Genomic DNA, 57,296 nt, shown 5'->3' on the forward strand with positions numbered 1-57,296 from the left:
CATCGCCAACGGCGGCGTACGGATCGAACCGACCCTGGTGCGCGGCGCGAAGGGCGCCGACGGCCGGTTCACGCCCGCGCCCAGGCCCAAGGAGACCCGCGTCGTCAGCACGAAGACGGCGAAGACGGTCGCGCGGATGCTGGAGTCCGTGGTCGACGACGAGGAAGGCACGGGCACGAAGGCCCGGATCCCCGGCTACCGCGTCGCCGGTAAGACGGGCACCGCCAACCGCGTGGATCCGGCCACCGGCCGCTACAAGGGGTACACGTCGTCGTTCGCCGGGTTCGCGCCCGCCGACAAGCCGCGCGTCACCGTCTACTGCGCCATCCAGAACGCCACAAAGGGGAGTTACTTCGGCGGCCAGATCTGCGGCCCCATCTACAAGCAGGTCATGGAGTTCGCCCTGAAGACCCTCCAAGTCCCGCCCACGGGCGCCAAGTCCGCGCGACTGCCCGTCACTTTCCAGCCATGACAGCCTGCCCGCCATGACGGCCGTGCCGCGCCGTGACCATGATCACTTCCACCCAGTGACGACACCTTGAAGAGCCCGTGACAACCATCACCTCGGATTCCGGGAACCACCGGACACCACGCCCCTCGCTTCGCTCAGCGGGGGGTGCGCCCGGTACGCTCACCGCCGTGCCACACGCTGATCAGTCCCAAACCACCCAGAAGGGCGCACCCGTGACATACCCCGGGCCGCCGCGACCGGTCGAGGTCTCCGCCACACCCCTCGCGGAACTGGCCGATCAGCTGGGTGTCCCGACACCCACGGCCGACGCGGCGATCACTGTCTCCGGCATCACCCACGACTCCCGTGCGGTACGCCCCGGCGACCTGTACGCGGCCCTCCCCGGCGCCCGCGCGCACGGCGCCGACTACGCCGCGCAGGCCGCCACCCTCGGCGCCGTCGCCGCCCTCACCGATCCGGCGGGCGCCGAACGCGTCCAGGACGCAGGGCTCCTGCCGCTCGTCGTGGAGAACCCACGCGGCAGCATGGGCGAGCTGGCCGCCACGATCTACGGCCACCCGGGCAGGGATCTGCTCCAGCTCGGCATCACCGGCACGTCCGGCAAGACCACCACCGCGTACCTCGTGGAGGGCGGTCTGAAGGAGGTCCGTTCGACGGGCCTCATCGGAACGGTCGAGATGCGGATCGGCGACGAGCGCATCAAGTCCGAGCGCACCACCCCCGAAGCCACCGACCTCCAGGCCCTGTTCGCGGTCATGCGCGAGCGCGGCGTCGAGGCCGTCGCCATGGAGGTCTCCAGCCACGCCCTCGTGCTCGGCCGGGTCGACGGCTGCGTCTTCGACGTCGCCGTCTTCAACAACCTCAGCCCGGAGCACATGGAGTTCCACTCCGGCATGGAGGACTACTTCCAGGCCAAGGCACAGCTGTTCACGCGCGCACGCAGCAGGCTGGGCGTCGTGAACTTCGACGACGAGTACGGACGCCGGCTCATCGACGAGTCCGAGGTCCCCGTCGTCACGTTCTCGGCCGAGGGCCACCCCGACGCCGACTGGCGCGCCGAGGACGTCGAAGTGGGGCCGCTGGGCTCGACGTTGACCGTCATCGGCCCCAAGGGCGAGCGGATCGCCGCCAGGGCGCCGCTGCCGGGCGCCTTCAACGTGGCGAACACCCTCGCCGCGATCGTCACCCTCGCCGTCGCCGGGATCGACCCCCAGACCGCGGCCGACGGCGTCGCCGCGGTGCCCGGGGTGCCCGGCCGCCTGGAGCGGGTGGATGCCGGCCAGAAGTACCTCGCCGTCGTCGACTACGCGCACAAGACCGACGCGGTCGAGTCCGTCCTGAAGGCGCTGCGCAAGGTCACCGAGAACAAGCTGCACATCGTGCTCGGCTGCGGCGGCGACCGGGACAGGACCAAGCGGATGCCGATGGGCGCCGCGGCGGCCCGGTTCGCCGACACGGCCATCCTCACCTCCGACAACCCGCGCTCCGAGGACCCCCTCGCGATCCTCGCCACGATGCTCGCGGGCGCCGCCGACGTACCGGCGCACGAGCGCGGCGACGTCGCCGTCTTCGAGGACCGGGCCGCCGCCATCGCCGCGGCCGTCGCCCGGGCCGAGCCCGGCGACACGGTGCTCGTCGCGGGCAAGGGTCACGAGCAGGGCCAGGACATCGCCGGGGTGGTGCGTCCCTTCGACGACCGCCTGGTGCTTCGCGAAGCCATCGAGCAAACCCAGGGATGAAGTTGTGATCGCCCTCTCCCTCGCCGAGATCGCCTCAGTCGTCGGCGGGCAGACGTACGACATACCGGATGAGCGGGTCCGGGTCACCGGGCCGGTCGTCATCGACTCGCGCAAGGTCGAGCCCGGCAGCCTGTTCGCGGCATTCGCGGGTGAACACGTGGACGGCCACGACTACGCGGCCGACGTGATCGCCGCGGGCGCCGTCGCTGTGCTGGCCGCGCGACCCGTCGGGGTGCCCGCCGTCGTCGTCGACGACGTACAGGCGGCGCTCGGCGCGCTCGCCCGGCACGTCGTCGAGCGGCTCGGCGCGACTCTGGTCGCGCTGACCGGCTCGGCCGGCAAGACCAGCACCAAGGACCTGATCGCCCAGGTGCTGCGCAGCAAGGCCCCCACGGTCTTCACGCCAGGCTCCTTCAACAACGAGATCGGCCTGCCGCTGACCGCGCTGTCCGCCACCGACGAGACGAAGTTCCTCGTCCTGGAGATGGGCGCTCGCGGCAAGGGCCACATTCAGTACCTGACGGGCCTGACGCCCCCCCGGGTCGGCGTCGTCCTCAACGTGGGGACCGCGCACATCGGGGAGTTCGGCGGCCGCGCGCAGATCGCGGAAGCGAAGGGTGAGCTGGTCGAGGCGCTGCCCGCCGACGGCACCGCGATCCTCAACGCGGACGACCCGCTGGTACGGGCCATGTCCTCCCGTACGAAGGCGAAGGTGCTGCTCTTCGGAGAAGCCCCGGAAGCCGACGTACGTGCCGAGAATGTCCGGCTCACGGAGAACGGACAGCCGGCCTTCAGCCTTCACACACCCACCGGGTGCAGCGAAGTGACCTTGCGCCTGTACGGTGAGCACCACGTGTCGAACGCGCTCGCCGCGGCCGCCGTCGCCCACGACCTTGGCATGTCCGTGAAGGAGATCGCGCTCGCGCTCTCCGAAGCGGGCTCCCTGTCCCGCTGGCGGATGGAGGTCACCGAGCGTCCGGACGGCGTCACGATCGTCAACGACGCCTACAACGCGAACCCCGAGTCCATGAGAGCGGCCCTGCGCGCGCTCGTGGCCATGGGCCGGGGGCGGCGTACGTGGGCGGTGCTCGGGCACATGGCCGAGCTCGGCGACGCGTCGCTGACCGAGCACGACGCGGTCGGACGGCTGGCCGTCCGGCTCAACGTCAGCAAGCTCGTGGCAGTCGGGGGCAGGGAAGCGTCCTGGTTGCGACTGGGCGCCTATAACGAGGGTTCGTGGGGTGAGGAGTCGGTGCACGTGTCCGACGCACAGGCGGCTGTCGACCTGTTGCGCAGCGAGCTGCGCCCGGGTGACGTCGTGCTCGTGAAGGCCTCCAGGTCGGTGGGCCTGGAGAGCGTGGCACAGGCGCTGCTCGAGGGCGAGGTCGATGCCCGATGATGAAGCAGATCCTCTTCGCGGGCGTGATCGGGCTCTTTCTGACCCTGATCGGAACGCCCCTGCTCATCAAGCTCCTTGCGCGCAAGGGCTATGGGCAGTACATCCGTGACGACGGCCCGCGCGAGCACCACGCCAAGCGCGGTACGCCGACCATGGGTGGTATCGCCTTCATCCTGGCGACCCTCATCGCGTACTTCCTGAGCAAGCTGATCACCGGCGCGACCCCGACCCTGTCGGGCCTGCTCGTGCTCGGTCTGATGGCCGGTATGGGCCTGGTCGGCTTCCTCGACGACTACATCAAGATCGTGAAGCGGCGTTCGCTCGGGCTGCGGGCCAAGGCGAAGATGGCCGGCCAGCTGACCGTCGGTATCGCCTTCGCGGTGCTGTCCCTGCAGTTCGCGGATGCCCGCGGCCAGACCCCGGCCTCCACCCGGCTCTCCTTCGTGGAGGACTTCGGCTGGACGATCGGCCCCGTGCTCTTCGTGGTCTGGGCGCTGTTCATGATCCTCGCGATGTCGAACGGCGTGAACCTGACCGACGGCCTCGACGGCCTCGCCACCGGCGCCTCCGTGATGGTCTTCGGCGCCTACACCTTCATCGGCGTCTGGCAGTTCCAGGAGTCCTGCGCCAACGCGCAGACCCTCACCAACCCGGGCGCCTGTTTCGAAGTCAGAGACCCACTCGACCTGGCAGTCGTCGCGTCAGCATTGATGGGCGCCTGCTTCGGCTTCCTGTGGTGGAACACCTCGCCCGCCAAGATCTTCATGGGTGACACGGGCTCGCTCGCCCTCGGTGGCGCCCTCGCCGGTCTCGCGATCTGCTCGCGCACCGAGATGCTGCTGGCGCTGCTCGGCGGCCTGTTCGTGATGATCACGATGTCCGTCGTCATCCAGGTCGGCTCCTTCAAGATGACCGGCAAGCGGGTCTTCCGAATGGCGCCACTCCAGCACCACTTCGAACTGAAGGGGTGGTCCGAAGTCCTTGTGGTGGTCCGCTTCTGGATCATCCAGGGCATGTGCGTGATCGTCGGACTCGGCCTCTTCTACGCGGGATGGGCAGCAAAGAAGTGACATCTGGTCAGGGCTCCTGGCAGGGAATGAGCATCACCGTCGCCGGTCTCGGCGTGAGCGGCCTCAGCGCCGCCCGCGCCCTGGCCGGCCTCGGCGCGTCGGTGACCGTCGTGGACGGCGGCGAGAGCCCTGCCCACCGCGAAAAGGCCGTCCTTCTTAAGGAAGAAGGCATCTCCGTACGCCTCGGGGATGCGGCCACGCTGCCCGAGGGCACGGAACTGGTCGTCACGTCCCCGGGCTGGAAGCCCTCATCGCCGCTGTTCGCGGCGGCCGCGGCAGCGGGCGTCGACGTCGTCGGTGACGTGGAGATCGCCTGGCGGCTGCGCGGCCCGGACGCGGCGCCCTGGCTCGCCATCACCGGCACGAACGGCAAGACCACCACGACGCAGATGCTCGCGTCGATCCTCCAGGCGGCAGGCCTGCGCACGGCCGCCGTCGGCAACATCGGTACCCCGATCGTCGACGTCGTCCTCGAAGGCGACGACGCGTACGACGTGTTCGCCGTGGAGCTGTCCTCGTACCAGCTGCACTGGGCGCCCTCGCTGCGCGCCCACTCCGGGGCTGTCCTGAACCTGGCACCCGACCACCTCGACTGGCACGGCTCCATGGAGGCGTACGCCGCCGACAAGGGCCGTATCTACGAAGGCAATCAGGTCGCCTGCGTCTACAACACCGCGGACAAGGCCACCGAACGCCTGGTCCGCGGGGCCGACGTCGAGGAGGGCTGCCGCGCCATCGGCTTCACGCTCGGCACACCGGGACCGTCCGAACTCGGCGTCGTCGAGGGCATCCTGGTCGACCGGGCCTTCGTCGAGGACCGGCAGCAGCGCGCCCAAGAGCTGGCCGAGGTCTCCGACGTGCACCCGCCGGCCCCGCACAACATCGCCAACGCCCTCGCGGCGGCCGCCCTCGCCCGCGCCTTCGGCGTGCAGCCGGCCGCCGTACGGGACGGGCTGCGCGACTTCACGCCCGACGCACACCGCATCGCGCACGTCGCCGATGTCGCCGAGGTCGCCTACGTCGACGACTCCAAGGCCACCAACACCCATGCCGCGCAGGCCTCGTTGGCGGCCTACGAGTCGATCGTGTGGATCGCCGGCGGGCTCGCCAAGGGCGCGACCTTCGACGAGCTGGTCACGGGCGCGGCGGAGCGGCTGCGCGGCGTCGTCCTGATCGGTGCCGACCGTGCCCTGATCCGCGAAGCCCTGGAGCGACACGCCCCGGAAGTACCGGTCGTCGACCTCGACCGGACCGACACTGGGGCGATGTCCGCGGCGGTCCAGGAGGCGGCGCGGCTCGCCCGCCCGGGGGACACCGTGCTGATGGCCCCGGCCTGTGCGTCGATGGACATGTTCACGAACTACAACAAGCGTGGCGACGCGTTCGCGGAAGCGGTCCGCGGACTCGGCGCCACCGGCGTCTGACGGTACCTTCGGGTGCCCACGCCGGGCACCCTCGGGAGGGGAACGTGGCAGCGCACCAGCGAAGGCCGAGCCGGCCGTACGGCCTACCGTGGGGGAGCGGCAATGGCCGGTAGCAGCGCCCGCACCACCAAGCGCCCCTCGGCCCCGCCGAGAAGGACCAGCCGCGTCTACCGGGCGCGCGCCAACCCGCTGGGCCGGCTCTACGCGCAGGGCCGCCGGGCCTGGGACCGGCCCCTCACCGCGTACTACCTGATCCTCGGGTCCGCGCTGCTCATCACGGGCCTCGGCCTGGTGATGGTCTACTCGGCGTCGATGATCACGGCCCTGCAGATGGGCCTCTCCAGCTCGTACTTCTTCCGCAAGCAGTTCGTCGCGGCCGTCATCGGCTCGATCCTGCTCGTGGTCGCGATGCGCATGCCGGTGAAGCTGCACCGCGCCCTCGCGTACCCGATCCTCGCCGTCAGCGTCTTCCTGATGATCCTGGTGCAGGTGCCGGGGATAGGGGTGTCGATCAACGGCAACCAGAACTGGATCTCGCTCGGCGGCCCGTTCATGCTGCAGCCCAGTGAGTTCGGGAAGCTGGCGCTGATCCTGTGGGGCGCCGATCTGCTGGCGCGCAAGCACGACAAGCGGCTGCTGAACCAGTGGAAGCACATGCTGGTGCCGCTGGTCCCGATGGCGTTCCTGCTGCTCGGCCTGATCATGCTCGGCGGCGACATGGGCACGGCGATCCTGCTGACGGCCATCCTCTTCGGCCTGCTGTGGCTGGCGGGCGCCCCCACGCGGCTCTTCGTGGGCGTCCTGTCCGTGGCCGGCGCGATCGGCATCATGCTCATCAAGACCAGCCCGAACCGGATGGCGCGGCTCGCGTGCCTGGGCCGCGCCGACGCGGGCCCCGACGACATGTGCTGGCAGGGACTGCACGGCATCTACGCCCTCGCCTCCGGCGGATTCTTCGGTTCCGGCCTCGGCGCGAGTGTGGAAAAATGGGGTCAACTTCCCGAAGCGCACACCGACTTCATCTTCGCCATCACCGGTGAGGAACTGGGCCTGTCGGGGACGCTGTCGGTGCTCGCCCTCTTCGCGGCTCTAGGCTATGCGGGTATCCGCGTGGCCGGACGCACGGAGGACCCCTTCGTGAGATATGCCGCGGGAGGCGTGACGACCTGGATCACGGCGCAGGCCGTGGTCAACATCGGTGCGGTGCTCGGCCTGTTGCCGATCGCCGGAGTCCCGCTCCCGCTGTTCTCGTACGGGGGGTCCGCTCTGCTGCCGACCATGTTCGCCGTAGGCCTTCTCCTCGCGTTCGCGCGGGACGAGCCGGCGGCGCGGGCGGCCCTCGCCATGCGGCAGCCTCGGGTGAGATGGAACACGATGCGACGGCGCGCCACGGCGCGTACGTCCGGAGAGCGGTGAATTTCGGTGCATGTCGTACTCGCCGGTGGGGGGACCGCCGGCCACATCGAGCCGGCGCTCGCCCTCGCGGACGCCCTGCGCAGGCAGGACCCGACCGTGGGGATCACGGCGCTCGGCACGGAGCGCGGCCTGGAGACCCGTCTCGTACCGGAGCGCGGCTACGACCTGGGGCTGATCCCCGCCGTACCGCTGCCACGCAAACCCACCCCTGAACTGATCACCGTGCCGGGACGGCTGCGCGGCACCATCAAGGCCGCCGAGCAGATCCTGGAGCGCACCAAGGCCGACGCCGTGGTCGGCTTCGGTGGATATGTCGCGCTGCCCGGCTACTTGGCCGCCAAGCGGCTCGGCGTCCCGATCATCGTGCACGAGGCCAACGCCCGGCCCGGCCTCGCCAACAAGATCGGATCGCGGTACGCGGCAGGGGTCGCCGTCTCCACGCCGGACAGCAAGCTGCGCGGCGCCCGCTACATCGGCATCCCGCTGCGCCGCACCATCGCCATGCTCGACCGGGCCGCGGTACGCCCCGAGGGCCGCGCCGCGTTCGGCCTCGACCCGAACCTGCCGACCCTGCTCGTCTCCGGCGGCTCGCAGGGCGCCCGCCACCTGAACGAGGTCGTGCAGCGCGTCGCGCCGCTGCTCCAGCGGTCCGGTATCCAGATCCTGCACGTGGTCGGCCCGAAGAACGAACTGCCGCAGGTTCAGCAGATGCCGGGTATGCCCCCGTACATCCCGGTACCGTACGTGGACCGGATGGACCTCGCGTACGCCGCGGCCGACATGATGCTGTGCCGTGCGGGCGCGATGACCGTCGCCGAACTCTCCGCCGTCGGGCTCCCGGCCGCCTACGTCCCGCTGCCCATCGGCAACGGGGAGCAGCGGCTGAACGCCCAGCCGGTGGTCAAGGCCGGCGGCGGTGTGCTGGTCGACGACGCGGAGCTGACCCCGGAATGGGTCCAGGGCAACGTCCTGCCCGTGCTCGCCGACCCGCACCGTCTGTACGAGATGTCCCGGGCCGCCTCGGAGTTCGGCCGCAGGGACGCCGACGACCTGCTCGTCGCGATGGTGTACGAGGCGATCAACTCACGCCGATAGGGGCGTACGACACAGAGGCAGGGCAGCGTGGCCGGACCGACCACCGCGGACCGCGGCGAACGAGACGAAGCCGAGGCGTCCGAATCCGGCCCGCCCCCTGCACCCCGCCGACTGCGGAAGCCGAGCGTCCGGGCCCTCGTCGTGACCGGAGTGCTGCTGCTCCTGATCGTGGCGGGCGGCAGCTGGCTGCTGTACGGGTCGAAGTGGTTGCGCGTGGAGCGCGTCACGGCCTCGGGGACGGACGTCCTCACGCCGGCGCAGGTGCGCGAGGCCGCGGCGGTACCGGTCGGCGCCCCCATGGTCTCCGTCGACACGGACGCCATCAAGGACCGGATCCGCCGGAAACTGCCCCGGATCGACTCGGTCGACGTAGTCCGGTCCTGGCCGCACGGAATCGGTCTGAAAGCGACTGAACGCAAGCCGGTTCTGATTGTCGAAGACGCCAGAAATACGGGCAAGTTCGTCGAAGTGGACCACAAAGGCGTTCGTTTCGCGACGGTCGACAAGGCGCCGAAGGGCGTTCCCCGGCTGGAATTGACACCGGATCGAGCGGGCGCGGCGGCAAGCCTGCGACGCTTCGGGGAGGACCGGCTGGTCCGCGAAACGGTCCGGGTCGCGCGGCGGCTGCCGTCGGCGGTCGCCCGCGACACCCGTACCGTCAAGGTCCGTTCGTACGACGACATCTCGCTGGAGCTCACCGGCGGACGTGTCGTCGTATGGGGAAGTGCCGAGAAGGGTGAGACGAAGGCGCGCGTACTCATGACCCTCATGAAAGCCGCGCCGAAGGCCCGGCACTTCGACGTAAGTGTTCCCACCGCCCCTGCTTCTTCGGGTAGTTGACCCATATCAGCGCAGGCCAGCACCCTGGTTGGGCAGCGCTACGGCTGATCACATAGGGTGAAAAGAAAAACGGGAGGTTCGGCGTGTTCGTTGAACGGGCGCCACTTGTCGACTTAGTGTCAGGTTCGGAAGAGTCCAGGGAACAGACACACTGGTAACCCTAAACTTCACCGTTAGGGTTCGGGTCGGCAGTCGACTAGTAGTTCGGACCGTCCCCATTCGACATCAGTCGTCGCATCGGCAGTACGCGAGGCGACGACACGTAACTCGAGGCGAGAGGCCTTCGACGTGGCAGCACCGCAGAACTACCTCGCAGTCATCAAAGTCATCGGTGTCGGCGGCGGTGGTGTCAATGCCATCAACCGGATGATCGAGGTCGGTCTCAAGGGCGTCGAGTTCATCGCCATCAACACCGACGCGCAAGCCCTGTTGATGAGCGACGCCGACGTCAAGCTCGACGTCGGCCGTGAACTCACGCGCGGACTCGGCGCCGGCGCCAACCCGGCCGTCGGCCGCAAGGCCGCAGAGGACCACCGCGAGGAGATCGAGGAGGTCCTCAAGGGGGCCGACATGGTCTTCGTCACCGCCGGCGAAGGCGGCGGCACCGGAACCGGCGGCGCACCCGTCGTCGCCAACATCGCACGCTCGCTCGGCGCCCTCACCATCGGCGTGGTCACCCGGCCGTTCACCTTCGAGGGGCGCCGCCGGGCCAACCAGGCCGAGGACGGCATCGCGGAGCTGCGCGAAGAGGTCGACACCCTCATCGTCATCCCGAACGACCGGCTCCTGTCCATCTCGGACCGCCAGGTCTCCGTCCTCGACGCCTTCAAGTCGGCGGACCAGGTCCTGCTCTCCGGTGTCCAGGGCATCACCGACCTCATCACCACGCCCGGCCTGATCAACCTCGACTTCGCCGACGTCAAGTCCGTGATGTCCGAGGCCGGTTCGGCCCTCATGGGTATCGGCTCGGCCCGCGGTGACGACCGCGCGGTGGCCGCCGCGGAGATGGCGATCTCCTCGCCGCTCCTCGAAGCGTCCATCGACGGTGCCCGCGGTGTGCTGCTCTCCATCTCCGGCGGCAGCGACCTCGGCCTCTTCGAGATCAACGAAGCGGCCCAACTGGTCAGCGAGGCCGCGCACCCCGAGGCGAACATCATCTTCGGTGCGGTCATCGACGACGCCCTCGGCGACGAGGTGCGGGTCACCGTCATCGCCGCCGGGTTCGACGGCGGACAGCCGCCGGCCAAGCGGGACACCGTGATGGGCTCCTCCTCGGCCAAGCGCGAGGAACCGACACCGGCCTCCCGTCCGGCGCCGGCCTCCGAGCCCTCGCGCCCGGCCTTCGGCAGCCTCGGCAGCGTCACGCCGCGCGAGGAGCTGAAGTCCCCGGAGCCGGTCGAGGCGGCCGCGCCGGTGCACGAGACCCCCTCGGCCCCGGTCAACCCGCCCCACGTCCCGCGGCCGTCCTACCCGGACAGCCAGGCCGAGGAGCTGGACGTCCCGGACTTCCTGAAGTGACGTTCCTGAGCCCGATGGGAATGTCGACGGAGTGATAGGACAGCCCGACGCTGTGACCTCTACGAGTGGCGCGCACTTCGCCTTCACCGACCGGTGGGGCGGGGTGAGCGCCGCTCCGTACGAGGAGCTCAATCTCGGCGGAGCGGTCGGTGACGACCGCGAAGCCGTTCTTCGTAACCGGGAGTTGGCCGCCGGGGCGCTCGGCCTCGAACCGTCCCGGGTCGTCTGGATGAACCAGGTGCACGGCCCCGACGTGGCGGTGGTGGACGGGCCCTGGGCCACGGACGCCGACATTCCGCAGGTCGACGCGCTCGTCACCACCCGGCGCCGCCTCCCCCTCGCCGTGCTCACCGCGGACTGCACCCCCGTACTGCTGGCCGACCCGGTCGCCGGTGTCGCCGCCGCCGCGCACGCGGGACGTTCGGGCATGATCGCCGGAGTCGTACCCGCCGCTGTACGGGCGATGGTGGAACTCGGCGCGGATCCCGCCCGGATCGTGGCCCGCACCGGGCCCGCGGTCTGCGGCCGGTGCTACGAGGTGCCGGAGCAGATGCGCGCCGAGGTCGCCGCGGTCGAGCCCGCGGCGTACGCCGAGACCACTTGGGGCACTCCGGCCGTCGATGTGACCGCCGGTGTGCACGCACAGCTGGAGCGGCTCGGGGTGCGCGACCGGCAGCAGTCGCCGGTGTGCACGCTGGAGTCGCACGACCACTTCTCGTACCGCCGCGACAAGGCCACCGGCCGGCTCGCGGGCTATGTCTGGCTGGACTGATACGACATGACGGACCTTCAGGGCCGTAGAGAAGAACTCGCCGCAAACCTGGCAACCGTGGAGGAACGTATCTCCGCGGCCTGTGCGGCGGCCGGCCGCAAGCGCGAGGACGTGACCCTGATCGTGGTCACCAAGACCTACCCCGCGCACGACGTCCGCATCCTCGCCGAACTCGGCGTGCTGCACGTGGCGGAGAACCGCGACCAGGACGCCGCCCCCAAGGCGGCGGAGTGCGCGGACCTCCCGCTCACCTGGCACTTCGTCGGCCAGTTGCAGACCAATAAGGTCCGTTCCGTGGTGAGTTATGCCGATCTGGTGCAGTCCGTGGATCGAGCGAAGCTCGTCACATCACTGTCCAAAGAGGCCGTGCGCGCGGAGCGCGAGCTGGGATGTCTCCTCCAGGTCGCACTCGACGCGCAGGAGGACGGCCGGGGCGAGCGAGGGGGTGTGGGCCTCGGTGGAGTAGCGGAGTTGGCCGCGCGCGTGGCCGAGGCTCCGGGGTTGCGGCTCGACGGGCTGATGACCGTCGCGCCCCTCACCGGGCCCTACGCGGGGCGGCAACAGGCGGCGTTCGAGCGCCTCATGGATTTGTCGACTGCCCTGCGCGCGGCCCATCCGGCTGCGAACATGGTCTCGGCAGGGATGAGTTCGGACCTCGAACAGGCCGTGGCGGCCGGAGCGACACATGTGCGCGTCGGTACGGCGGTACTCGGAGTCCGACCCGGGCTCGGGTAACGTCGCCAATAAGTCGGACCACAGCAGAAAATATGGTCATTCTCGCTGATGGGCGGGGAGGCCACGTGGATCGCGGGCACTTTGGTTGACGTCAGCTGATCCACCACAGAGCGGAGGACTCAGAGCATGGCCGGCGCGATGCGCAAGATGGCGGTCTACCTCGGCCTCGTGGAGGACGATGGGTACGACGGCCGGGGGTTCGACCCCGACGACGACTTCGAACCCGAGCTGGACCCGGAGCCCGAGCGTGACCGGCGACGGCACGAACCGTCGCATCAGTCACACAACTCCCGCGCCGCAGAAGCGGACGAATCGGTGCGAGTAGTGCAGCCGCCCGCACAGCGTGAGCCGGTGCGCCAGCCCGCTTCGCTCGCCGCTGAATCCGGACGTCCCGCGCGAATCGCCCCCGTGGCATCCATCACACCTGAACGTCAGAGCCTGGAGAAGAACGCACCGGTGATCATGCCCAAGGTCGTGTCCGAGCGGGAGCCCTACCGCATCACCACGCTGCACCCCCGGACCTACAACGAGGCCCGTACCATCGGGGAACACTTCCGTGAGGGCACTCCGGTGATCATGAATCTCACGGAGATGGACGACACCGACGCGAAGCGACTTGTCGACTTTGCCGCCGGTCTCGTCTTCGGTCTTCACGGCAGCATTGAGCGGGTGACCCAGAAGGTGTTCCTGTTGTCTCCTGCTAACGTCGATGTCACGGCGGAGGACAAGGCCCGTATCGCAGAGGGCGGATTCTTCAACCAGAGCTGAGACGCAGCATTAGTTCGACGACTGGCACAGTCAGTCACTGAGCACGAGACACAGGGGAGAGGGAACCGCCGACATGGGCGTGGTTTTGGATGTGGTCTACATCGCGCTGATGTGTTTCCTCATCGTGCTGATCTTCCGGCTGGTCATGGACTACGTCTTCCAGTTCGCCCGCTCGTGGCAACCCGGCAAGCCGATGGTGGTCGTTCTGGAGGCCACTTACACTGTCACTGATCCACCGCTCAAGCTTCTGCGGCGGGTCATCCCGCCGCTGCGTCTCGGGGGCGTGGCGCTCGACCTGTCCTTCTTCGTACTGATGATCATCGTCTACATCCTGATCTCCGTCGTGAGCCGGCTGTGAACGATACGGTCTTGCCGAATGCCGACGACTACGTTGAGGTGAAGAGATGCCGTTGACCCCCGAGGACGTGCGGAACAAGCAGTTCACGACCGTCCGCCTCCGAGAAGGCTATGACGAGGACGAGGTCGATGCCTTCCTCGATGAGGTCGAAGCCGAACTGACCCGCCTTCTCCGCGAGAACGAGGACCTGCGCGCCAAGCTGGCCGCTGCCACACGCGCTGCCGCGCAGAACCAGCAGCAGGGTGGTATGCGCAAGGGCCCCGGCCCCGGTGGCCCCGAGGGCCAGGGCGGTCCGCAGGACCAGCAGCAGGGACCCCCGCAGGGTATGCGCGGTCCGGGCGCCCCCGTGCCCGCCGGCATATCGGGCCCGCCGCAGCAGCAGATGGGCGGCCCCATGGGCGGTCCGCCGCAGCTGCCGAGCGGTGCCCCGCAGCTTCCGGCCGGTCCCGGTGGCCATGGCCCGCAGCAGGGTCAGGGTCCGCAGGGCCAGGGCCCGATGGGTCAGGGTCCGATGGGCCAGGGCCCCATGGGCCAAGGCCCGATGGGTCAGGGTCCGATGGGTCAGGGCCCGATGGGTCAGCCTCAGCTGAGCGGTCCGATGGGCGGCCCCATGGGCGGCCACGGCGGTCCGCAGATGCAGCAGCAGGGTCAGGGCCCCGGTGGCGACAGTGCCGCCCGTGTCCTCTCGCTGGCCCAGCAGACCGCCGACCAGGCGATCGCCGAGGCCCGCTCCGAGGCGAACAAGATCGTCGGCGAGGCGCGCAGCCGCGCCGAGGGTCTCGAGCGTGACGCCCGGTCCAAGGCCGACGCCTTGGAGCGGGACGCGCAGGAGAAGCACCGCGTCGCGATGGGCTCCCTGGAGTCCGCCCGCGCCACGCTGGAGCGCAAGGTCGAGGACCTGCGTGGCTTCGAGCGCGAGTACCGCACGCGTCTGAAGTCCTACCTGGAGTCGCAGCTGCGTCAGCTGGAGACCCAGGCCGACGACTCGCTGGCTCCGCCGCGTACCCCGGCGACCGCCTCGCTGCCGCCGTCCCCGGCGCCTTCGATGGCTCCGGCCGGTGCGGGTGCCCCGTCCTACGGCGGCAACCCGGCGATGGGCGGCCAGCCGTCCCCCGGTGGCCCGTCGTACGGCAACCAGCAGCAGATGTCGCCCGCGATGACGCAGCCGATGGCGCCGGTGCGGCCGCAGCCGCCGCAGCCGATGCAGCAGGCCCCGTCGCCGATGCGCGGGTTCCTCATCGACGAGGACGACAACTAGGCGCGCCCCTAGCGCCTGAAAAGGCGTCGGCGTTCATTCAGGCCCCGGCCCGGATCGTTTCTGCGATCCGGGCCGGGGCCTTTTCCGCGCCCACGGCTGTGCGGGCGTGCGGATACGCGGAAGGGCCGGGCCCCACCGGAGAACTCCCGGTGGGGCCCGGCCCTTCGTGGACTGTCAGGCCTTGCCGCTACGCCTTGCGGAGACGGAAGACCAGGCTCAGGCCCTCGTCCGTGAACGGGTCACCGTAGTCGGCGTCCGCCTCGCCCTGGGCGAAGTCCGTGGCGAGGACCTCGTCGGCGATCAGGCCCGAGTGCTCGGACAGGGCCGAGATCACCGCCGGGTCCGTCGACGTCCAGCGCAGGGCGATACGGTCCGCGACGTCCAGGCCGCTGTTCTTGCGCGCCTCCTGGATCAGCCGGATCGCGTCACGGGCCAGGCCCGCCTGCCGCAGCTCCTCCGTCAGCTCCAGGTCCAGTGCCACGGTCGCGCCGGAGTCCGAGGCCACGGACCAGCCCTCGCGCGGGGTCTCCGTGATGATGACCTCGTCGGGGGCGAGCGTGATCGTCTCGCCGTCGACCTCGACCGACGCCGTGCCCTCGCGCAGGGCGAGGGAGAGCGCCGCCGCGTCCGCCGCGGACACCGCCTTCGCGACGTCCTGGACGCGCTTGCCGAAGCGCTTGCCGAGCGCGCGGAAGTTGGCCTTGGCCGTGGTGTCGACCAGGCTGCCGCCGACCTCCGAGAGGGAGGCCAGGGAGGAGACGTTCAGCTCCTCCGTGATCTGCGCGTGCAGGTCCGTGCTGAGTGCGTCGAAGCCCGACGCCGCGACCAGCGCGCGCGACAGCGGCTGGCGGGTCTTGACGCCCGACTCCGCGCGCGTGGCGCGGCCGAGCTCCACCAGGCGGCGGACCAGGTCCATCTGCGTCGACAGGGTCGGGTCGATCGCCGAGCGGTCGGCCTCCGGCCACGCGGACAGGTGCACCGACTCCGGGGCGTCCGGGGAGACCGGGACGACCAGGTCCTGCCAGACCCGCTCCGTGATGAACGGGGTGAGCGGCGCCATCAGCTGCGTGACGGTCACCACCACGTCGTGCAGGGTGCGCAGCGCGGCCTTGTCGCCCTGCCAGAAGCGGCGGCGCGAACGGCGCACGTACCAGTTCGACAGGTCGTCGACGAACGCCGAGAGGAGCTTGCCGGCGCGCTGGGTGTCGTACGCCTCCAGGGCGGTGGTGACCTCGGCCGTGAGCTGGTGCAGCTCCGACAGCAGCCAGCGGTCCAGGACCGTGCGCTCGGCCGGGGCCGGGTCCGCCGCGCTGGGCGCCCAGCCCGACGTACGGGCGTACAGAGCCTGGAAGGCGACCGTGTTCCAGTAGGTGAGGAGCGTCTTGCGGACGACCTCCTGGATCGTGCCGTGGCCCACGCGGCGGGCCGCCCACGGGGAGCCGCCGGCCGCCATGAACCAGCGCACCGCGTCGGCGCCGTGCCGGTCCATCAGCGGGATCGGCTCCAGGGTGTTCCCCAGGTGCTTGGACATCTTGCGGCCGTCCTCGGCGAGGATGTGGCCCAGGCAGACCACGTTCTCGTACGACGACTTGTCGAAGACCAGGGTGCCGACGGCCATCAGCGTGTAGAACCAGCCGCGCGTCTGGTCGATCGCCTCGGAGATGAACTGCGCCGGGTACCGGGACTCGAAGAGTTCCTTGTTCTTGTACGGGTAGCCCCACTGCGCGAACGGCATCGAGCCCGAGTCGTACCAGGCGTCGATGACCTCCGGGACGCGCACCGCCGTCGCCGCGCAGCCCTCGTGGGTGCAGGTGAACGTGATGTCGTCGATGTACGGGCGGTGCGGGTCGAGGGACGACTGGTCCGTGCCCGTCAGCTGCGACAGCTCCTCGCGGGAGCCGACGCACGTGAGGTGGTCCTCCTCACAGCGCCAGATCGGCAGCGGGGTTCCCCAGTAGCGGTTGCGGGAGAGCGCCCAGTCGATGTTGTTCTGCAGCCAGTCGCCGAAGCGGCCGTTCTTGACGGTCTCCGGGAACCAGTTGGTCTTCTCGTTCTCCTGGAGGAGACGGTCCTTGACGGCCGTGGTGCGGATGTACCAGGAAGGCTGCGCGTAGTACAGCAGCGCCGTGTGGCAGCGCCAGCAGTGCGGGTAGCTGTGCTCGTACGGGAGGTGCTTGAAGAGCAGGCCGCGGTTGCCCAGGTCCGCGGTGAGCGCCTCGTCGGCCTTCTTGAAGAAGACGCCGCCCACGAGCGGGACGTCCTCCTCGAAGGTGCCGTCGGGGCGGACCGGGTTGACGACCGGCAGACCGTACGCGCGGCAGACCTTGAGGTCGTCCTCACCGAAGGCGGGGGACTGGTGGACCAGACCCGTACCGTCCTCGGTCGTCACGTAATCGGCGTTGACCACATAGTGCGCCTCGGCCGGGAACTCGACCAGCTCGAACGGGCGTTGATACTTCCAGCGCTCCATTTCGGCGCCGGTGAAGGACTCACCGGTCGGCTCCCAGCCCTCGCCGAGCGACTTCTCGACGAGCGGCTCGGCGACGACGAGCTTCTCCCGGCCGTCGCTCACCACGACGTAGCGGACCTCGGGGTGCGCGGCGACCGCGGTGTTCGACACCAGGGTCCAGGGCGTCGTCGTCCAGACCACGAGCGAGGCCTGGCCCGCCAGCGGACCGGAGGTGAGAGGGAAACGGACATAGACCGAGGGGTCGACGACCGTCTCGTACCCCTGCGCCAGCTCGTGGTCGGAGAGGCCGGTGCCGCAGCGCGGGCACCAGGGGGCGACGCGGTGGTCCTGGGTGAGGAGGCCCTTGTTGAAGATCTCCTTCAGCGACCACCAGACGGACTCGATGTACTCGGGGTCCATCGTGACGTAGGGGTCGTCGAGGTCGGTCCAGTACCCCATGCGGGTCGTCAGCTCGGCGAAGGCGTCGGTGTGCCGCAGCACGGACTCGCGGCACTTGTCGTTGAACGCGGCGATGCCGTACGCCTCGATGTCCTTCTTGCCGCTGAAGCCGAGCTCCTTCTCGACCGCCAGCTCCACCGGGAGGCCGTGGCAGTCCCAGCCCGCCTTACGGGCCACGTGGTAGCCGCGCATGGTGCGGAAGCGGGGGAAGACGTCCTTGAAGACGCGGGCCTCGATGTGGTGGGCGCCCGGCATGCCGTTGGCCGTGGGCGGGCCCTCGTAGAACACCCACTCGGGGCGCCCCTCGGACTGCTCCAGGGTCTTGGCGAAGATCTTCTGCTCGCGCCAGAAGTCGAGCACCGCGTGCTCGAGGGCGGGCAGATCGACCTGGGCGGGCACCTGGCGGTACTGCGTCATCAGTCTTCCTCCGGCGGACGTGCTTCTCTCCGTCGGAGGGACGAGAGGCTGCTGCGCCGTGTGCGGCGCGCTCCCGCGGTACCACCCTCCTTGGCCCGCCGGTGCCTGGTGTGCTCCGGTGAGCCCCCTCATTGGGGTCGCGATGCCGGGTCTACTGGCCGCTGCGCACGCACTGCGACGTTCTTCCGGCGGCTCCGGGGTGATCTTCGCTTCGCGCTCGCCTCCGGGCTTCCACCGACCCCGGATCGCTCTTGGCTGCGTACGCCGCTACTCGGCCCCATCCACGCTTCTCGCTGCGCCCAGTGTACGGCGCCGGGCGAGGGGCGGCCGACCGGTTTCCGCGGGGTCCGCGGGCGGGGCGTGCGACTGCGCGCGGTGACCCGAATGGCGATACGTACCGTGACTGATCCCGGCTGGTCGCCCGGCAGGCGCGGGGTGGGCGGGCAGGGGGCTGATTCCCCGGCGGAATACCGGCGGAACACCAGGCCGGGAGCGGGCAGAACGTCTGCGGATTCGTCGCGCGGGGGGCGCGGGACAGCCGGATCGGGCCCTGTGCCCCGTTGCCGCGGGCCCGGCGCCGATTTATCGTCCCAGCACGATTCGCGTGCAAGATCACAATATGTGAAGGGGCCGCGGCCATGGTGGCGAAAAAGACCGCCGTTCAGCAGTCGGCGTCCGGCAGAACCACGGGCGCGGGTGCCTCCGGCGCGGCGGCCCGAGCCTCCGGCGGGGCCGCCGGCAAGGACGTGGGGGAGAAGAAGGCACGTACCGCCAAGAAGGCGGCGAGCAAAAGCACCACCCCTTCGAAGAGCACCTCTTCGAAGAGCACCCCTGCGAAGGCCACGCCTTCTAAGAAGGCCTCTCCTGGGACCACGCCTCCTAAGGAGGGCGACAGCGCTGTCGCGCGTGGCGGGAAGGCCGCGACGGGGAAGCGTACGACCAAGAAGACGGCCGGTACGGCCAAGACGGCGGCAGGCGCGGCCAAGGGCAGTGCCGATGCCGCCGAGGGCGCGGCCGAGGCCGCGAAGACGACGGGAGCCACGACAGTGGTTGCGAAGAAGACTCAGGGCACGGCCACGGCGGCGAAGAAGCCCGGCGCGGTTCCCAAGGCGCGGGCGTCCGCCGTGGAGCCCGGCGAGCTGCCCGTCCGGCCCGGTGAGGACCCCTGGACCCCGGACGAGGTCGAGGAGGCGCGCGCCGAGCTGCAGAGCGAGGCGCTGCGGCTGGGGAGCGAGATCGAGGCGTCGGAGCAGGGGCTCGCCGGTCTGATGCGGGACTCCGGGGACGGGGCCGGGGACGACGAGGCCGACACCGGGACGAAGAACATCACGCGCGAGCACGAGATGTCGCTGGCCGCCAACGCGCGGGAGATGCTGCTGCAGACCGAGCGGGCCCTGGAGCGGCTGGACGCCGGTACGTACGGGCTTTGCGAGAACTGCGGGAAGCCCATCGGCAAGGCGCGCATGCAGGCCTTTCCGCGGGCGACCCTGTGCGTGGAGTGCAAGCAGCAGCAGGAGCGCCGCTACTGAGGCCCGGGGCCGCACCGTCCCTGGGGCCGTCGCGCGCGGGTGCCGTACTCTCGTCCTCAGTCAGGTACCTAGGTTGAGGGACTCACGTGACAGAGGCGGAGCGCATCATCGGTACGCCGGATTCCCCCGAGGCGGGGGCAGCGGAGCCGGAGAAGGCCGACGGGACGGACCCGGCGACGGCCCCGCCGGCCGACGAGGCCGTCGCCGAGCGGCCCAGGGGCAGGCGGCGCATCGCCGTGCTGTTCGCCGTGGCCGCTCTGGCGTACGCGTTGGACCTGGGCAGCAAGCTGGCCGTGGTCGCGAAGCTGGAGCACCGTGACTCCATCCGGATCCTGGGTGACTGGCTGCAGCTGGAGGTGATCCGCAACCCCGGGGCCGCCTGGGGCATCGGCGAGGCCTTCACGATCGTCTTCACACTGATCGCCGCGGCGGTGATCGTCGTCATCGCGCGGCTGGCGAAGAAGCTCTACAGCACGCCCTGGGCGATCGCGCTCGGGCTGCTGCTCGGCGGGGCGATCGGCAACCTGACCGACCGGATCTTCCGCGCTCCGGGCGTCTTCGAGGGTGCCGTCGTCGACTTCATCGCGCCGAAGAACTATCCGGTCTTCAACCTCGCCGACTCCGCGATCGTGTGCGGCGGCATCCTGATCGTGCTGCTCTCCTTCCGCGGGATCGACCCGGACGGGACCGTCCACAAGGACTGACCCACGGGGCCCCTGAGCGGGGGCTGTGGTGCGGGGCTGTCGGTGTGCTCCTGCATACTCGACGGGTGAGCACCATTCCCGAGATCCGAACCCTGCCCGTGCCCGACGGCCTGGAGGGCGAGCGCGTCGACGCCGCCATCTCCCGCATGTTCGGCTTCTCCCGCACCAAGGCCGCCGAGCTCGCCGCCGCCGGGAAGGTCACGGTGGACGGTTCGGTCGTGGGCAAGTCCGAGCGGGTGCACGGCGGGGCCTGGCTGGAAGTGGAGATGCCGCAGGCGCCCGCTCCGGTGCAGATCGTCGCCGAGCCCGTCGAGGGCATGGAGATCGTGCACGACGACGACGACATCGTGGTCATCGTGAAGCCGGTCGGCGTCGCCGCCCACCCGAGCCCGGGCTGGACCGGGACGACCGTCATCGGCGGGCTCGCCGCCGCCGGGTACCGGATCTCCACGTCCGGTGCCGCCGAGCGGCAGGGCATCGTGCACCGCCTCGACGTCGGCACCTCCGGGCTCATGGCGGTCGCCAAGTCCGAGCGTGCGTACACGTCGCTGAAGCGGCAGTTCAAGGAGCGCGTGCCCGACAAGCGTTACCACGCGCTCGTGCAGGGCCACCCCGACCCGATGAGCGGCACCATCGACGCACCGATCGGGCGCCACCCGAACCACGACTACAAGTGGGCCGTGACGGCGGAGGGCAAGCCCTCGGTCACGCACTACGACCTCATCGAGGCGTTCCGGGCCGCGTCCTTGCTGGACATCAAGCTGGAGACGGGCCGCACGCACCAGATCCGCGTGCACATGTCCGCGCACCGGCACCCCTGTGTCGGCGACCTGACGTACGGCGCCGACCCGACGATCGCCAAGCGGCTCGGCCTCACCAGGCAGTGGCTGCACGCGGTGCGGCTCGGGTTCGAGCACCCGGCCGACGGGCAGTGGGTCGAGTTCGAGAGCGAGTACCCCGAGGACCTGCAGACCGCGCTCGACCGGGTCCGGGCGGAGAGCGAGTGAGCGCCGGCGTCTACGTCGTGCGGGTGGCCGAGGCCGACGCGGACCGCGCGTCCTGCTTCGCCGTGCGCAAGGAGGTCTTCGTCGGTGAGCAGGGCGTTCCCGAGGATCTCGAATACGACGAGTACGACGCCGGGGCCGTGCATGTGCTGGCGGTCCGGGAGGACGGGCTGCCGCTCGGGACGGGCCGGCTGCTGACCGGCGCCGCCGCCGCGGTGAAGAACGGCGGGGCCGCGGACGTCGGAGCGCTCGGGCGGCTGGCCGTGGCGAAGGCCGCCCGCGGCCTGGGCGTGGGCGCGGCTCTGGTCCGGGCCATCGAGGACGCGGCTCGCGAGCGCGGGCTCGCCGCGGTCGATCTTCATGCGCAGACGCATGCGCTGGGGTTCTACGAGCGGCTCGGTTATGCCGTGTACGGGCCCGAGTTCCCGGACGCGGGGATTCCGCACCGGGCGATGCGCAAGAGCCTGGGCTAGATCTGCGGGGCGCGGCTCGGGCCGTAGGGCGGTTTGCCCGGATACGCGTGGCACTCTTGAGGCCGGAACGTCCTTGATCGTCGACTCTGGTCGGAGCACCCGTGGATCAATTGGCCCTGCTGTTCGTGCTGTTGCTCGGGGCCGTCCTGAGCGTGCCGCTCGGCGACCGGCTCGGGCTGCCCGCGCCCGTCCTGATGACGCTGCTCGGTATCGTCCTGGCCCTGATCCGCGCCGTGCCGAACGTCGACATCCCACCGGACCTGATCCTTCCGCTGGTGCTGCCACCCCTGCTCTACGCGGCCGTGCACCGCACCTCATGGCGGCAGTTCGCGGCCAACAAACGGCCCATCTTCCTGCTCGCCGTCGCGCTCGTCTTCGTCACCACGGCCGCGGTCGCCGGCGTCGCGCACGCGGTCGTGCCGGGTCTGCCGCTCGCCGCCGCCGTCGCGCTCGGCGCGCTCGTGGCGCCGCCCGACCCGGTCGCCGCGACCGCCGTCGCCGGTCAACTCGGCCTGCCCCGGCGCCTGGTGTCGATCCTGGAGGGCGAGGGACTGTTCAACGACGTGACCGCGATCGTGCTCTACCACGTCGCGATCGCCGCCGCCGTCAGCGGCAGTTTCTCGCTGCCGCACGCCGCGCTCGAACTGGTCCTGTCCGCGGTCGTCGCCGTCGCCGTCGGTGTCGGGCTCGGCTGGGCGGCCAACCGGCTCATGGGCTACCTCGGCGACGCCACGCTCCAGATCGGCCTCACGCTCCTGGTCCCGTACGCCTCCTACGTGCTGGCCGAGGAGCTCAAGGGCTCGGGCGTCCTCGCCGTCCTCACCGTCGCCATGTTCCTGGCCGAGCGCGCCTTCGACGCCGACGACGTGCTCACGCGGCTGACCGGCCGCGCCTTCTGGGACGTCGTCGACACCCTCGTCACCGGTGTCGCCTTCGGGCTCATCGGCCTGGAGGTGCACAACGTCGTACGGACGGCGGAGGGGCGCTGGGGCGAGATGCTCGGCTGGGCGGCCGCCGTCGTCGGCGTCGTCATCGTCGTACGCCTGCTGTGGCTGCTGCCGATGACCTGGGTGACCCAGCGGCTGCACGCGCGGCGCGACATCGCCGAGGAGATCCCGGTGAGCTGGCGCGAGACCGTCATCATGTGGTGGTCCGGGATGCGCGGTGTGGCCTCCGTGGCCCTGGCCCTCGCCATCCCCCTGACCATGGACGACAAGTCACCGTTCCCGGACCGGGACGAGATCGTCTTCATCGCCTTCGGGGTCATCATGGCGACCCTCGTGCTCCAGGGGCTGAGCCTGCCGTGGCTGGTGAAGAAGCTGAAGGTGACGGCCGACACCGAGAGCGAGGTGGAGTACGAGAAGCAGCTCGCGCTGCGCGCCGCGAAGGCCGCGAAGCGACGCCTCAAGGAGATCGAGGACGTCGAGGAGCTGCCGGAGGAGGTGCAGGAGCAGATGCTGCGGCGGGCGTACGACATCGGGCTGCGCATCAACCCGGAGATGGGCGCGGAGGAACGGCGCTCGACCCAGGCGCGCTTCGCCCGGATCAAGCGGGTGCGGCGGATCCAGAACGAGATGCTGTCGGCGGCGCGCCACGAGGTGCTGGCCGCGCGCAGCGAGCCCGGGGCCGACCCCGAGATCGTCGACCGGGTGCTACGACAGCTGGATGTGCGCAGCCTGCGTTAGGCGGGGGCTTGTTCACCGGCTTGGTTCATTGCCCGCACTTCGAGCACGCTCGACGGCCTACGCTCGCGCCCATGGCACGCAACGTGGTAATCACCGGTGGTGGTACGGGAATCGGGCTCGCGGCGGCCCAGGCCTTCGCCGCCGCGGGAGATCGGGTCCTGCTGCTCGGGCGGCGGGCCGACGTCCTCGACAAGGCCGGGGTGGCGGGCGCCCTGACCTTCGCCGCCGATCTCGGTACGGTCCAAGGGGCGCGCGGCGCCGCCGACTTCGCCCTCGACGCGTTCGGCGGCACGGTCGACGTGCTGGTGCACAGCGCCGGCGGGCTCGGCGCACGGGAACCCGGGGGCGGGGACGGGGGCGACCCGCTCGACGCCGTCGCGCACGAGTGGACCGCCAACTTCCGTATCAACACGCTCACTTCGGTCCTGCTGACCGAGGCGCTGCGCGACCACCTCGCCGCGCCGGGCGGCCGGGTCCTCTTCCTCTCCTCCATCGCCGCCCTGCGCGGCTCCGGCAACGGTTCGTACGGGGGAGCCAAGGCGGCCCTGCACCCCTACACCTTCGACCTGGCCAAGGCGCTCGGGCCGCGCGGCATCACCGTGAACGCGGTCGCGCCCGGCTATGTCGAGGAGACCGGGTTCTTCGGGCGTGAGATGTCCGAGGAGGAGTACGGGCGGCGGGTCGGCGCCATCCCGACGGGACGCGCCGGCTCGCCCGACGACATCGCCGCCACGCTGACCTGGCTCGCGTCGCCGGCCGCCGGGCACGTCACCGCGCAGATCATCCAGGTCAACGGCGGGGAGGAACGGGGGCGCTGAAGCCCCGGGGCGGTCAGCCGCGGCCCGTGCGGGGCGCGCGGCCGTTGTGCGTGAGCACGTGGTCCGGGAGGGACGTCGCCATGTCCTCCGGGGCGATCAGGGCCGTCGCCGTGTTGATCCGCGGCAGCGCGTACGGATGCCGCTCGGTCAGCCAGCGCAGCAGCTGCTCGCGGACCGCGACCCGGACCGTCCAGATGTCGTCCGCGTCCTTGGCCGTGACCACGGCGCGCACCTGCATCGTGCTGGGCGTGGTGTCCGTGACGGCCAGGCTCCAGTCGCGGCCGTCCCAGGCGGCGCTGTCGAGCAGGATGTCGTGCAGCTTCTCGCGCATCAGAGGCACGGGGGCGCTGTGGTCGAGGTGGAAGAAGACGGTGCCGGTCATCTGGGATCCGCCGCGCGACCAGTTCTCGAACGGCTTCGACGTGAAGTACGACACAGGCATCGTGATCCGGCGCTCGTCCCAGGTGCGTACGGCGAGGAACGTGAGGGTGATCTCCTCGATGGTGCCCCACTCGCCGTCCACGACGACGGTGTCGCCGATCCGCACCATGTCGCCGAACGCGATCTGGAACCCCGCGAAGAGGTTGCCGAGCGTCGACTGCGCGGCGACACCGGCGACGATGCCCAGGATGCCGGCCGAGGCCAGCAGCGAGGCGCCGGCGGCCTTGAACGCGGGGAACGTCAGCAGCATCGCGGAGATCGCGATGACGCCCACGACCGCGATGACGATGCGCTGGATCAGCGTGACCTGGGTGCGCACCCGGCGGACCCGGGCCGCGTCACGGTGGCTGGTGGCGTAGCGGGCGTAGGACGACTCGACGACGGCGGTGGCGATCCGCACGATCAGCCATGCGGTGGCGCCGATCAGGACCAGACTCAGCGTCTGTCCGATGCCGGCCGAGTGCTCCTTACTGATCTTCGCCTGGTCGTAGGACCCTCTCAGCAGGGCCGCGCAGAGCACGAACTGGAACGGCAGGCGGCAGCGGCGCAGCAGTCCCCACAATGGAGTCTCGTGGTGGCGTCGGTCGGTGCGTTGCAGCAGTCGGTCGAGGGCCCACCCGAGAAGGAGTGTGAGCACGACCGAGCCACCTACAACGATCAGCGGGCGCAGTACGTTCTCCATGCTTCGACGGTAACCGGGATCGGCCGCCTCTAACCTGTGGCGTTCCTGGCACCATGGGCCTCATGAACATCATGCTTTTCCACTCCACGTACGGACTGCGGCCCGCCGTGGAGGCCGCGGCCGACCGGCTGCGCGGCGCCGGGCACGAGGTGTGGACCCCGGATCTCTTCGAGGGCCGCACCTTCGACACCGTCGAGGAGGGCATGGCCCACCGGGACGAGATCGGCAAGGACGAGCTGCTCAAGCGCGCCGTACTGGCCGCCGCGCCCTACTCCGACCGGGGCCTCGTGTACGCGGGATTCTCGTTCGGCGCCGCCACCGCGCAGACCCTCGCCCTCGGCGACGCCAAGGCGAAGGGACTGCTGCTCCTGCACGGCACGTCCGACCTCGCGGCGAACGCGTCGGTGGACGAGCTGCCGGTCCAGCTGCACGTAGCCGAGCCCGACCCCTTCGAGACGGACGACTGGCTGACCGCCTGGTACCTGCAGATGGGGCGCGCGGGCGCGGACGTGGAGGTCTACCGCTACGCCGGGGCCGGCCACATCTACACCGACCCCGATCTGCCCGACTACGACGAGGAGGCCGCCGAGGCCACCTGGCGGGTGGCGCTCGGCTTCCTGGAGACCCTCTGAGGGACCGGGCGGGCCCGGGTCAGCCCTTGAGGGCCTTGTCCACGGCGGTGTTCCAGTCGTCGACGGTGCTCGGCGCGTTCTCGCCGTCGGAGCCGGTGAGCTTCTTGCCGTCGAGGACGAAGGACGGGGTGCCCTGCACTCCGTACTTGTTGTCGTCGAAGCCCTTCGACATCTCCAGGGCCCACTTGTCGAAGGTGCCGCCCTTGACGTCCTTCTGGAAGGTCTTGTCGTTCTTCAGCGCGGGGACGGTGTTCGCGATCTTGATGAGGTACGCGTCGTCCTTGAACTTGTCGCTGGTCTCCTCCGGGTGCCACTTCGTGGAGTAGAGGGCTTCCTTGTAGTCCCAGAAGGCGTCCTTGGACACGTTCAGGGCGGCACCGAGCGCGCTCAGCGCGTTCTTCGAGCCCTCGCCCTGGAGGTTGGTGTCGAGGAAGGTGGCGCCGACGTACTGGATCTTGTACTTGCCGTCGTCCATGTCCTTCTTGAGCGTCGGGCCGACGGCCTGCTCGAAGGCGGCACAGACGGGGCAGCGCGAGTCCTCGTACGCGATGATCGTCTTCTTGGCCGAGTCCTTGCCGAGGATCACCGTGGTGTTGTTCTTGCCACTGGTGTTCTTGGGCGCCACCAGGGCGTCGTCCTTCGCGGCCTCCCAGTAGGAGGGCTTGTTGCCCTGCATCACCAGGTAGCTGGCGACGCCGGCTATCGCCAGGACCGCGACGATGGAACCGGCGACGACCGCCTGCCGCTTCGCCTTGTCCTTCTTGGCCTGGCGCTCGCGCTCGACCCGCAGCCGCTCGCGGGCCGCGGTCTTCGCCTGCTGGCTGTTGCGCTTGCTCATGATCTGTTGCTCCGTGGGTTCGTGAGAGAGGTTCGGGGGACTGTCGTGCTCGGGCTCAGGCAGCCGGGCACGGCGGTCCGCGCCGTCCTACGGAGTGCAACTGCAGGCGCGTACGGGCGGCCCGCACGCGGGTGGCGGGGCGCGGCCCGCGCGGGGCCCGCTCCCGGTCGACGGTGACCGCGGCGAAGGCGATCAGCAGCGGGCGGAACGCGAACGCGGCGACGGCGCGCAGCAGTTGGGCCAGCGCCTGCTCACCGCGGCGCAGCCAGCCGGCCGCGAGCAGCCCGACCGTGACGTGCGCTCCGAGCAGCAGCCAGGACGCCGCCGGGTCGCTGTGGGCGAGCAGGGCGGCGGCCTTGTCGGTCGTGCCGCCGGTCATCCGGGCCAGCGGCGTGCCGACGGTCCCGCCGCACAGCACGTCGAAGCCGAACGAGCGCAGGGGACCGGCGACCGGGCCGCCCGCCTCGCCGTAACAGACGTGCTGGCCGGTGGTGAAGACCGTGTCGGCGGCCAGCTCCAGCGGGACGAGCAGCGCCGCGATCCGGCCGAAGCCGCGCTCCCGGCCGGCCAGCGCGTACGCGATCACGAAGACGGCGACGGCGATCGCGGCGACCGTCGTCAGCGGCAGCGGGGCCCGGGACAGCAGGACGTGCGACGCGGCGGAGAGCGTCACGACGAGCGCCGTGAACAGCGCCGCGCGCACGGCTCTGAGCTGGGCCCCGGAAACGGCCCCGGATATGTCGTCCATCGCGGAGGAGTGTGCCATGGCTTCCTGTAGGCGATGCCTAAAGGGTGCCTGTGCGTTACAGGCCCGGAATCCGGCCGTTGCGGAACAGGTCCACGAAGATCTGGTGGTCCGCACGCGCGCGTGCCCCGTAGGTGTGCGCGAAGTCGACCAGCAGGCCCGCGAAGCCGTCCTCGTCGGCGGCGATCGCCGCGTCGATGGCGCGCTCCGTGGAGAACGGCACGAGGGACTGGCCCGACAGGTCGTCCGCCGCCGCGTGCATCGCCGCCGTGGCCCGGCCGAGGTCGGCGACGACCGCCGTGATCTCCTCCGGGTCGTCGATGTCGCCCCAGTCCAGGTCCACCGCGTACGGCGACACCTCGGCGACGAGCTGACCCGATCCGTCCAGCTCGGTCCAGCCGAGCCACGGGTCCGCGTGTGCCTGCAGGGCGCGCTGCGAGATGACCGTGCGGTGACCCTCGTGCTGGAAGTAGTCCCGGATCGCCGGGTCGGTGATGTGCCGCGAGACGGCCGGGGTCTGGCCCTGCTTCATGTAGATCACGACATCGTTCTCGAGGGCGTCGCTGTTGCCCTCCAGCAGGATGTTGTACGAGGGGAGTCCGGCGGAGCCGATACCGATGCCACGGCGACCGACCACGTCCTTCACGCGGTACGAGTCCGGGCGGGACAGCGACGACTCCGGCAGCGTCTCCAGGTAGCCGTCGAACGCGGCCAGCACCTTGTAGCGCGTCGCCGCGTCCAGCTCGATGGAGCCGCCGCCCTCGGCGAACCGGCGCTCGAAGTCGCGGATCTCCGTCATGGAGTCGAGCAGCCCGAAGCGGGTCAGCGAGCGGGCGACGCGCAGCGCGTCCAGGAGCGGGCCGTCGGCCGTGTCCAGCGTGAAGGGCGGCACCTCGTCGCTCTTGGCGCCCGTGGCGAGCGCGTGGATGCGCTCGCGGTAGGCCGTCGCGTACGTGCGCACCAGGTCGGTGATCTGGTCGTCGCCCAGCGCCTTGGAGTAGCCGATCAGCGCCACGGAGGCGGCGAACCGCTTGAGGTCCCAGGTGAACGGGCCGACGAACGCCTCGTCGAAATCGTTCACATTGAAGATCAGCCGACCGGTCGCGTCCATGTACGTGCCGAAGTTCTCCGCGTGCAGGTCCCCGTGGATCCACACCCGGCTGGTGCGGTCGTCCAGGTACGGGCCACCGTGCTGCTCGCGCTCCACGTCGCCGTAGAAGAGGCACGCCGTACCGCGGTAGAACGCGAACGCCGAGGCCGCCATCTTGCGGAACTTCACCCGGAACGCGGCGGGGTCGGCGGCGAGGAGCTCGCCGAACGCGGTGTCGAAGACGGCGAGGATTTCCTCGCCGCGCTGCTCAGCGGTGGGCTGCGGGACCGACATCGCCGGGTGCCTCCTGGTACAGGTGGTGCGTGGGCTCGTGTGACACGCAGGACGGGTGTTCTGCCCCGTCCAACGCCCGACCGTACTCCGGAGTGCCCGTCGCTTGTCACACGCCGGTCGTAGACTTCCAAGCTGTCCCCGCCCCCGTCGCCCAGCGTTTCGCCATTGGAGCACCAACCGTGTCAAAGCCGCCCTTCACGCACCTGCACGTCCACACCCAGTACTCGCTGCTGGACGGTGCCGCGCGGCTGAAGGACATGTTCAACGCGTGCAACGAGATGGGCATGACGCACATCGCGATGTCCGACCACGGCAACCTGCACGGGGCGTACGACTTCTTCCACTCCGCCGAGAAGGCGGGCGTCACACCGATCATCGGCATCGAGGCGTACGTCGCCCCGGAGTCGCGGCGCAACAAGCGGAAGATCCAGTGGGGCCAGCCGCACCAGAAGCGCGACGACGTGTCCGGCTCGGGTGGATACACCCACAAGACCATCTGGGCGGCGAACAGCACGGGCCTGCACAACCTCTTCAAGCTGTCCTCGGACGCGTACGCCGAGGGCTGGCTGCAGAAGTGGCCGCGCATGGACAAGGAGACGATCGCGCAGTGGAGCGAGGGTCTGATCGCCTCCACCGGCTGTCCCTCCGGTGAACTGCAGACGCGGCTGCGCCTGGGCCAGTTCGACGAGGCGCTGAAGGCGGCCTCCGAGTACCAGGACATCTTCGGCAAGGACCGGTACTTCCTGGAGCTGATGGACCACGGCATCGAGATCGAGCGCCGGGTCCGCGACGGGCTCCTGGAGATCGGCAAGAAGCTCGGCATCCCGCCGCTGGTGACGAACGACTCGCACTACACGTACGCGCACGAGTCCGTCGCGCACGACGCCCTGCTCTGCATCCAGACCGGCAAGAACCTCTCCGACCCGGACCGCTTCCGGTTCGACGGCACGGGCTACTACCTGAAGTCGACGGACGAGATGTACGCCATCGACTCCTCCGACGCCTGGCAGGAAGGCTGCCGCAACACGCTCCTGGTGGCCGAGCAGATCGACACCACCGGCATGTTCGAGAAGCGTGACCTCATGCCGAAGTTTGAGATCCCCGACGGCTTCACGGAGGTCACCTGGTTCCAGGAGGAGGTCCGGGTCGGCATGGACCGCCGCTACCCCGGCGGCGTCCCCGAGGACCGGCAGAAGCAGGCCGAATACGAGATGGACATCATCATCCAGATGGGGTTCCCGGGGTACTTCCTGGTCGTCGCCGACTTCATCATGTGGGCCAAGAACAACGGCATCGCGGTGGGCCCGGGCCGTGGTTCGGCGGCCGGTTCGATCGTCGCGTACGCCATGGGCATCACCGACCTCGACCCGATCACGCACGGCCTGATCTTCGAGCGATTCCTCAACCCCGAGCGCGTCTCCATGCCCGACGTCGACATCGACTTCGACGAGCGCAGGCGCGTCGAGGTGATCCGGTACGTGACCGAGAAGTACGGCGCCGACAAGGTCGCCATGATCGGCACCTACGGCAAGATCAAGGCCAAGAACGCGATCAAGGACTCCGCGCGCGTGCTCGGCTATCCGTACGCGATGGGCGACCGCCTCACCAAGGCGATGCCCGCCGATGTCCTCGGCAAGGGCATCGACCTCTCCGGCATCACCGACCCGCAGCACCCGCGCTACAGCGAGGCGGGCGAGATCCGGGGGATGTACGAGAACGAGCCGGACGTCAAGAAGGTCATCGACACCGCCAAGGGCGTCGAGGGCCTGGTCCGGCAGATGGGCGTGCACGCGGCCGGCGTGATCATGTCCAGCGAGCCGATCGTCGACCACGCCCCGCTCTGGACGCGGCACACGGACGGCGTGACCATCACGCAGTGGGACTACCCGCAGTGCGAGTCGCTCGGCCTGCTCAAGATGGACTTCCTGGGCCTGCGAAACCTGACCATCATGGACGACGCCGTCAAGATGGTGCGGGCGGGCAAGGGCATCGACCTGGAGATGCTCTCGCTCCCGCTCGACGACCCGAAGACCTTCGAACTGCTCTGCCGCGGTGACACGCTCGGCGTCTTCCAGTTCGACGGCGGCCCGATGCGCTCGCTGCTGCGCCAGATGCAGCCCGACAACTTCGAGGACATTTCCGCCGTCTCGGCCCTGTACCGGCCGGGCCCGATGGGCATGAACTCGCACACGAACTACGCCGAGCGCAAGAACGGCCGGCAGGAGATCACGCCGATCCACCCGGAGCTCGAAGAGCCCCTGAAGGAGACGCTCGGCCTGACCTACGGCCTCATCGTGTACCAGGAGCAGGTACAGAAGGCCGCGCAGATCATCGCCGGTTACTCGCTCGGCGAGGCCGACATCCTGCGCCGCGTGATGGGCAAGAAGAAGCCCGAGGAACTGGCGAAGAACTTCGTCCTGTTCCAGGAGGGCGCGAAGAAGAACGGGTTCTCCGACGCGGCGATCCAGGCCCTGTGGGACGTCCTGGTGCCGTTCGCCGGCTACGCGTTCAACAAGGCGCACTCCTCCGCGTACGGCCTGGTCACCTACTGGACCGCGTACCTGAAGGCCAACTACCCGGCCGAGTACATGGCCGCGCTGCTCACGTCCGTCAAGGACGACAAGGACAAGTCCGCGGTCTACCTCAACGAGTGCCGCCGCATGGGCATCAGGGTGCTCCCGCCGAACGTGAACGAGTCGGTCCACAACTTCGCCGCCCAGGGCGACGACGTGATCCTCTTCGGCCTGGAGGCGGTCCGCAACGTCGGTACGAACGTGGTGGATTCGATCATCCGCTCGCGCAAGGCGAAGGGGAAGTTCGACTCGTTCCCCGACTACCTCGACAAGGTCGAGGCCACCGCCTGCAACAAGCGCACCACCGAATCCCTCATCAAGGCGGGCGCGTTCGACACGATGGGGCACACCCGCAAGGGCCTCACCGCGCAGTACGAGCCGATGATCGACAACGTGGTCGCGGTGAAGCGCAAGGAAGCCGAGGGCCAGTTCGACCTCTTCGGCGGCATGGGCGAGGAGGACAGCAGCGAGCCGGGCTTCGGGCTCGACGTCGAGTTCTCCACCGACGAGTGGGAGAAGACGTATCTGCTCGCCCAGGAGCGGGAGATGCTCGGCCTGTACGTCTCCGACCACCCGCTGTTCGGCCTGGAGCACGTGCTCTCCGACAAGGCGGACGCGGGCATCGGCCAGCTGACCGGCGGCGACTTCTCCGACGGTGCCGTCGTCACCGTGGGCGGCATCATCTCGGGCCTGCAGCGCAAGATGACCAAGCAGGGCAACGCCTGGGCGATCGCGACCGTCGAGGATCTCGCCGGTTCCATCGAGTGCATGTTCTTCCCGGCGACGTACCAGCTGGTGTCGACCCAACTCGTCGAGGACGCCGTGGTGTTCGTGAAGGGACGCCTCGACAAGCGCGAGGACGTGCCGCGGCTGGTCGCCATGGAGATGCAGGTCCCCGACCTGTCGAACGCGGGCACCAACGCACCCGTGATCCTCACCATCCCGGCGCTCAAGGTCACCCCGCCGATGATCAGCCGGCTCGGCGAGATCCTCAGCAACCACCGGGGCGACAGCGAGGTGCGGATCAAGCTCCAGGGGCCGCGCAAGACCACGGTGCTGCGGCTCGACCGGCACCGCGTGAAGCCGGACCCGGCGCTCTACGGCGACCTCAAGGTGCTGCTCGGCCCGGCCTGTCTGGCGGGCTGAGCCGAAGCGTCACGTACGTGAGGGGCGCACCCCGGATCCTGGGGTGCGCCCCTCGCACGTGCCAACTGCCTTAAACGGAGCGTCAGTTGTGGCCGAAGCGGCGCTGGTGCTTACGGGCGACGTCCGACGGGTTGCCCATGATCTGCGACTCCACCGTCGGCTGGGCCTCCGGGACCGCCGACTTGGACTGCTCCGGAGCCTGCTCCGCGCCAGAAGCGCGGTTCTGCTCGCCGGCCTGCTTGCGGTTCTTGTTCTTGGCCATGTTGATCTTCCTCCTAAGGGAGATCTCTAGGGGCCAGGGTCGGCTTCAGATTCACATAGGGCGGCAAGGGGCGCATTTCGGGGAATTACCCTGTGTGACAAGGGGTGTCGGGGCGTATTCGCCCCGTCTTCACGCCATCCGCCACGCCGAAGATCGAGTTCGGGCCGTTAACCCCCGCGCGGTCGGGCAGACTCGAAGGAAACCCGAAGCGAACCCGCGGGCGCCGCCCCGTGAGCGCGTCCGGACTGTTGGAAGTCGGCGAAAGAGGGTGGATCGCGTGGACCGTTGCATCGTCCTGGTGGATGCCGGATATCTCCTGGGGGCCGCCGCGAGCCTCCTCGCGGGCGAGCCCTCCCGCTCCCGGATCCACGTCGACCACGTCGCCCTCATCCAGGGCCTGCGCGAACGCGCCGAGAGCGAGACCGAGCGCCAGCTGCTGCGCATCTACTGGTTCGACGGCGCCCCCGACCGCGTCCCGCAGCCCGAGCACCGCAGGCTGCGCGTCATGCCCCGGGTCACCGTCCGGCTCGGCGCCCTCACCCGCAGCGACGGGCGCTGGGCACAGAAGGGCGTCGACGCGGCGATGCACGCCGAGCTGACCGAACTGGCGCGCAACCGTGCCTGTTCGGACGTGGTCCTCGTGACCGGGGACGGCGACCTGCTGCCCGGCATGATGGCCGCCAAGGAGCACGGCGTCGCCGTCCACCTGTGGGCCGTACAGGCCGCCGACGGCGACTACAACCAGTCCGAGGACCTGGTCGCCGAGGCCGACGAGCGGCGCGTGCTCGACCGCGTCTGGATCACCAAGGCCGTACGCGCCAGGGAACCCGGCGGGATCTGCGCCCCCTCGCCCGTGCCCCGCCCCGAGATCGCCGCGATCCTCTCCGCGCCGCTGCCCGAATCGGCGCCCGCCGCCCGGCGCCCGGCCGGCGAAGGCGTGGACGCGCCGCCCGTGCAGCACGAGCCCGCCGCGCGGACCGAGGGCGACGCGGAGGACCGCACCGGCGCCGCCAAGGGCGTACCCACGCCGAAGGACCTGGCCGCGCTGCGCGGACCCGGCGCGGTGGCCGGGGCGGCCGCACAGCACCCCGCCAACGCGACGCTGCGCTGGTCCTCCGACAAAGGGTGGGTGGAGCGCCCCGGCGGCCCCGGAGGCGGCGGTGAGCCCCCGGAGGCGGCATCCCTGCCCACGCTCGCCCAGCTCACCACCGCCGAGCAGCGCTGGGCCGACCGGGAGGAGGACATCACCGCGGTCAGCGGCGACCCGTACGAGGTCGGCCAGGTGTTCGCGCGCCGGTGGATGGCGCGCCTCGGCGAGCAGGTGGAGCTGCAGAAGCTGTCGACCATGTATCCGCGGGTGCCGCACCGGATCGACGGAGAGCTGCTCCGGTACGCGGCGCGGTTCGGGCTGCTCGCCCACAAGGACGACCAGATCGACGAGCACGACCGGTACGCGATCAGGGCCGGGTTCTGGCGCGAGATCGATGTGCGGACCGCGGAGCACGCGCCCGCGGGGGGCTGACATTTCCGCACGCCAGGTGGGCTGCCCGCCTAATATGTCCGGCCCCGCGCGCAATGAGGCGGGCCGGACCCCGTACTCTCGTTCTTCGTGAGTACGCGCACCGATGACGCCGCCCCGGGCCATGAACGGGCCGCTGTCGTGTGCGCGGTGCGGGGTCTCAGCAAGACCTACCCCGCCGCGCGCGGGCGGCGCGGAGCACCCGGAACCCCACAAGTACGGGCCACCGACGACGTGCGGCTCGACATCCGGCGCGGCGAGATCTTCGGCCTCCTCGGCCCCAATGGAGCCGGCAAGTCCACCCTCGTACGCCAGCTCACCGGGCTGATGCGCCCCGACGCAGGAAGCGTGCACATCCTCGGGCACGACATCGTGCGCCACCCGGAACGGGCCGCGCGGATCCTCGCCTACCTCGGGCAGGAGTCGACCGCCCTCGACGAGCTGACCGTGTCGCTCGCCGCCGAGACCACCGGGCGGCTGCGCGGCCTCGCCCTCAAGGACGCCCGCGCCGAGCGGGACGACGTCCTGGAGGAGCTGGGGCTCACCCCGCTCGCCTCACGCCCGCTGAAGAAGCTCTCGGGCGGCCAGCGGCGCCTCGCGTGCTTCGCCTCCGCCCTGGTCGGCGAGCGGCCCCTGCTCGTGCTCGACGAGCCCACGACCGGCATGGACCCCGTCGCACGGCGTGCCGTGTGGGCGGCGGTGGACCGTCGGCGGGCGGAGCGCGGCACGACTGTCCTGCTGGTCACCCACAACGTCATCGAGGCCGAGACCGTCCTCGACCGCGTCGCCGTCCTCGACGGCGGGCGGGTGATCGCCTGCGACTCACCGGCCGGCCTCAAGGACCGCGTCGCCGGTGAGGTCCGGGTCGAGCTGCTGTGGCGCCAGGAGGCGCCGACACAGCTGCCCGAGGTCGCCAGGCTGCGCGAGCACGCGGTGGAGGCCGGACGGCGCTGGTCCCTCAGGCTCGCGCCCGACGAGGCCCGCGCCGCCGTCGCCGCCGTCACCGGCGGCCCGGCCTTCGACCACCTCGACGACTTCACGCTCGCCACCCCGAGCCTGGAAGACGTGTACTTGGCACTCGGCGGGAGCCGCAGCAGCGTGAAGGGCCTGGTGAAGGCATGAGTGTCGTATCCGCGGAGGCCGTGCGCCGACGTGCCGGGGAACACCGGACGCCGGTCACGGACGCCGAGGACGGGCTCGCGCCCCGGGCGAGATTCCTGCCGTCGCTCGCCGCCGTCTACCGCGCCCAGCTCTCCCGCGCCCGGGTGGCCCGGATCCCGCTGCTGTTCGTGGCGACCTTCCAGTCCATCGGGATCATGATCCTGATGCGCGGCGTGGTCGACCGGGGCGGCAGCGAGGCGCGGGCCGTCGTGGCGGGCTCCGCGGTGCTGGTCGTCGCGTTCGTCGCGCTCAACCTGCTCGCCCAGTACTTCGGACAGCTGCGCGCCGACGGCGGCCTCGACCACTACGCGACGCTGCCCGTACCGCCCGCCTCCGTGGTGCTCGGCGCCGCGGGCGCCTACGCCTCGTTCACCGTGCCCGGCACCGTGATCACCGGAGTCGTCGGCTGTGCCATGTTCGACCTGCCGCTGACGCACCTGTGGGTGCTCGTCGCCGTCATCCCGCTGGCCGGCGCTGCCCTGTCGGGGCTCGGCGCCGCGCTCGGGCTGCTCGCGCCACGGCCCGAACTGGCCACACTGCTCGGCCAGTTGGGGATGTCGGCGGCGCTGCTGCTCGGCGTGCTGCCCGCCGACCGGATGCCACAGATCGTGCAGTACGCGCGTGATCTGCTGCCCTCGACCTACGGCGTCGAGGCACTCGCGCGGACCTTCGGGGACCACCCCGACTGGGCCGTCGTCCTGCTCGACCTGGGCGTCTGCGCCGCTGTCGGCGTCGCCTCGCTGGCCGTGGCGACGTGGGCCTACCGCCGGGCAGCCGTCCGGTGACGCGCCCGCCGGGGACGCCTGGCACGATGGCAGTGTGACCGCACCGCTGACGCCGCCGCCCCATCAGCCCCCGCACAACAACGGGCACAGTGACCCGTGGCAGGCCCCCGATCCGATGACCGGGCATCTGCCTCCCGCGCCGCCCGCTCCTTCGGACGAGGGGCCCGGGCTGCGGACCGAGTTGCGCGAGGCCGCCGTCGTGACGGTGGGCGTCGCCGTCGTGGGGCTGCTCCTCGGAGCCCTGTGGCTGTGGCTCGCGCCGCGGATCCCGCTCGTGTCGGACAGTACGGCGGTCTACCTCAAGGACACCGAGGGCGAGCAGGCCATCGGTGTCGACGGAACGTTCACCCTGCTCGGGCTCGCGTTCGGTGTCGTCACCGCGGCCGTCGTCTTCCTGTGGCGCAAGCGCGGGGGCATCCCCCTCGTCGTGGGGCTCACGCTGGGCAGCCTGCTCGGCGGGGTGCTCGCCTGGCGGTTCGGGATCTGGCTCGGCCCCGCGCAGGACGTCGCCGCGCACGCCAAGGAGCTCGGCAAGGGGGTCGTCTTCGACGCGCCCCTGGAGCTCAAGGCCAAGGGGGCGCTGCTCGCGTGGCCGCTGGCCGCGATGGTGGTCCACCTCGCGCTGACCGGCCTGTTCGGGCCCCGGGACCCCGACCCGTACGCCGGTTACTACGATCACCCGCCGCGGAACGCGGAGAGTACGCCCGGGGCCTGAGCGCGGCCCGCCGGCTACAGCAGCCCCGCCTCGGTCAGCAGGCGGCGTACGTGACCGAACTCGGCCTCGCTCAGCGGGACCTGGGGGGCCGCGGTCGCCGGGCAGTCGATGACGCCCAGCAAATGGACGGCCGCCTTGAACGCGCCGAGCGCCGAGGACGAGCCGCCCATCCGGGCCGGGTCGCCGGCGTCGACGATCGCGAACAGCGCGGCGAGCCGGTCCTGTGCACGCCGGGCGGCGTCCCAGTCGCCGGCCCGGGCGGCTTCGTAGAGACGTACGTAACCGTGGGCGTCCACATTTCCGAGGCCCGGGACGACGCCGTCGACGCCGGCCAGCAGGGCGCCGTCCACCGTGAGTTCGGAACCGGTGAGCACCGAGAAGGCGGGCGCGGCCGCGCGCAGCGGGGGGAGCAGGCGGCGCAGGGAGCCCTCGTCGCCGCTGGAGTCCTTGAGCCCGGCGAGCGTGCCGTCGGCGGCCAGGGCGAGGACCGTGTCGCGGCTCAGCTTGCTGTGCACCGCGGACGGGATGTCGTACGCGAACACGGGCAGGTCCGCACCGGCGCGCAGTCGCCTGAAGTGGTCGGCGACCTCGGCCGGGTGCGTGCGCGTGTAGAACGGCGCGGTCGCCACGAGGGCGTCCGCGCCCGCCTTCACCGCGTCCTTCGCCCGGTCCAGGACCCGCGCGGTCGTCGTCTCGATGACGCCGGCGAGCACGGGGACGCGTCCGGCCGCCGCCTCGACCGCGGCCTCCAGGGCGGTGCGCCGCTGAAGGTCCGTGAGATAGGGCGCCTCGCCGCTGGAGCCCAGCAGGAACAGGCCGTGCACCCCGGCGCCGATGAGATGCCCGACCAGGCGGCGCACCGACGCGATGTCCACCTCGCCCTCCGGCGTGAGCGGCGTGACCAGGGGCGGGACGACACCGCGGAACGGGGCGGGGAAAGGGGCGCGGAGAGGCATGGCGGTGGTCTCCCGGTGCGAGGGGCAGGCGACAGCAGGCGGGCAGTCGGCGAGCGGCAACTCGGTGGGCAGGACGTGGGATGTCCTGGGTGGGGGTGACAGTGCGGCACCCGCCACAGCGGTGTCAAGGGTGCGGCGGCAGGACCGCCACATCAGGAACGTGGCGGCCACCGCGGCCTGTTGGGCCGTCGCCGGTCGTCAGGCGGGCCGGCGCCCGTGGTTGGACTTGCCCTTCTTGATCCGCCACTTGCGTTTGCGCGTCTTCTTCGACATGTCCTTGGTGCTTAGCCGAAGCGGCGCGGCGCGTCGAGGGGTCACGCACGCCCGACGGGAGCGAGTACGGCGTCGGTGAGTGCTGCCAAGTCGCCCGGGGCCAGCTCGACTTCGAGGCCGCGGCGCCCCGCGGAGACACAGATCGTCGGGTGCTGCCCGGCCGAGGAGTCGACGACCGTGGGCAGCTTCTTGCGCTGGCCCAGCGGCGAGATCCCGCCCCGCACGTATCCGGTGGTGCGCTCGGCGAGCGCCGGGTCGGCCATGGCGGCGCGCTTGCCGCCGACCGCGGCGGCCAGTGCCTTGAGGTCGAGCTGCCCCGCCACCGGGACGACCGCGACGGTCAGCTTGCCGTCGACATCCGCGACGAGCGTCTTGAAGACCCGGTCGGGGGAGACGCCCATCGCCTCGGCGGCCTCCTCGCCGTACGACGGGTGCGCGGGGTCGTGGTCGTAGGAGTGGACCGTGAAGTTCGTCCCCGCGGCGGTGAGCGCCACCGTCGCGGGGGTGCCTGCGGACTGCTGCTGCTTCTTGGCCTTCTTCGCCAACGTGCCGATCCCTACCGTCAGTTGAGGCTGGTCGCCTGTCTCGTCAGTTCCGTCGCGGGCAGCGAGGGGAGGTGCCGGATGATCGCCGTCTCGGCGCGCAGCAGCTTCAGTTCGTCGCGCAGCCGGGACGCCGCGTCCGGGGCCTGCAGCAGGCGCTGCTTGGTCGGCACGTCCAGCACCGCGGCCGCCGCCACCAGGTACGACACCACCGACGGCTCGTCGGGCAGCTCCGCGCCCGTCGTCAGGGACCGCTCGCGGGCACCGGCCAGCCGCTTCTGGTACGAGCGGAACGCCCGCAGCACGCCCTCCGCGAGGGCGCCGGCCTCGTCGCCGTCCTCCTCGGGCAGCTCTTCGACCTCGGCGGTCAGATAGGGGCCCGAGGCGTCCACCGAGTGCAGCTTCACCCGGCGGGTGCCGGTGGCCAGGACCTCGAAGCTGCCGTCGGCGCGCTCGCGGATCGTCGCCGCGTCCGCGATGCAGCCCATCGCGTGGAACGCCGTCGCGGGGTCGTCGCCGAAGCCGGCCGCGGGACCCGCGCCCGCCTCCTTGGTGGTGATGTCGTCCGGCATGCCGGACGACGCCGGCGCGACCTCGTGGCCGTCGCGGATCGCGACGACGACGAACTGGCGCGGTTCGTCGGAGACGGCCGGATCGGCGTCGGGGTCGGTCGGGTCGGCGGGGGAGGCCTTCAGCAGGTCGCGCATCAGGGCGCGGTAACGCTCCTCGAAGACGTTCAGCGGGAGAACGAGTCCCGGGAACAGCACCGAGTTGAGCGGGAAGAGCGGAAGCCGGACGGTGGTCACGACGCTCAAGCCTAATGGGCGCCGGAGCCGGGCGGCCCGCCGCGCAGCGGCAGCGTGGCCGCGACCTCCAGGCGCACCCCGTCCCGCAGCTCCAGGAACCGGCCGAGCGGATCGTCCGAGAGCCGGTCCCAGGGGAACGACGTCGCGTACGGGCCGAGCAGCCGCAGCTGTTCCAGGGCGTCCGGCCAGCGCTCCAGCTGGATCAGGACGCAGGCCAGCAGATTGCGCACCTCGGCGGGCCAGGGGTCGGCTCTCCCGTACGTACGGGAGAGCCCGATCGCGAGGTCGGCGGCCGCGTCGAGGCGGGCGCGCGGGACGCCCTGCGGGGCCCGTGTCGTCAGGTACGCGAGGGCCGCGCGGGCCGGCAGGGCCTGGAGGAGGGAGGCGGGCAGGGCGTCCTGTGCGGCACGCTCGGCGAAGTCGAAGCACTCCGTGTGCGAGCCGTACCAGGCGGCCGACAGGTACCGCAGCGCGGCGACATGGCAGCCGTAGTGGTGCGGTGAGCGGCGTACCGCCTGGACCCACACCTCCTCGAAGACGGTGTGCGGGGCGTTCGTGCCGCGGGCGTGGTCGAGGGCCACGCGCCAGGGGACCGGGTCGCGGGGGTCGGCCTCGGCGGCGGCCAGGACCAGCGGGGTGACGTCGCGGAGCAGCTCGGCGCGGGCCGGGGATTCGAAGGCCCGGTCCACCGCCAGCTGGGCCTTGACGAGGAGCAGGTCCGGGTCGTGCGGGGACGCGGCCTGCCAGGAGTCGAACCATTCGGTGCGGGAGGCGGCGAACGCGGCGAGGCGCAGCACGTAGCGGTCGCGGTTCTCCCATTCGGCCGCTTCGCGGGTGTGGGCGAGGACCTTGGCGGCGGGGCCGTACTCCCCGGCCCCGGCGGCGACCAGAGCGGGGGCGAGGCGCTCGTCCGGGGCGTCGAGCAGGACCTCGTCGTCCGGCGGCAGGCCCGCGGCCAGGGGCCCGGTGTGGCGGATCATGCGGGCGGTCCGTAGGAAGGCACGCAGGAACGGCACGGGGGCCTCCTCTGCGTGCGGGAACGGAAACGGAAAACGGTGGCTGCGCTGGGATGACGAGTAAGGAGGGCCGAAGGTTGCCTGGGAAGTGGTAAAGCTTTCGGCGGGCAGGCGTCGAAGCCTGCAGCAGGTGTGATTCAGGGCTTTCGGCGGGCCGCCGTCAGTTGCGGCGCAGCAGCCGTGTCGCGCCCGCCGCCACCGTCGTCGCCAGGATCCAGCCGAGGATCACCATGATCGCGGCCGCCCATTGCCAGCCGCCCCGCAGCTGCCAGCTGGCGGACTGGCCGAGGTCGATCACCGGCAGGAGGAGGTCGAGGGCGAACAGGGCCGAGTCCCAGTGCGGGCCCTGCCCCGGCTGGATCGGCGGATGCGAGGCGTACCGGAAGGCGAACGCGCCGACCGCCCAGAGCACCGCCATCCAGACCGCGGCCCGGCCCGGCCGGTACCCGTAGGCCACTGTCCAGTCCTGGAGGTAGCCCCACACCTTCGCCGCGGGCGGCAGCGTTTCGCGGCGGCGCCGCTGCTTGGCGAGGAGCACCTCGCGGGCGTCGGCGTCCTCGCCGCTGTTGCGCAGCACGGTGGCGAGCCGTTCGTACGGCTCCGGGTTGTACTCGGGTGTCGCCGCGGCGAGCCAGTCGATGCGCTGGGTGAGCGGGAACGGGCCGAACGGGATCAGGTTCTCGTACGTGAATCCGCCCATGCGCAGCTGGCCGGGCCCGGGCCAGCTCGCCGCCTTGTCGATCAGGTTGACGATCTTCGCGCCGGAGAGCACGACCCGCCCGCGCGCCGGCCTGTCTCCGAGGAAGCGCAGTTCAGGGGCTTGGATGCGGCGCAGCGAGATCTCCTGGTCGTTCTCCAGCGTGAAGCGCGCCGCGTCCAGGTCGACCGCGTCGCCGAACCGTCCGTCGTCGAGCCGGACGCCGCCGATGCAGGCGAAGCGCTGGACCCGGGTGCCGCGCGCGGGCGTGGCGCCGCCGGTCTGGAACGGATTGCCGAGGCCTGCCGGGGTCAGGTAGAGCGTGCGCTCGACCGTCATCTGCGGGGCGTTCAGGGCGTGCCGTCCCCGGGTGTTGCTCAGCCGGCTGCCGCGCAGCGAGAGCGAGACGCCGATCGTGGCACCGCGCAGACTGACCTCTCCGTGCGTCTCGACCATCTCGGCCTGAAGGTCCTGGCCGACCGACAGACCGTCCGCCATCAGCGATTTGCCGAGCCGGTCGCGGAACACGACGGCCTGGTTGAGCAGGAGGTCGGTGCCGATGTGCGCGTCGGTCAGGCGGACGCCGTTGTGGAACCGGCAGCGCGGCAGATGCAGATCGCCCTCGGTGTGCACCCGGGCGCCCTCCAGACGCGGCACCGAGCAGTCGACGAGCCGCACCGTCGTGAAGTGCGCCTCCGGCAGCAGCACCTCCTTCTCGAAACGGCACTGCTTCAGTTCGAGGTACGGGACGATCGTGCCGCCCGCGAGGTCGAGCACGTCCGTGATCTGCACACCGTGGAGCTTGAGCGACGACACCCGGCCGGAGAGGGCGGGCGGCCCGCTGAGCAGCAGCCAGGCCACGATCCGCGCCCGCACGCTGCGCTCGGGCCCCCAGGCGTGGCCGCCGTGCGGATCGTCCACCGTCGAGTTCCCACTGCGCAGGTCGAGGACGCTGCCGTTGCGAAACGCCAGCCACATGCCCACTTCCGCGGCGCTCAGGCCGTCCGGCACATCTCCGCTGCCGCTGCCGGTCGTCACGTCGACCACTACTGTTCTTCCTCCCCGTACAACCCGCGCAACTCATGCAACCCGTACGACTTGTGCGGCCCCTGGTCACCACGGCCACCTCGACCACCTGCTACTCGCGGGTTTCGTACAACCGTTCATGCCCGCTGGGTGACCGTCTGAACGCTAGTGGTGAAGGTCGTCTTCCGGTGCCGTGACAACGGCTGAAACCGGACATGTATCAGTCACTGATACGGGCCACCGGCGCTGAACGCGAGTCTGAGAGAATTGCTCCGTGATCTCTCGAATCGATCTGCGCGGCGCCACCCTCCCCGAGGGTCAGGCCCTGCGCTCGCTGCTGCCCCGTGCCGACTTCGACGTCACGGCCGCCCTGGAGAAGGTGCGGCCGATCTGCGAGGACGTGCATCATCGTGGCGACGCGGCGCTGATCGACTACGCGGAGAAGTTCGACGGGGTGCGGCAGGAGTCCGTGCGGGTGCCCGCCGAAGCCCTGGCCGAGGCCCTGGCCGAGCTGGAGCCCGCCGTCCGCGCGGCCCTGGAGGAGTCCATCCGCCGGGCCCGGATCGTCCACCGCGAACAGCGCCGTACCAGCCACACCACGCAGGTCGTACCCGGCGGCTCCGTCACCGAGAAGTGGATCCCGGTCGAGCGGGTCGGCCTGTACGCGCCCGGCGGCCGGTCGGTCTACCCGTCCTCCGTGATCATGAACGCGGTGCCGGCGCAGGAAGCGGGCGTCCCCTCGATCGCCCTCGCCTCGCCGCCGCAGAAGGAGTTCGGCGGGCTGCCGCACCCGACGATCCTCGCCGCCTGCGCCCTGCTGGGCATCGACGAGGTCTACGCGGTCGGCGGTGCCACGGCCGTCGCGATGTACGCGTACGGCACCGAGTCCTGCCCCGCGGCAAACATGGTGACCGGCCCCGGCAACATCTGGGTCGCCGCCGCCAAGCGCTACTTCACGGGCCTGATCGGCATCGACGCCGAGGCGGGGCCCACCGAGATCGCGGTGCTCGCGGACGACACCGCCGACCCGGTGCACGTCGCCGCCGACCTGATCAGCCAGGCCGAGCACGACCCGCTGGCCGCGGCCGTGCTGGTCACCGACTCGGCCGGGCTCGCCGACGCGGTCGAGAAGGAGCTGGAGCCGCAGGTCGCCGCCACCAAGCACGTCGAGGACCGGATCGTGCCCGCGCTCCGGGGCCGGCAGTCCGCGATCGTCCTCGTCGACTCGCTCGACGACGGGCTGAAGGTGGTCGACGCGTACGGCGCCGAGCACCTGGAGATCCAGACCGCGGACGCCTCGGAGACCGCCCAGCGCGTCAAGAACGCGGGCGCCGTCTTCGTCGGCCCCTGGGCCCCGGTCTCCCTCGGTGACTACGCGGCCGGGTCCAACCACGTGCTGCCGACCGGCGGCTGCGCCTGCCACTCCTCGGGCCTGTCCGTCCAGTCCTTCCTGCGCGGCATCCACATCGTCGACTACACGAGGGACGCCCTCGCCGAGGTCGCCCACCACGTGGTGACGCTGGCCGAGGCCGAGGACCTGCCCGCGCACGGCGCCGCCGTCAAGGCCCGCTTCGAGTGGAAGGTTCCGAAGACCTCGTGACCGGCATCGACGACCTTCCCGTACGGGACGAGCTGCGCGGCAAGTCCCCTTACGGAGCACCCCAGTTGGACGTTCCCGTCCGGCTGAACACGAACGAGAACCCGTACCCGCTGCCCGAGCCGCTCGTCGCGCGGATCGCCGAGCGGGTCGCCGAGGCCGCCCGGAACCTCAACCGCTACCCGGACCGGGACGCGGTCGAGCTGCGGACCGAACTCGCCGCGTACCTGACCCGCACGACCGGCCACCAGGTCGACGTCGCGCAGGTCTGGGCGGCCAACGGGTCGAACGAGGTGCTGCAACAACTGCTCCAGGCGTTCGGCGGCCCGGGCCGCACGGCCCTCGGCTTCGAGCCCTCGTACTCCATGCACCCGCTGCTCGCCCGCGGCACCAACACCGGCTGGATCAGCGCCCCGCGCACCGCCGACTTCGCCCTCGACGTGCCCGCTGCGATCGAGGCGATCCGGACGCACAAGCCGCACGTCGTCTTCATCACCAGCCCCAACAACCCCACCGGCAACGCGGTCGCGGCCGAGGACGTCCTCGCGCTGTACGAGGCGGCCGGCCGGGACGCCATGGTGATCGTCGACGAGGCCTACACCGAGTTCAGCCACGGCGACTCGCTGCTGCCGCTGATCGAGGGCCGCCCGAACCTCGTCATCTCACGGACGATGTCGAAGGCGTTCGGCGCCGCCGGACTGCGCCTCGGCTACCTCGCCGCCGACCCGGCGGTGGTCGACGCCGTCCAACTGGTGCGCCTGCCCTACCACTTGTCGGCCGTCAATCAGGCCACGGCGCTCGCCGCCCTGGAGTACACCGACACCCTGCTCGGCTACGTCGAGCAGCTGAAGGACGAACGCGACCGCGTGGTCGCCGAGTTGGAGGCCCTCGGCTTCGACGTCACCGTCGCCGACGCCAACTTCATCCAGTTCGGCGTCTTCGAAGACCCCCACGCGGTCTGGCAGTTCGTCCTCGACCGCGGTGTCCTCATCCGTGACAACGGGGTGCCCGGACGGCTGCGGGTGTCCGTCGGCACCCCCGAAGAGAACGACGCGTTCCTGGACGCGGCCCGCGAAGTGAAGAAGGCCCAAATGAACACTCAGGAGCGTGGCGCATGAGCCGCATCGGACGCGTGGAGCGTACGACCAAGGAGACCTCGGTCCTCGTCGAGATCGACCTGGACGGGACGGGCAAGGTCGAGGTGGCGACCGGGGTCGGCTTCTACGACCACATGCTCGACCAGCTCGGCCGCCACGGCCTCTTCGACCTCACGGTCAAGACCGAGGGCGACCTGCACATCGACTCGCACCACACCATCGAGGACACCGCCCTCGCGCTCGGCGCCGCCTTCAAGCAGGCGCTCGGCGACAAGGTCGGCATCTACCGCTTCGGCAACTGCACCGTCCCCCTGGACGAGTCCCTCGCCCAGGTCACCGTGGACCTCTCCGGCCGCCCGTACCTCGTGCACACCGAGCCCGAGAAGATGGCGCCGATGATCGGCGAGTACGACACGACGATGACCCGGCACATCCTGGAGTCGTTCGTCGCCCAGGCGCAGATCGCCCTGCACGTCCACGTGCCGTACGGGCGCAACGCGCACCACATCGTGGAGTGCCAGTTCAAGGCCCTCGCGCGAGCGCTGCGCTACGCCTCCGAGCGTGACCCGCGCGCCGCCGGCATCCTCCCCTCCACGAAGGGTGCCCTCTAGCCATGAACGGCCTCGCGACCGTCCTCATCCTCGTCGGCCTGTTCCTGCTCGGCGGCGTCTACTCGTTCGCCAAGCAGGGCATGGGCAAGAGCCTCATCACCCTGCTCTCGATCAGCGCCGCCATGTGCCTGGTCGCGGGTGTGCTGCGGCTCGACTACTGGAACTGACCATGACCCTCTCCACGAACAAGAACGTGGTCGTCTTCGACTACGGCTTCGGGAACGTCCGGTCCGCCGAGCGCGCCCTCGCCCGCGCGGGCGCCGACGTCGAGATCACCCGCGACTACGACAAGGCCATGAACGCGGACGGGCTGCTCGTGCCCGGCGTCGGCGCGTTCGCCGCCTGTATGAAGGGGCTCACCGAGGCGCGCGGCGACTGGATCGTCGGCCGCCGCCTCGCCGGCGGGCGCCCGGTCATGGGCATCTGCGTCGGCATGCAGATCCTCTTCGCACGCGGCATCGAGCACGGCGTCGAGAGCGAGGGCCTCGACGAGTGGCCCGGCGCCGTCGAACCGCTGAAGGCCGACATCGTGCCGCACATGGGCTGGAACACCGTCCGCGCGCCGCAGGACAGCCGCCTGTTCGCCGGCCTCGACGCCGACGAGCGGTACTACTTCGTGCACTCCTACGCCGTCCAGAACTGGGAGCTGGAAGTGCACAACCCGCACCTCCGCGCCCCCCAGGTCACCTGGGCCACCCACGGCGAGCCGTTCGTGGCCGCCGTCGAGAACGGTGCGCTGTGGGCCACGCAGTTCCACCCCGAGAAGTCCGGCGACGCCGGAGCCCAGCTGCTGAAGAACTGGATCGGAACGCTGTGACCAGTGTGAACAAGCTTGAACTCCTCCCCGCCGTCGACGTCCGCGACGGGCAGGCCGTCCGCCTCGTGCACGGCGAGTCCGGCAGCGAGACCTCCTACGGCTCCCCGCTGGAGGCCGCCCTCGCCTGGCAGTCCTCCGGCGCCGAGTGGCTGCACCTGGTCGACCTGGACGCCGCGTTCGGCACCGGCGACAACCGCGCCCTGATCCGCGAGGTCACCGAGGCGATGGACATCAAGGTGGAGCTCTCCGGCGGCATCCGCGACGACGACACCCTGGCCGCCGCGCTCGCCACCGGCTGCACCCGCGTGAACCTCGGCACCGCCGCCCTGGAGACCCCCGAGTGGGTCGCCAAGGTCATCGCCGAGCACGGCGACAAGATCGCGGTCGGCCTCGACGTGCGCGGTACGACGCTGCGCGGCCGCGGCTGGACCCGCGACGGCGGCGACCTCTACGAGACGCTGGAGCGCCTCAACTCCGAGGGCTGTGCCCGCTACGTCGTCACGGACATCGCCAAGGACGGCACGCTCCAGGGCCCGAACCTGGAGCTGCTGCGCACCGTGTGCGCGGCCACCGACCGCCCGGTCGTGGCGTCGGGCGGCGTGTCGTCCCTCGACGACCTGCGCGCCATCGCCGAGCTGGTCCCGCTGGGCGTCGAGGGCTCCATCGTGGGCAAGGCGCTGTACGCCGAGGCGTTCACGCTGGAAGACGCGCTGAAGGCGGTCTCGGCATGACCTCCGACGAGGTGCAGCGGTTCGCCTCCGGCGCCCCGTTCGAGGAGACCATCGGGTACTCCCGCGCGGTAGAGCTGCCGACTGGGCTCGTGCTCGTGTCCGGCTGCACGTCCGTGGTCAACGGCGTGATCGACGCGGGCACGCCCTACGAGCAGACGGTGAACGCCTTCCAGGTCGCCTTCGACGCGCTCAAGGCCATCGGCCTCGGCCGTGAGCACGTGGTGCGCACCCGCATGTACCTCACCCACGCCCGCGACGTGGACGACGTGGGCCGCGCCCACAAGGAGCTGTTCGACGCCGTCCGCCCCGCCGCGTCGATGATCATCGTCTCCGGCTTCATCGACCCCAGCCTGGTCGTCGAGGTGGAGGTCGAGGCGTTCCGCCCGCGCGCAGGAGCACCGCAGGCAGGAGAAGCACAGTGAGCCTCGCCGTACGGGTCATTCCCTGCCTCGACGTCGACAACGGCCGCGTCGTCAAGGGCGTCAACTTCCAGAACCTGCGCGACGCGGGCGACCCCGTCGAGATGGCGAAGGTGTACGACGCCGAGGGCGCGGACGAGCTGACGTTCCTGGACATCACCGCCTCCTCCGGCAACCGCGAGACCACGTACGACGTGGTGCGCCGCACCGCCGAGCAGGTCTTCATCCCGCTCACGGTCGGCGGCGGCGTACGCACCGCCGACGACGTGGACAAGCTGCTGCGCGCCGGTGCGGACAAGGTCGGCGTGAACACCGCCGCCATCGCCCGGCCCGAGCTGATCCAAGAGATCGCGGAGCGGTTCGGGCGGCAGGTGATCGTGCTGTCCGTGGACGCGCGGCGCACCGAGTCCGGCGGATTCGAGGTCACGACGCACGGCGGGCGCCGCTCCGCAGGTATCGACGCGATCGAATGGGCGCACCGGGCCGCGGAGTTGGGAGCGGGCGAGATCCTGCTCAACTCGATGGACGCGGACGGCACGAAGGACGGCTACGACCTGGAGATGATCGAGGCGGTCCGCAAGCACGTGTCCGTCCCGGTGATCGCGTCGGGGGGTGCGGGGCGCCTGGAGCACTTCGCGCCGGCGGTCGCGGCGGGGGCCGACGCGGTGCTGGCCGCGTCCGTCTTCCACTTCGGTGACCTGCGCATCGGTGAGGTCAAGGGGTCGTTGCGGGAGGCCGGCCACCCGGTGCGGTAGCGCTGCCGCGCCGTCGTGGCCGGTCGCGCACTTCCCCGCGCCCCTGAGATGCGCACCGCGTGCGGCATCTCAGGCCCGGGGCGCGGGGAACCGGTGATTTCGCCGATGCGCAAGGGGCGGGTCGAACCCCACCGTGGTGGCTGTCAGTGACCACGGTGGCGCTCAGGGACGGGCGCCACCCTCCCCCCCCCGAGAGGAACGCATCGTGCAGAAGATGCGAACCCGGCTGATCCGTGCGGGACTTGCCGCCCTGCTCACCATCGGCGGCCTCGCCACCTCGCAGGCAGTGACCGCCCACGCCGCCGACAACCCCTACGAACGCGGACCCGCCCCCACCGTGTCCAGCATCGAGGCGGCGCGCGGCTCGTACGCCGTCTCGCAGACCTCCGTGTCCTCCCTGAGCGTCTCAGGGTTCGGCGGCGGCACCATCTACTACCCGTCGTCCACGGCCGACGGCACGTTCGGGGCCATCGCCATCTCCCCGGGCTACACCGCGTACCAGTCGTCCATCGCCTGGCTGGGCCCGCGCCTGGCCTCGCAGGGCTTCGTCGTCTTCACCATCGACACGAACACCACGCTCGACCAGCCCGACAGCCGGGGCCGCCAACTCCTCGCCGCCCTGGACTACTTGACGCAGACGAGCTCGGTGCGCAACCGCATCGACACCAGCAGGCTCGGCGTCATGGGGCACTCGATGGGCGGCGGCGGCACTCTCGAAGCCGCCAAGAGCAGGCCCTCGCTGCAGGCGGCGATCCCGCTCACCGGCTGGAACCTCGACAAGACCTGGCCCGAGGTCACGACGCCGACGCTGGTCGTGGGCGCGGACGGTGACACCGTCGCCCCGGTCGCCACCCACTCCGAGCCGTTCTACACGAGCCTGCCGAGCTCGCTCGACAAGGCGTACCTGGAACTCAGGGGAGCCACCCACTTCACGCCGAACTCGTCCAACACCACGATCGCGAAGTACAGCATCTCGTGGCTGAAGCGGTTCATCGACAACGACACCCGGTACGAGCAGTTCCTCTGCCCGTTGCCCGCGGCGAGCCTCACGATCGCGGAGTACCGGGGCAACTGCCCGCACACGTCGTGACGTTCTGACGTCTCGACGTATCGAGGCACTGTGCGGGGGCACAGTGTCGGCCGGCGCCGGTTGGGTCAGTTCCCAACCGGCGCTGCGCGTGCGGCGGTTCGCTCGTACGGTGACGTAAGTGAGCGCGAGACATGTCCTGTTGCTGGCCGCAGCCGCCTACGAGAGCGACCCCGAGGGGCCGCGCGTGGACAGCGGCCTCGTGCTGCGGGCCGCGGCGGCCGCCGGACTCGGCGCGGACGCCCTGGACGCCGCCGAGCGCGCGGGCCTGGAGCGGTGCCCGGACGGCAGGCTGCGGCTGCCCGGCAGGCGCGCCGTGTACGAGGCGGCGCGGCCCGCGCACCGCAGGGCCGCGCACCGTCTGCTGGCCGAGGCCGCCGCGGGGGAGCGGCAGCGGGCGGCGGGCCTGCTGCACCGGGCGCTTTCGACGCCGTACCCGGACAGCGGGACCGGCGCCGAACTGGCCGCCGCGGCACAGCTGTCGGGCCCCTCGCACGGGGAGCGCGCCACGGCCCTCGCCCACGCGGCGGCCCTCACCCCGGACCCGGCGGTCCGCGCGGAGCGGCTCGTCGCCGCGGCGGACCAGGCCCGCCTGGCGGGCCGTCCGCACCGGTCCCGCGAACTGCTCGACCGGGTGGGCGAGTTGATGCCGCCGGACGAGGTGCGGGGGAGCGCCGCCCTGGTGCGCGGGCTGCTCGCGCTGCGCGACGGCCCGGTGGCCGACGCCCGCGCCTCGCTTCTGCTCGCCGCCCGGCTCTGCCCCGGGGAGCGGGCGCTCGGCGCCCGGCTCGCCGCCGCGGAGGCGGCGTGGGCGCTCGGGGACGCCGGGGCGTACCGGGAGGCCGTGGGCGCATCGCGGGCCGGAACCGTCGGCGCCCGCGACTTCGGGCTCGGGATGGCGGCCGCCCTCGGTGACCGTTACGCGGCGGGCCGGGCCGTGCTGCGCCGAGTCGTCGCCGAGGCGGCCGAGGCGGGCGCGCCGGACGCCCTGCTGCGGGCCGGCGCCGCCGCCCTCGTCGCCGGGGAGGTCGAGGCCGCCTGTCGCCTCGGCAGCCGGGCCCTCGCCGCGGCCCGCGCCCTGGACGCGGGCCCTGAGCTGCCCCGGGCCCTGGAGCTGCTCGCGTACGGCGAACTGCGCGCCGGGCGGCACGCCCGCGCCCGCGCCCATGCCGAGGAGGGGGTGCGGGCCGCACGCGTCGGGGGGCAGCGCAACGTCCTCGCCCACCTGCACGCGATCCTGGCCCTGGTCGCCTCCCTCGACAGCGCCGCCGACGCCGTCGCCCGGCAGGCGGGAGCCGCGCAGGACATCGCGGCCCGGCACGGTCTCGTCCAGGCCGCCACGCTCGCCCAATGGGCCCTGGCCCGCGCCGACCTGGGCCGCGGCAGGGCGGCCGAGGCGGCGGCCCGGCTCGGACCGCTCGTGCTGCCGGGGCCGCGGTGCGGGCACTTCGCGGTCCGGATGCTCGCCGTGCCGTGCTTCGTGGAGGCGTCGGCGCTGGCCGGTGACCCGGACGGGGCGCGGGCCGCCCTCGTGGAGTTCGCGGTCTGGGCCGAGCGCGGGTACGACCCGCAGGCGCAGGCCCAACTGGCGCGCTGCCAAGCCCTGCTGGCGGCCGGCGACCCGGTCCGCGCGGACGCCCGCTTCACCGAGGCCCTGGCCCGCCACGACCGGACCGGCGGCGACTTCGAACGGGCCCGTACCGCCGATCTGCACGGCAGGTGGCTGCGCCGCGCCCGCCGCCCCGCCCACGCCCGGGTGCTGCTGCGGGACGCCCTCGTCGCCTTCGAGCGGTGCGGCGCCACCGTCTGGGCCGCCCGGACGGCCGCCGAACTGCGCGCCACCGGGGAGGCCCTGGGGCATGGCGAACCCCCGGGCAGACTGGCCGAGTTGACGCCACAGCAGCTGCGTATCGCGCACTGTGTCGCGGAGGGGGCCACCAACCGCGAGGTCGCGCGGCGCCTCTCGGTGAGCCCGCGCACCGTCGACCACCACCTGCGCAACGTCTTCGCGCAGCTGGGTGTCCGCTCCCGCGTCGAACTGGCCCGTCTGGTGGACCGCGCCGAAGGCCCCGTCGCTCACTCCTGAGCCCCGTCGCACACTCCCGCATCACAGTGTCGTTGGGTCGTTATCTCCGAGGGCTGGAGACCGACCAGACGGTATGTCATTCTTCGGGCTCCGGGCGGCTCAGGCGCGCCCCGGCACGAGCCGACCCGAGGAGGACCGTGATGCCCGCGCACCTCGTACGTCCCCGCCCCCGTCCCCGGACCGCCACCGCCCACGCCACCGCCCCCGCCGGGTCCGACGCGGTCGCCGTGCTGCGCCGCGCCGCCCTGCCCCTCATGGGGCAACTGCCCCTGCTCGCCGACCGGTTGATGGCCGAACTGCACGCCAACGAACCGGCGTACCGGGTTGAGATCGACGCCGACCCCGACGACGTACGGCGGGAGGTGCGGCGCTCGCTGCGGCACAGCATCGCCTCCCTGCTCGACCCCGCCCGCTCCCGCGAGGCCGCCCGTGCCTGCTCCGCCCGGATCGGTGCCGAACGCGCGGCGCGCGGCCTCCCGCTGGACGCCCTGCTGCACGCCTTCCGGCTCGGCGGCGCCCTGGTCTGGCAGGCGCTCGTCGACGAGGTGACCCGGCACCACCCGCGGGACGCGCATCTGCTCGTCCATCTCGCCGCGGACGTACGCGGATTCGTCGACGAACACTGCGCCTGCGTCGCCGAGTCCTACCGCCGGGCGGAGCACGAACTGACCTGGCGCCGCGAGAACCGGCGCCGTCTGACGGCCGCGGCCCTGCTGGACGGCGCCACCCGCATCGCCGACCTGCCCGAGGCCGCGGCCGCGCTGGGCCTGCCCGAGCGCGGCCGGTACGCGGTGGTGCTCGTGGCCGGCGGGCATGGCGCGGCGCCCGCGGCCTACGGGACCGGGGCCGTCTGGCACCCGGGGCCCGACGCCGAGCGCGGCATCGTCGCGCTGGGGGACCGCGACGTGCGTCAACTCGCCGCGCAATGGCGTGCGTTGGCATACCGCGGGACCGGCATCCGGGTCGGCGTCAGCTCCGCCGTGGAGGGCCTCGCCGCCGTCGGCGGTGCCCGCCGCCTCGCCGAGACCGCCCTGCGGATCTGCCCCGCGGACGGCGGCACCGTCCTCCTCGACGACGAACTGCCCGCCGCCCTCGTGGCCGGGGCCCCCGCGCTCGGCGGCCTCCTCGTCGACCGTGTGCTCGGCCCGCTGCGCGCCCTGCCGCCCGCCGACCGGGCGCTGCTGCTCGACACCCTGACCGCCTGGCTGGACTGCGACGGCTCCGCGCAGCGCGCCGCCGCCCGCCTCTACTGCCACCGCAACACCGTCCTCAACCGGCTGCGCCGCTGCGAGCAGCTCACCGGCCGGAGCCTGACCCGCCCGGCCGACCTCGTCGAACTCTGCCTGGCGCTGCACGCGCACCGGCTGCGCCCCCAGGCCTGAGTCCCGCAATTTTTCCTGCGGAAAGTCCGCAATAATTATTGCGCAACTTTTCTTTCGTATCTACCGTGGGAGTCATGGCAGGCAAGGAGAGAGACCGCCGCATCACCGACCTGGGCACGCTCAAGGCCCTCGCCCACCCCGTGCGCAGCAGGCTCTACCGAGAGCTGAGCCTGCGCCGCGTCGCCACCGCCTCGCAGCTCGCCGACGAGATCGACGAGGCCGTCGCGCTCGTCAGCTACCACCTGCGCAAACTCGCCGAGCACGGGCTCATCGAGGAGGCGGAGCCGCAGCGCGCCGACGGCCGCGAGCGCTGGTGGCAGCCCGCGTCCGACGGCGTGACGATCCGGGACGCGGATTTCCGGGACGCCCCCGAGAAGGCCGCCGCGCACACCGCGGCCAGCCGGCTCTTCTTCGAGCAGCGCGCCGACATGTACCGGCGCTTCCTCGACCAGCGCATCGCCTGGGAGGACGCCTGGGCCGGCGCCCACGAGTCGTCCGAGTCCATGATGCGGCTGACCGTGCCCGAACTCACCGAGCTGGTGGGCGAGATGCGCGCCCTGCTGCGACGCTACGAGGAACAGGGCCGGGCCGCCGACGCCGCCGGTGACACCGACGGCCGGGAGAACGTCGCGGTGCACACCTACGCGTTCCCCTTCCGGAACTGAGGGCGGACCCCGTGACATCAACCGCGGTGCGCGGCAAGCCCATCGAGGCCGCGATACCCGCGCACCGCGACGGCAACGTACTGCGCTGGCTGACCGCCTACACCTCGTCCGCCATCGGCGACAACCTCTACTACTTCGCCCTGTCCTGGGCCGCCGTACAGCAGGGCACACCCGCCCAGGCGGGCATCGTCACCGCCGTCAGCGCCGTGCCGCGCGCCGTCCTCATGCTCGGCGGCGGTGTCGTCGCCGACCGGTACGGGCCGCGCCGCGTCGTCCTCGCCGGCAGCGTCGTGCGCGGGGTGCTCGTCGTCGCCGCGGCCGCGCTGCTGCTCGCGGCCGGCCCGGGACTCTGGGCCCTCGGCTCCATCGCCGTCGTCTTCGGGATCGTCGACGCCGTCTTCCTGCCCGCCGCGGGCGCCCTGCCCGCCCGCATCGCCGAACGCGGCCAACTCGCCCGCGTCCAGGGCCTGCGCGCCCTCGCGACCCTGCTCGCCAACGTGCTCGGCGGACCGCTCGGCGGCCTCGGCATCGCCCTCGGCGGCACCGCCGGGGCGTTCGGCGGCGCCGCGCTGCTCATCGGGGTGTCGGTGCCGCTGCTGTTCACCGTGCGGGCGGGAAAGGTGCCGCAGGCGGACCGCCAGGAGCGCGGCGCCGTCGTGGCGGAGCTGCGGGACGGACTGCGGCACATCGCCCACGACCCGGTCCTGCGGCCCCTCGTCCTCACCATCGCCCTCGGCGACCTGGGCTTCGTCGGCCCGATGAACCTCGGCCTCACGCTCCTCGCACGCGAGCGCGGCTGGGGCTCGACCGGAATGGGCTGGGTGCTCGCCGGATTCGGCATCGGCGCCGGGGCCGCCGCACTCCTGGTCACCGTCCGCGGACGGGTGCCCCGCGCCGGGCTCGTCACCGGCGCGGTGACCGTGTCCGGCTCGGTGGCGATCGCGCTGCTCGCCCAGGTGCCGTCCGTGCCGGGCGCGGCGTGCGTGGCGGGCGCCGTCGGCCTGTCCCTCGGGCTCGCCGGGACCGTCAGCGGGGCGCTGCTCCAGAGCCACGCGGGCCCCGCCTACGTGGGCCGGGTCACCTCCGCCGCCGCCCTGGTCAGCTTCGGCGTCGCCCCGCTCACGTTCCCCGTCGTCGGCTGGGCCGTCGAGCTGTGGGGCACGGGAGCCGTGTTCGGCGTCTGCGCGTGCGTCTGCGCGCTGGGCGGCGCCGTCGCCCTCTGCTCCCGGCCCCTGCGCAGGGCCGAACTCGCCTGGAACCCGAGTCCTACAAGCCCAGCGCCTTCGTCTCGCTCAGCTGGGTGATGGCCGCCTTGTCGCCCTCCAGCTCCACGTTCGCCGCGTCCTGCCGGCCGAACGCGTACATCAGCAGCTCCGAGGGTTCCCCGGTGACCGTCACCACGGGCGCCCCGCGGTGCGCGACCGCCGTCTGGCCGTCCGGGCGGCGCAGCACCAGGCCGACCGGCGCCTTGCGGCCCATCATCCGGGCCATCCGCTCCACGCGGGACCACAGCACGTCGGAGAAGACCGGGTCGAGCTCGCGCGGCGACCAGTCGGCCTGCGCGCGCCGCACGTCCTCGGCATGGACGTAGAACTCGACCACGTTCGCCGCCTCGTCGATCTGCTTGAGGGAGAACGGCGAGAAGCGCGGCGGCCCCGTCCGGATCAGCTGGATCAGTTCCTCGTGCGGCTTCTCGGCGAACTCGCCCTGCACCCGCTCCAGGCGGGAGGCGAGCTGTTTGACGAGGGTGCCGCCGGCGGCATCGGGGCGGCGCTCGCGCACCACGACGTGCGCCGCGAGGTCGCGGGCGGTCCAGCCCTCGCACAGAGTGGGGGCCTCAGGGCCCGCCGCCTCCAACAGATCGGCGAGGAGAAGCCGTTCACGCTTGGCATGGGTCGACATGACCGCCAGCCTACGGCCGCCCGCCCCGTCCGGACAGTGGACGCCCCGCGGACCCGGGACGGGAGCGCGGCACAATGGCACGTATGACCAGCTCGCCCCAGCCCAGCAATCTCGACCCGGCCGTCGCCGCCCGCCTCAAGCGCAGCGCTGACGGCCTCGTCCCCGCCATCGCCCAGCAGTACGACACCGGCGAGGTGCTGATGCTCGGCTGGATGGACGACGAGGCGCTGCACCGCACCCTGACCACGGGCCGCTGCACGTACTGGTCGCGCAGCCGCCAGGAGTACTGGGTCAAGGGCGACACCTCGGGACACTTCCAGCACGTGAAGTCCGTCGCCCTGGACTGCGACGCGGACACCGTCCTCGTCAAGGTCGACCAGGTGGGCGCCGCCTGCCACACCGGCGCCCGGACCTGCTTCGACGCCGACCAACTGCCGGTCACGGCCCCTTCCGCCTAAGGGCCTGTCTGCACTTCCCTTCCGCCTCGCGGGGGTCATTGGGGGAGAGGCCGCAACACCTAAGCTCCTCCTATGGATCTCGAGACCTTCCGCAAGCTCGCGACCGACCGCCGAGTGATCCCCGTCAGCCGCAAGCTCCTCGCGGACGGCGACACACCCGTCGGTCTCTATCGCAAGCTCGCCGCAGAGCGGCCCGGCACGTTCCTCCTGGAGTCCGCGGAGAACGGGCGGTCCTGGTCCCGGTACTCGTTCGTCGGCGTCCACTCGGCCGGCACCCTGACCGCCCGTGACGGGCAGGCCCACTGGCTGGGCACCCCGCCTGTCGGCGTCCCCACCGACGGTGACCCCCTCGTCGCCCTGCGCGCCACCATCGAGGCGCTGCACACCCCGCGCTACGAAGGGCTCCCGCCGTTCACCGGCGGCATGGTCGGCTATCTCGGCTACGACATCGTGCGCCGGCTGGAGAAGATCGGCCCGGGGGAGCGGGACGACCTGAACCTGCCCGAGCTGACGATGCTGCTCACCAGCGACCTCGCCGTGCTCGACCACTGGGACGGGTCCGTCCTGCTCATCGCCAACGCGATCAACCACAACGACCTCGACACGGGCGTCGACGAGGCCTACGCCGACGCAGTGGCCCGCCTCGACGCCATGGAGGCCGACCTCGGCAAGCCGGTGCACAGCGCCCCGGCCGCGCTCCCGCAGTCCGAACTCCCGGACTTCACCGCGCTGTGGGGCGGCGAGCAGTACCAGGAGGCCGTCGACGACATCAAGGAGCGGATCAGAGCGGGCGAGGCCTTCCAGGTCGTGCCCTCCCAGCGGTTCGAAACCCCTTGTACCGCAAGCGCGTTGGACGTGTACCGGGTCCTGCGGGCCACCAACCCGTCCCCGTACATGTACCTCTTCCGCTTCGACGGATTCGACGTCGTCGGCTCCTCCCCCGAGGCCCTCGTCAAGGTCGAGGACGGCCGCGCCATGGTCCACCCCATCGCCGGGACCCGGCCGCGCGGCACCACCCCGCAGCACGACCAGGCACTCGCCGACGAACTGCTCGCCGACCCCAAGGAGCGCGCCGAGCACCTCATGCT

At 71.3% G+C, this 57,296-nt stretch carries 53 protein-coding genes (2 of these 53 running past the window's edge); 41 read left to right on the top strand and 12 right to left on the bottom strand.

Annotation, left to right across the window (positions count from 1 at the left end; all coding sequences use genetic code 11):
- From AB0J02_RS14205 to AB0J02_RS14270, 14 genes are all read left to right on the top strand, one after another.
- Positions 1-472, top strand: partial view of a penicillin-binding transpeptidase domain-containing protein gene (locus AB0J02_RS14205; protein WP_363193924.1) — the 3' portion only. The gene continues 1,490 nt to the left of window position 1, outside the view; the window shows 472 of its 1,962 coding nt (coding positions 1,491-1,962); the start codon falls outside the window, past its left edge; its stop codon occupies positions 470-472.
- 77 nt (positions 473-549) lie between these two features.
- Positions 550-2,211: a UDP-N-acetylmuramoyl-L-alanyl-D-glutamate--2,6-diaminopimelate ligase gene (locus AB0J02_RS14210; protein ID WP_363193925.1), complete on the top strand. Its 1,662-nt coding sequence runs from the start codon at positions 550-552 to the stop codon at positions 2,209-2,211.
- Between the two features lie 4 nt (positions 2,212-2,215).
- On the top strand, positions 2,216-3,610 hold the full coding sequence (gene murF / locus AB0J02_RS14215) for a UDP-N-acetylmuramoyl-tripeptide--D-alanyl-D-alanine ligase (RefSeq protein WP_363193926.1): 1,395 nt from the start codon (positions 2,216-2,218) through the stop codon (positions 3,608-3,610).
- Entirely contained in the window at positions 3,607-4,680 is a 1,074-nt protein-coding gene (gene mraY, locus AB0J02_RS14220; RefSeq protein ID WP_363193927.1) for a phospho-N-acetylmuramoyl-pentapeptide-transferase, read from the top strand. The genes murF and mraY overlap by 4 nt, the downstream gene beginning before the upstream one ends.
- The gene (gene murD / locus AB0J02_RS14225; protein WP_363193928.1) at positions 4,662-6,104 is read left to right on the top strand and encodes a UDP-N-acetylmuramoyl-L-alanine--D-glutamate ligase; all 1,443 of its coding nucleotides are present in this window, start codon (positions 4,662-4,664) and stop codon (positions 6,102-6,104) included. Before mraY ends, murD begins: the two co-directional genes overlap by 19 nt.
- A gap of 102 nt (positions 6,105-6,206) precedes the next feature.
- Positions 6,207-7,520, top strand: coding sequence for a putative lipid II flippase FtsW (ftsW, locus tag AB0J02_RS14230; protein WP_363193929.1), 1,314 nt, complete (start codon positions 6,207-6,209; stop codon positions 7,518-7,520).
- A 6-nt stretch (positions 7,521-7,526) separates the two neighbouring features.
- On the top strand, positions 7,527-8,615 hold the full coding sequence (gene murG / locus AB0J02_RS14235; protein ID WP_363193930.1) for an undecaprenyldiphospho-muramoylpentapeptide beta-N-acetylglucosaminyltransferase: 1,089 nt from the start codon (positions 7,527-7,529) through the stop codon (positions 8,613-8,615).
- A 27-nt stretch (positions 8,616-8,642) separates the two neighbouring features.
- Entirely contained in the window at positions 8,643-9,455 is an 813-nt protein-coding gene (locus AB0J02_RS14240) for an FtsQ-type POTRA domain-containing protein (RefSeq protein WP_363193931.1), read from the top strand.
- Between the two features lie 288 nt (positions 9,456-9,743).
- A complete protein-coding gene (ftsZ, locus tag AB0J02_RS14245; RefSeq protein WP_363193932.1) occupies positions 9,744-10,973 on the top strand; it encodes a cell division protein FtsZ in 1,230 nt (409 codons plus the stop codon).
- 31 nt (positions 10,974-11,004) lie between these two features.
- Positions 11,005-11,745 carry a peptidoglycan editing factor PgeF gene (gene pgeF, locus AB0J02_RS14250; protein WP_363193933.1) on the top strand — a complete coding sequence of 247 codons (741 nt, stop codon included), beginning with the start codon at positions 11,005-11,007 and terminating at the stop codon, positions 11,743-11,745.
- A gap of 6 nt (positions 11,746-11,751) precedes the next feature.
- The gene (locus AB0J02_RS14255; protein ID WP_363193934.1) at positions 11,752-12,480 is read left to right on the top strand and encodes a YggS family pyridoxal phosphate-dependent enzyme; all 729 of its coding nucleotides are present in this window, start codon (positions 11,752-11,754) and stop codon (positions 12,478-12,480) included.
- Positions 12,481-12,606: 126 nt separating this feature from the next.
- Positions 12,607-13,248 (top strand): cell division protein SepF, encoded by a 642-nt coding sequence (gene sepF, locus AB0J02_RS14260; protein WP_363193935.1) that lies wholly within the window; start codon positions 12,607-12,609, stop codon positions 13,246-13,248.
- A 73-nt stretch (positions 13,249-13,321) separates the two neighbouring features.
- Positions 13,322-13,606, top strand: coding sequence for a YggT family protein (locus tag AB0J02_RS14265; RefSeq protein ID WP_356491174.1), 285 nt, complete (start codon positions 13,322-13,324; stop codon positions 13,604-13,606).
- Between the two features lie 46 nt (positions 13,607-13,652).
- Positions 13,653-14,864 (top strand): DivIVA domain-containing protein, encoded by a 1,212-nt coding sequence (locus AB0J02_RS14270; protein ID WP_363193936.1) that lies wholly within the window; start codon positions 13,653-13,655, stop codon positions 14,862-14,864.
- A gap of 187 nt (positions 14,865-15,051) precedes the next feature.
- Here the strand turns inward: AB0J02_RS14270 and ileS are convergent, their stop codons facing one another.
- Positions 15,052-18,189 (bottom strand): isoleucine--tRNA ligase, encoded by a 3,138-nt coding sequence (gene ileS / locus AB0J02_RS14275; protein WP_363193937.1) that lies wholly within the window; start codon positions 18,187-18,189, stop codon positions 15,052-15,054.
- Positions 18,190-18,827: 638 nt separating this feature from the next.
- Here ileS and AB0J02_RS14280 point away from each other — a divergent pair.
- From AB0J02_RS14280 to AB0J02_RS14305, 6 genes are all read left to right on the top strand, one after another.
- Entirely contained in the window at positions 18,828-19,718 is an 891-nt protein-coding gene (locus AB0J02_RS14280) for a TraR/DksA family transcriptional regulator (RefSeq protein WP_363193938.1), read from the top strand.
- Positions 19,719-19,804: 86 nt separating this feature from the next.
- Complete coding sequence (gene lspA, locus AB0J02_RS14285; RefSeq protein ID WP_363193939.1) at positions 19,805-20,422, top strand: signal peptidase II; 618 nt, start codon at positions 19,805-19,807, stop codon at positions 20,420-20,422.
- Between the two features lie 65 nt (positions 20,423-20,487).
- A complete protein-coding gene (locus AB0J02_RS14290; protein WP_363193940.1) occupies positions 20,488-21,429 on the top strand; it encodes an RluA family pseudouridine synthase in 942 nt (313 codons plus the stop codon).
- Complete coding sequence (locus tag AB0J02_RS14295) at positions 21,426-21,899, top strand: GNAT family N-acetyltransferase (RefSeq protein WP_363193941.1); 474 nt, start codon at positions 21,426-21,428, stop codon at positions 21,897-21,899. Before AB0J02_RS14290 ends, AB0J02_RS14295 begins: the two co-directional genes overlap by 4 nt.
- Positions 21,900-22,000: 101 nt before the next feature.
- Entirely contained in the window at positions 22,001-23,584 is a 1,584-nt protein-coding gene (locus tag AB0J02_RS14300) for a Na+/H+ antiporter (RefSeq protein WP_363193942.1), read from the top strand.
- A 71-nt stretch (positions 23,585-23,655) separates the two neighbouring features.
- Complete coding sequence (locus tag AB0J02_RS14305) at positions 23,656-24,402, top strand: SDR family oxidoreductase (RefSeq protein ID WP_363193943.1); 747 nt, start codon at positions 23,656-23,658, stop codon at positions 24,400-24,402.
- A 13-nt stretch (positions 24,403-24,415) separates the two neighbouring features.
- Here AB0J02_RS14305 and AB0J02_RS14310 read toward each other — a convergent pair whose 3' ends face one another.
- Positions 24,416-25,525, bottom strand: a complete 1,110-nt coding sequence (locus AB0J02_RS14310; protein ID WP_363193944.1) for a mechanosensitive ion channel domain-containing protein — start codon at positions 25,523-25,525, stop codon at positions 24,416-24,418.
- A 62-nt stretch (positions 25,526-25,587) separates the two neighbouring features.
- Between AB0J02_RS14310 and AB0J02_RS14315 the strand changes: the two genes are divergently transcribed.
- Positions 25,588-26,157 (top strand): dienelactone hydrolase family protein, encoded by a 570-nt coding sequence (locus AB0J02_RS14315; protein ID WP_363193945.1) that lies wholly within the window; start codon positions 25,588-25,590, stop codon positions 26,155-26,157.
- A gap of 19 nt (positions 26,158-26,176) precedes the next feature.
- Here the strand turns inward: AB0J02_RS14315 and AB0J02_RS14320 are convergent, their stop codons facing one another.
- Genes AB0J02_RS14320 through AB0J02_RS14330 form a run of 3 tightly spaced genes read right to left on the bottom strand, consistent with a single transcriptional unit; the run spans position 26,177 to position 29,124 of the window.
- Positions 26,177-26,995, bottom strand: a complete 819-nt coding sequence (locus AB0J02_RS14320) for a thioredoxin domain-containing protein (protein ID WP_363193946.1) — start codon at positions 26,993-26,995, stop codon at positions 26,177-26,179.
- A 55-nt stretch (positions 26,996-27,050) separates the two neighbouring features.
- Positions 27,051-27,761: a hypothetical protein gene (locus AB0J02_RS14325; RefSeq protein WP_363193947.1), complete on the bottom strand. Its 711-nt coding sequence runs from the start codon at positions 27,759-27,761 to the stop codon at positions 27,051-27,053.
- Between the two features lie 37 nt (positions 27,762-27,798).
- Entirely contained in the window at positions 27,799-29,124 is a 1,326-nt protein-coding gene (locus AB0J02_RS14330) for a DUF2252 domain-containing protein (protein ID WP_363193948.1), read from the bottom strand.
- A gap of 179 nt (positions 29,125-29,303) precedes the next feature.
- Between AB0J02_RS14330 and dnaE the strand changes: the two genes are divergently transcribed.
- Positions 29,304-32,843 (top strand): DNA polymerase III subunit alpha, encoded by a 3,540-nt coding sequence (gene dnaE / locus AB0J02_RS14335; protein WP_363193949.1) that lies wholly within the window; start codon positions 29,304-29,306, stop codon positions 32,841-32,843.
- A gap of 82 nt (positions 32,844-32,925) precedes the next feature.
- On the opposite strand, the gene AB0J02_RS14340 is transcribed toward dnaE, so the two are convergent.
- Positions 32,926-33,105, bottom strand: coding sequence for a hypothetical protein (locus tag AB0J02_RS14340; RefSeq protein ID WP_363193950.1), 180 nt, complete (start codon positions 33,103-33,105; stop codon positions 32,926-32,928).
- Between the two features lie 277 nt (positions 33,106-33,382).
- On the opposite strand from AB0J02_RS14340, the gene AB0J02_RS14345 reads away from it, so the two are divergent.
- The 4 genes from AB0J02_RS14345 to AB0J02_RS14360 all read left to right on the top strand — a co-directional run bounded on the left by AB0J02_RS14345 (position 33,383) and on the right by AB0J02_RS14360 (position 37,285).
- Entirely contained in the window at positions 33,383-34,627 is a 1,245-nt protein-coding gene (locus AB0J02_RS14345; RefSeq protein WP_363193951.1) for an NYN domain-containing protein, read from the top strand.
- Positions 34,628-34,765: 138 nt separating this feature from the next.
- The gene (locus tag AB0J02_RS14350; protein WP_363194241.1) at positions 34,766-35,746 is read left to right on the top strand and encodes an ABC transporter ATP-binding protein; all 981 of its coding nucleotides are present in this window, start codon (positions 34,766-34,768) and stop codon (positions 35,744-35,746) included.
- The gene (locus tag AB0J02_RS14355) at positions 35,743-36,570 is read left to right on the top strand and encodes an ABC transporter permease (RefSeq protein WP_363193952.1); all 828 of its coding nucleotides are present in this window, start codon (positions 35,743-35,745) and stop codon (positions 36,568-36,570) included. The genes AB0J02_RS14350 and AB0J02_RS14355 overlap by 4 nt, the downstream gene beginning before the upstream one ends.
- Positions 36,571-36,604: 34 nt before the next feature.
- Positions 36,605-37,285, top strand: coding sequence for a DUF2567 domain-containing protein (locus AB0J02_RS14360; RefSeq protein WP_363193953.1), 681 nt, complete (start codon positions 36,605-36,607; stop codon positions 37,283-37,285).
- Between the two features lie 14 nt (positions 37,286-37,299).
- On the opposite strand, the gene AB0J02_RS14365 is transcribed toward AB0J02_RS14360, so the two are convergent.
- The 5 genes from AB0J02_RS14365 to AB0J02_RS14385 form a co-directional block, all read right to left on the bottom strand.
- Positions 37,300-38,241, bottom strand: a complete 942-nt coding sequence (locus AB0J02_RS14365) for a dihydrodipicolinate synthase family protein (protein WP_363194242.1) — start codon at positions 38,239-38,241, stop codon at positions 37,300-37,302.
- A 314-nt stretch (positions 38,242-38,555) separates the two neighbouring features.
- Positions 38,556-39,059, bottom strand: coding sequence for a Cys-tRNA(Pro) deacylase (ybaK, locus tag AB0J02_RS14370; protein ID WP_363193954.1), 504 nt, complete (start codon positions 39,057-39,059; stop codon positions 38,556-38,558).
- A gap of 17 nt (positions 39,060-39,076) precedes the next feature.
- Positions 39,077-39,862: an LON peptidase substrate-binding domain-containing protein gene (locus tag AB0J02_RS14375; RefSeq protein WP_363193955.1), complete on the bottom strand. Its 786-nt coding sequence runs from the start codon at positions 39,860-39,862 to the stop codon at positions 39,077-39,079.
- An 11-nt stretch (positions 39,863-39,873) separates the two neighbouring features.
- Positions 39,874-40,878, bottom strand: a complete 1,005-nt coding sequence (locus AB0J02_RS14380) for a hypothetical protein (protein WP_363193956.1) — start codon at positions 40,876-40,878, stop codon at positions 39,874-39,876.
- Positions 40,879-41,038: 160 nt separating this feature from the next.
- A complete protein-coding gene (locus AB0J02_RS14385) occupies positions 41,039-42,613 on the bottom strand; it encodes an oxidoreductase (RefSeq protein ID WP_363194243.1) in 1,575 nt (524 codons plus the stop codon).
- A gap of 262 nt (positions 42,614-42,875) precedes the next feature.
- On the opposite strand from AB0J02_RS14385, the gene hisD reads away from it, so the two are divergent.
- The 13 genes from hisD (at position 42,876) to AB0J02_RS14450 (ending at position 55,152) form a co-directional block, all read left to right on the top strand.
- The gene (gene hisD / locus AB0J02_RS14390) at positions 42,876-44,201 is read left to right on the top strand and encodes a histidinol dehydrogenase (RefSeq protein WP_363193957.1); all 1,326 of its coding nucleotides are present in this window, start codon (positions 42,876-42,878) and stop codon (positions 44,199-44,201) included.
- Complete coding sequence (locus AB0J02_RS14395) at positions 44,198-45,316, top strand: histidinol-phosphate transaminase (RefSeq protein ID WP_363193958.1); 1,119 nt, start codon at positions 44,198-44,200, stop codon at positions 45,314-45,316. Before hisD ends, AB0J02_RS14395 begins: the two co-directional genes overlap by 4 nt.
- Entirely contained in the window at positions 45,313-45,906 is a 594-nt protein-coding gene (hisB, locus tag AB0J02_RS14400; protein WP_324768309.1) for an imidazoleglycerol-phosphate dehydratase HisB, read from the top strand. The genes AB0J02_RS14395 and hisB overlap by 4 nt, the downstream gene beginning before the upstream one ends.
- A 2-nt stretch (positions 45,907-45,908) precedes the next feature.
- Entirely contained in the window at positions 45,909-46,073 is a 165-nt protein-coding gene (locus AB0J02_RS14405; protein ID WP_363193959.1) for a hypothetical protein, read from the top strand.
- A 2-nt stretch (positions 46,074-46,075) separates the two neighbouring features.
- Positions 46,076-46,723, top strand: coding sequence for an imidazole glycerol phosphate synthase subunit HisH (gene hisH, locus AB0J02_RS14410; RefSeq protein WP_363193960.1), 648 nt, complete (start codon positions 46,076-46,078; stop codon positions 46,721-46,723).
- Positions 46,724-46,728: 5 nt separating this feature from the next.
- Entirely contained in the window at positions 46,729-47,454 is a 726-nt protein-coding gene (gene priA, locus AB0J02_RS14415; protein WP_363194244.1) for a bifunctional 1-(5-phosphoribosyl)-5-((5-phosphoribosylamino)methylideneamino)imidazole-4-carboxamide isomerase/phosphoribosylanthranilate isomerase PriA, read from the top strand.
- Entirely contained in the window at positions 47,451-47,876 is a 426-nt protein-coding gene (locus AB0J02_RS14420) for a RidA family protein (protein WP_363193961.1), read from the top strand. The genes priA and AB0J02_RS14420 overlap by 4 nt, the downstream gene beginning before the upstream one ends.
- Positions 47,873-48,628: an imidazole glycerol phosphate synthase subunit HisF gene (gene hisF, locus AB0J02_RS14425; RefSeq protein WP_363193962.1), complete on the top strand. Its 756-nt coding sequence runs from the start codon at positions 47,873-47,875 to the stop codon at positions 48,626-48,628. Before AB0J02_RS14420 ends, hisF begins: the two co-directional genes overlap by 4 nt.
- 214 nt (positions 48,629-48,842) lie before the next feature.
- Positions 48,843-49,718, top strand: a complete 876-nt coding sequence (locus tag AB0J02_RS14430; protein ID WP_363194245.1) for an alpha/beta hydrolase — start codon at positions 48,843-48,845, stop codon at positions 49,716-49,718.
- 118 nt (positions 49,719-49,836) lie between these two features.
- Complete coding sequence (locus AB0J02_RS14435; protein ID WP_363193963.1) at positions 49,837-51,801, top strand: helix-turn-helix transcriptional regulator; 1,965 nt, start codon at positions 49,837-49,839, stop codon at positions 51,799-51,801.
- Between the two features lie 140 nt (positions 51,802-51,941).
- Positions 51,942-53,183, top strand: coding sequence for a helix-turn-helix domain-containing protein (locus AB0J02_RS14440; RefSeq protein ID WP_363193964.1), 1,242 nt, complete (start codon positions 51,942-51,944; stop codon positions 53,181-53,183).
- 74 nt (positions 53,184-53,257) lie between these two features.
- Positions 53,258-53,848, top strand: a complete 591-nt coding sequence (locus AB0J02_RS14445; RefSeq protein WP_363193965.1) for a helix-turn-helix domain-containing protein — start codon at positions 53,258-53,260, stop codon at positions 53,846-53,848.
- 11 nt (positions 53,849-53,859) lie between these two features.
- Complete coding sequence (locus tag AB0J02_RS14450) at positions 53,860-55,152, top strand: MFS transporter (RefSeq protein WP_363193966.1); 1,293 nt, start codon at positions 53,860-53,862, stop codon at positions 55,150-55,152.
- On the opposite strand, the gene AB0J02_RS14455 is transcribed toward AB0J02_RS14450, so the two are convergent.
- On the bottom strand, positions 55,115-55,750 hold the full coding sequence (locus AB0J02_RS14455; RefSeq protein ID WP_363193967.1) for a TIGR03085 family metal-binding protein: 636 nt from the start codon (positions 55,748-55,750) through the stop codon (positions 55,115-55,117). The genes AB0J02_RS14450 and AB0J02_RS14455 overlap by 38 nt on opposite strands.
- Positions 55,751-55,833: 83 nt before the next feature.
- Here AB0J02_RS14455 and hisI point away from each other — a divergent pair, with 83 nt between their 5' ends.
- Both hisI and AB0J02_RS14465 read left to right on the top strand, forming a co-directional pair.
- The gene (gene hisI, locus AB0J02_RS14460; protein WP_363193968.1) at positions 55,834-56,208 is read left to right on the top strand and encodes a phosphoribosyl-AMP cyclohydrolase; all 375 of its coding nucleotides are present in this window, start codon (positions 55,834-55,836) and stop codon (positions 56,206-56,208) included.
- Positions 56,209-56,280: 72 nt separating this feature from the next.
- Positions 56,281-57,296, top strand: partial view of an anthranilate synthase component I gene (locus AB0J02_RS14465; protein WP_363193969.1) — the 5' portion only. The gene runs 481 nt beyond the window's last position; the window shows 1,016 of its 1,497 coding nt (coding positions 1-1,016); it begins with the start codon at positions 56,281-56,283; its stop codon lies off the right edge, out of view.

The organism is Streptomyces sp. NPDC050264, assembly GCF_040655895.1.
In the GTDB taxonomy this organism is placed as follows: Bacteria; Actinomycetota; Actinomycetes; order Streptomycetales; family Streptomycetaceae; genus Streptomyces.

Excerpts from the sequence above, each read along its gene's own strand:
- AB0J02_RS14445 (WP_363193965.1), top strand. The coding sequence starts at position 53,258 with ATGGCAGGCAAGGAGAGAGACCGCCGCATCACCGACCTGGGCACGCTC.
- sepF (WP_363193935.1), top strand. The coding sequence starts at position 12,607 with ATGGCCGGCGCGATGCGCAAGATGGCGGTCTACCTCGGCCTCGTGGAG.
- AB0J02_RS14365 (WP_363194242.1), bottom strand. The coding sequence starts at position 38,241 with ATGCCTCTCCGCGCCCCTTTCCCCGCCCCGTTCCGCGGTGTCGTCCCG.
- AB0J02_RS14270 (WP_363193936.1), top strand. The coding sequence starts at position 13,653 with ATGCCGTTGACCCCCGAGGACGTGCGGAACAAGCAGTTCACGACCGTC.
- AB0J02_RS14255 (WP_363193934.1), top strand. The coding sequence starts at position 11,752 with ATGACGGACCTTCAGGGCCGTAGAGAAGAACTCGCCGCAAACCTGGCA.
- AB0J02_RS14305 (WP_363193943.1), top strand. The coding sequence starts at position 23,656 with ATGGCACGCAACGTGGTAATCACCGGTGGTGGTACGGGAATCGGGCTC.
- AB0J02_RS14340 (WP_363193950.1), bottom strand. The coding sequence starts at position 33,105 with ATGGCCAAGAACAAGAACCGCAAGCAGGCCGGCGAGCAGAACCGCGCT.
- AB0J02_RS14265 (WP_356491174.1), top strand. The coding sequence starts at position 13,322 with ATGGGCGTGGTTTTGGATGTGGTCTACATCGCGCTGATGTGTTTCCTC.
- AB0J02_RS14330 (WP_363193948.1), bottom strand. The coding sequence starts at position 29,124 with ATGTCGGTCCCGCAGCCCACCGCTGAGCAGCGCGGCGAGGAAATCCTC.
- AB0J02_RS14405 (WP_363193959.1), top strand. The coding sequence starts at position 45,909 with ATGAACGGCCTCGCGACCGTCCTCATCCTCGTCGGCCTGTTCCTGCTC.
- AB0J02_RS14355 (WP_363193952.1), top strand. The coding sequence starts at position 35,743 with ATGAGTGTCGTATCCGCGGAGGCCGTGCGCCGACGTGCCGGGGAACAC.
- ftsW (WP_363193929.1), top strand. The coding sequence starts at position 6,207 with ATGGCCGGTAGCAGCGCCCGCACCACCAAGCGCCCCTCGGCCCCGCCG.
- AB0J02_RS14310 (WP_363193944.1), bottom strand. The coding sequence starts at position 25,525 with ATGGAGAACGTACTGCGCCCGCTGATCGTTGTAGGTGGCTCGGTCGTG.
- murD (WP_363193928.1), top strand. The coding sequence starts at position 4,662 with ATGGGCAGCAAAGAAGTGACATCTGGTCAGGGCTCCTGGCAGGGAATG.
- AB0J02_RS14430 (WP_363194245.1), top strand. The coding sequence starts at position 48,843 with ATGCGAACCCGGCTGATCCGTGCGGGACTTGCCGCCCTGCTCACCATC.
- hisH (WP_363193960.1), top strand. The coding sequence starts at position 46,076 with ATGACCCTCTCCACGAACAAGAACGTGGTCGTCTTCGACTACGGCTTC.
- AB0J02_RS14420 (WP_363193961.1), top strand. The coding sequence starts at position 47,451 with ATGACCTCCGACGAGGTGCAGCGGTTCGCCTCCGGCGCCCCGTTCGAG.
- AB0J02_RS14440 (WP_363193964.1), top strand. The coding sequence starts at position 51,942 with ATGCCCGCGCACCTCGTACGTCCCCGCCCCCGTCCCCGGACCGCCACC.
- AB0J02_RS14325 (WP_363193947.1), bottom strand. The coding sequence starts at position 27,761 with ATGGCACACTCCTCCGCGATGGACGACATATCCGGGGCCGTTTCCGGG.
- AB0J02_RS14455 (WP_363193967.1), bottom strand. The coding sequence starts at position 55,750 with ATGTCGACCCATGCCAAGCGTGAACGGCTTCTCCTCGCCGATCTGTTG.
- AB0J02_RS14315 (WP_363193945.1), top strand. The coding sequence starts at position 25,588 with ATGAACATCATGCTTTTCCACTCCACGTACGGACTGCGGCCCGCCGTG.
- AB0J02_RS14280 (WP_363193938.1), top strand. The coding sequence starts at position 18,828 with ATGGTGGCGAAAAAGACCGCCGTTCAGCAGTCGGCGTCCGGCAGAACC.
- hisB (WP_324768309.1), top strand. The coding sequence starts at position 45,313 with ATGAGCCGCATCGGACGCGTGGAGCGTACGACCAAGGAGACCTCGGTC.
- mraY (WP_363193927.1), top strand. The coding sequence starts at position 3,607 with ATGATGAAGCAGATCCTCTTCGCGGGCGTGATCGGGCTCTTTCTGACC.
- ileS (WP_363193937.1), bottom strand. The coding sequence starts at position 18,189 with ATGACGCAGTACCGCCAGGTGCCCGCCCAGGTCGATCTGCCCGCCCTC.
- AB0J02_RS14320 (WP_363193946.1), bottom strand. The coding sequence starts at position 26,995 with ATGAGCAAGCGCAACAGCCAGCAGGCGAAGACCGCGGCCCGCGAGCGG.
- hisI (WP_363193968.1), top strand. The coding sequence starts at position 55,834 with ATGACCAGCTCGCCCCAGCCCAGCAATCTCGACCCGGCCGTCGCCGCC.